This window comes from Sphingomonas sp. CBMAI 2297, from assembly GCF_029870595.1.
GTDB lineage: Bacteria > Pseudomonadota > Alphaproteobacteria > Sphingomonadales > Sphingomonadaceae > Sphingomonas.
In genome coordinates this window covers 365,006-418,815 of the sequence record NZ_JAPDIR010000003.1, presented here as the reverse complement: position 1 = coordinate 418,815, position 53,810 = coordinate 365,006, and the positions used below count along the sequence as shown (strand labels likewise).

At 69.3% G+C, this 53,810-nt stretch carries 56 protein-coding genes and 1 tRNA gene (1 of these 57 cut by a window edge); 23 read left to right on the top strand and 34 right to left on the bottom strand.

Annotation, left to right across the window (positions count from 1 at the left end):
* From OMP43_RS06910 to OMP43_RS06870, 9 genes are all read right to left on the bottom strand, one after another.
* Positions 1-1,128, bottom strand: the 5' portion of a protein-coding gene (locus tag OMP43_RS06910) for an acetyl-CoA C-acyltransferase (RefSeq protein ID WP_280278989.1). The gene continues 51 nt to the left of window position 1, outside the view; only the first 1,128 of its 1,179 coding nucleotides appear in the window; it begins with the start codon at positions 1,126-1,128; its stop codon lies off the left edge, out of view.
* A 14-nt stretch (positions 1,129-1,142) separates the two neighbouring features.
* Entirely contained in the window at positions 1,143-1,694 is a 552-nt protein-coding gene (locus tag OMP43_RS06905; protein WP_280278988.1) for a carboxymuconolactone decarboxylase family protein, read from the bottom strand.
* Complete coding sequence (locus OMP43_RS06900; RefSeq protein WP_280278987.1) at positions 1,691-2,146, bottom strand: MaoC family dehydratase; 456 nt, start codon at positions 2,144-2,146, stop codon at positions 1,691-1,693. Before OMP43_RS06900 ends, OMP43_RS06905 begins: the two co-directional genes overlap by 4 nt.
* 185 nt (positions 2,147-2,331) lie before the next feature.
* Entirely contained in the window at positions 2,332-2,709 is a 378-nt protein-coding gene (locus OMP43_RS06895; RefSeq protein ID WP_280278986.1) for a VOC family protein, read from the bottom strand.
* Positions 2,710-2,744: 35 nt separating this feature from the next.
* Positions 2,745-3,893 carry a mechanosensitive ion channel domain-containing protein gene (locus OMP43_RS06890; protein WP_280278985.1) on the bottom strand — a complete coding sequence of 383 codons (1,149 nt, stop codon included), beginning with the start codon at positions 3,891-3,893 and terminating at the stop codon, positions 2,745-2,747.
* Positions 3,890-4,909 (bottom strand): DNA topoisomerase IB, encoded by a 1,020-nt coding sequence (locus tag OMP43_RS06885; protein ID WP_280278984.1) that lies wholly within the window; start codon positions 4,907-4,909, stop codon positions 3,890-3,892. The genes OMP43_RS06890 and OMP43_RS06885 overlap by 4 nt, the downstream gene beginning before the upstream one ends.
* A gap of 59 nt (positions 4,910-4,968) precedes the next feature.
* Complete coding sequence (locus tag OMP43_RS06880; protein WP_280278983.1) at positions 4,969-6,057, bottom strand: acyltransferase; 1,089 nt, start codon at positions 6,055-6,057, stop codon at positions 4,969-4,971.
* The gene (locus tag OMP43_RS06875; protein WP_280278982.1) at positions 6,054-7,406 is read right to left on the bottom strand and encodes a putative O-glycosylation ligase, exosortase A system-associated; all 1,353 of its coding nucleotides are present in this window, start codon (positions 7,404-7,406) and stop codon (positions 6,054-6,056) included. Before OMP43_RS06875 ends, OMP43_RS06880 begins: the two co-directional genes overlap by 4 nt.
* The gene (locus tag OMP43_RS06870) at positions 7,399-7,551 is read right to left on the bottom strand and encodes a hypothetical protein (protein WP_171012629.1); all 153 of its coding nucleotides are present in this window, start codon (positions 7,549-7,551) and stop codon (positions 7,399-7,401) included. Before OMP43_RS06870 ends, OMP43_RS06875 begins: the two co-directional genes overlap by 8 nt.
* 87 nt (positions 7,552-7,638) lie before the next feature.
* On the opposite strand from OMP43_RS06870, the gene OMP43_RS06865 reads away from it, so the two are divergent.
* Positions 7,639-8,883 carry a TIGR04063 family PEP-CTERM/XrtA system glycosyltransferase gene (locus tag OMP43_RS06865; RefSeq protein WP_280278981.1) on the top strand — a complete coding sequence of 415 codons (1,245 nt, stop codon included), beginning with the start codon at positions 7,639-7,641 and terminating at the stop codon, positions 8,881-8,883.
* Entirely contained in the window at positions 8,880-9,980 is a 1,101-nt protein-coding gene (locus OMP43_RS06860; RefSeq protein WP_280278980.1) for a hypothetical protein, read from the top strand. Before OMP43_RS06865 ends, OMP43_RS06860 begins: the two co-directional genes overlap by 4 nt.
* A 66-nt stretch (positions 9,981-10,046) precedes the next feature.
* Here OMP43_RS06860 and OMP43_RS06855 read toward each other — a convergent pair whose 3' ends face one another.
* The gene (locus tag OMP43_RS06855; protein ID WP_280278979.1) at positions 10,047-10,364 is read right to left on the bottom strand and encodes a hypothetical protein; all 318 of its coding nucleotides are present in this window, start codon (positions 10,362-10,364) and stop codon (positions 10,047-10,049) included.
* The gene (locus tag OMP43_RS06850) at positions 10,361-10,558 is read right to left on the bottom strand and encodes a hypothetical protein (protein WP_280278978.1); all 198 of its coding nucleotides are present in this window, start codon (positions 10,556-10,558) and stop codon (positions 10,361-10,363) included. Before OMP43_RS06850 ends, OMP43_RS06855 begins: the two co-directional genes overlap by 4 nt.
* 94 nt (positions 10,559-10,652) lie before the next feature.
* On the opposite strand from OMP43_RS06850, the gene OMP43_RS06845 reads away from it, so the two are divergent.
* Positions 10,653-11,273: a S24 family peptidase gene (locus tag OMP43_RS06845; RefSeq protein ID WP_280278977.1), complete on the top strand. Its 621-nt coding sequence runs from the start codon at positions 10,653-10,655 to the stop codon at positions 11,271-11,273.
* A gap of 136 nt (positions 11,274-11,409) precedes the next feature.
* Here the strand turns inward: OMP43_RS06845 and OMP43_RS06840 are convergent, their stop codons facing one another.
* Entirely contained in the window at positions 11,410-11,595 is a 186-nt protein-coding gene (locus OMP43_RS06840) for a hypothetical protein (protein ID WP_280278976.1), read from the bottom strand.
* Between the two features lie 159 nt (positions 11,596-11,754).
* Here OMP43_RS06840 and OMP43_RS06835 point away from each other — a divergent pair, with 159 nt between their 5' ends.
* From OMP43_RS06835 to OMP43_RS06825, 3 genes are all read left to right on the top strand, one after another.
* A complete protein-coding gene (locus OMP43_RS06835; protein ID WP_280279000.1) occupies positions 11,755-11,967 on the top strand; it encodes a hypothetical protein in 213 nt (70 codons plus the stop codon).
* A 76-nt stretch (positions 11,968-12,043) separates the two neighbouring features.
* Positions 12,044-13,816, top strand: coding sequence for an SLC13 family permease (locus OMP43_RS06830; protein WP_280278975.1), 1,773 nt, complete (start codon positions 12,044-12,046; stop codon positions 13,814-13,816).
* Positions 13,817-13,830: 14 nt separating this feature from the next.
* Positions 13,831-14,805, top strand: a complete 975-nt coding sequence (locus OMP43_RS06825; RefSeq protein WP_280278974.1) for a quinone oxidoreductase — start codon at positions 13,831-13,833, stop codon at positions 14,803-14,805.
* A 53-nt stretch (positions 14,806-14,858) separates the two neighbouring features.
* Here OMP43_RS06825 and OMP43_RS06820 read toward each other — a convergent pair whose 3' ends face one another.
* Entirely contained in the window at positions 14,859-15,686 is an 828-nt protein-coding gene (locus tag OMP43_RS06820; protein ID WP_280278973.1) for a hypothetical protein, read from the bottom strand.
* Positions 15,686-17,110, bottom strand: a complete 1,425-nt coding sequence (locus OMP43_RS06815) for an aldehyde dehydrogenase family protein (RefSeq protein ID WP_280278972.1) — start codon at positions 17,108-17,110, stop codon at positions 15,686-15,688. Before OMP43_RS06815 ends, OMP43_RS06820 begins: the two co-directional genes overlap by 1 nt.
* 246 nt (positions 17,111-17,356) lie before the next feature.
* Here OMP43_RS06815 and OMP43_RS06810 point away from each other — a divergent pair, with 246 nt between their 5' ends.
* The gene (locus OMP43_RS06810) at positions 17,357-19,927 is read left to right on the top strand and encodes a TonB-dependent receptor (RefSeq protein ID WP_280278971.1); all 2,571 of its coding nucleotides are present in this window, start codon (positions 17,357-17,359) and stop codon (positions 19,925-19,927) included.
* 78 nt (positions 19,928-20,005) lie between these two features.
* Here the strand turns inward: OMP43_RS06810 and OMP43_RS06805 are convergent, their stop codons facing one another.
* The 3 genes from OMP43_RS06805 to OMP43_RS06795 all read right to left on the bottom strand — a co-directional run bounded on the left by OMP43_RS06805 (position 20,006) and on the right by OMP43_RS06795 (position 22,450).
* On the bottom strand, positions 20,006-20,452 hold the full coding sequence (locus tag OMP43_RS06805; protein ID WP_280278970.1) for a hypothetical protein: 447 nt from the start codon (positions 20,450-20,452) through the stop codon (positions 20,006-20,008).
* Positions 20,453-20,605: 153 nt separating this feature from the next.
* Positions 20,606-22,018, bottom strand: a complete 1,413-nt coding sequence (glnA, locus tag OMP43_RS06800) for a type I glutamate--ammonia ligase (protein WP_280278969.1) — start codon at positions 22,016-22,018, stop codon at positions 20,606-20,608.
* A gap of 93 nt (positions 22,019-22,111) precedes the next feature.
* A complete protein-coding gene (locus OMP43_RS06795) occupies positions 22,112-22,450 on the bottom strand; it encodes a P-II family nitrogen regulator (protein WP_086131131.1) in 339 nt (112 codons plus the stop codon).
* A 277-nt stretch (positions 22,451-22,727) separates the two neighbouring features.
* Here OMP43_RS06795 and OMP43_RS06790 point away from each other — a divergent pair, with 277 nt between their 5' ends.
* Positions 22,728-22,940 (top strand): hypothetical protein, encoded by a 213-nt coding sequence (locus tag OMP43_RS06790; protein WP_280278968.1) that lies wholly within the window; start codon positions 22,728-22,730, stop codon positions 22,938-22,940.
* Positions 22,941-23,310: 370 nt separating this feature from the next.
* On the opposite strand, the gene map is transcribed toward OMP43_RS06790, so the two are convergent.
* Positions 23,311-24,135, bottom strand: coding sequence for a type I methionyl aminopeptidase (gene map / locus OMP43_RS06785; protein WP_280278967.1), 825 nt, complete (start codon positions 24,133-24,135; stop codon positions 23,311-23,313).
* Entirely contained in the window at positions 24,132-25,067 is a 936-nt protein-coding gene (locus tag OMP43_RS06780) for an MBL fold metallo-hydrolase (protein ID WP_280278966.1), read from the bottom strand. Before OMP43_RS06780 ends, map begins: the two co-directional genes overlap by 4 nt.
* A gap of 46 nt (positions 25,068-25,113) precedes the next feature.
* Here OMP43_RS06780 and OMP43_RS06775 point away from each other — a divergent pair, with 46 nt between their 5' ends.
* Together OMP43_RS06775 and OMP43_RS06770 are read left to right on the top strand one after the other, a co-directional pair.
* Positions 25,114-25,869 (top strand): molybdopterin-binding protein, encoded by a 756-nt coding sequence (locus OMP43_RS06775; RefSeq protein ID WP_280278999.1) that lies wholly within the window; start codon positions 25,114-25,116, stop codon positions 25,867-25,869.
* A gap of 19 nt (positions 25,870-25,888) precedes the next feature.
* The gene (locus OMP43_RS06770; protein ID WP_280278965.1) at positions 25,889-27,181 is read left to right on the top strand and encodes an amino acid permease; all 1,293 of its coding nucleotides are present in this window, start codon (positions 25,889-25,891) and stop codon (positions 27,179-27,181) included.
* On the opposite strand, the gene OMP43_RS06765 is transcribed toward OMP43_RS06770, so the two are convergent.
* On the bottom strand, positions 27,143-28,732 hold the full coding sequence (locus OMP43_RS06765; RefSeq protein WP_280278964.1) for an NAD(P)/FAD-dependent oxidoreductase: 1,590 nt from the start codon (positions 28,730-28,732) through the stop codon (positions 27,143-27,145). The genes OMP43_RS06770 and OMP43_RS06765 overlap by 39 nt on opposite strands.
* Positions 28,733-28,871: 139 nt before the next feature.
* Here OMP43_RS06765 and OMP43_RS06760 point away from each other — a divergent pair, with 139 nt between their 5' ends.
* The gene (locus OMP43_RS06760) at positions 28,872-29,282 is read left to right on the top strand and encodes a glyoxalase (RefSeq protein WP_280278963.1); all 411 of its coding nucleotides are present in this window, start codon (positions 28,872-28,874) and stop codon (positions 29,280-29,282) included.
* A gap of 132 nt (positions 29,283-29,414) precedes the next feature.
* Here OMP43_RS06760 and OMP43_RS06755 read toward each other — a convergent pair whose 3' ends face one another.
* A complete protein-coding gene (locus tag OMP43_RS06755; protein ID WP_280278962.1) occupies positions 29,415-30,800 on the bottom strand; it encodes a M20/M25/M40 family metallo-hydrolase in 1,386 nt (461 codons plus the stop codon).
* A gap of 326 nt (positions 30,801-31,126) precedes the next feature.
* On the opposite strand from OMP43_RS06755, the gene OMP43_RS06750 reads away from it, so the two are divergent.
* Positions 31,127-33,079, top strand: a complete 1,953-nt coding sequence (locus OMP43_RS06750) for an AAA family ATPase (RefSeq protein WP_280278961.1) — start codon at positions 31,127-31,129, stop codon at positions 33,077-33,079.
* 81 nt (positions 33,080-33,160) lie between these two features.
* Positions 33,161-33,991, top strand: a complete 831-nt coding sequence (gene lgt / locus OMP43_RS06745; RefSeq protein ID WP_280278960.1) for a prolipoprotein diacylglyceryl transferase — start codon at positions 33,161-33,163, stop codon at positions 33,989-33,991.
* Here lgt and pncB read toward each other — a convergent pair.
* Genes pncB through OMP43_RS06725 form a run of 4 tightly spaced genes read right to left on the bottom strand, consistent with a single transcriptional unit; the run spans position 33,988 to position 37,947 of the window.
* Positions 33,988-35,292 carry a nicotinate phosphoribosyltransferase gene (gene pncB, locus OMP43_RS06740; protein WP_280278959.1) on the bottom strand — a complete coding sequence of 435 codons (1,305 nt, stop codon included), beginning with the start codon at positions 35,290-35,292 and terminating at the stop codon, positions 33,988-33,990. The genes lgt and pncB overlap by 4 nt on opposite strands.
* 14 nt (positions 35,293-35,306) lie before the next feature.
* The gene (locus tag OMP43_RS06735) at positions 35,307-36,200 is read right to left on the bottom strand and encodes a hypothetical protein (protein WP_280278958.1); all 894 of its coding nucleotides are present in this window, start codon (positions 36,198-36,200) and stop codon (positions 35,307-35,309) included.
* Positions 36,201-36,211: 11 nt separating this feature from the next.
* Entirely contained in the window at positions 36,212-37,204 is a 993-nt protein-coding gene (locus OMP43_RS06730) for an SPFH domain-containing protein (RefSeq protein WP_280278957.1), read from the bottom strand.
* Positions 37,204-37,947 (bottom strand): NUDIX domain-containing protein, encoded by a 744-nt coding sequence (locus tag OMP43_RS06725; RefSeq protein WP_280278956.1) that lies wholly within the window; start codon positions 37,945-37,947, stop codon positions 37,204-37,206. The genes OMP43_RS06730 and OMP43_RS06725 overlap by 1 nt, the downstream gene beginning before the upstream one ends.
* 73 nt (positions 37,948-38,020) lie before the next feature.
* Here OMP43_RS06725 and OMP43_RS06720 point away from each other — a divergent pair, with 73 nt between their 5' ends.
* The 6 genes from OMP43_RS06720 to OMP43_RS06695 all read left to right on the top strand — a co-directional run bounded on the left by OMP43_RS06720 (position 38,021) and on the right by OMP43_RS06695 (position 42,555).
* The gene (locus tag OMP43_RS06720; protein WP_280278955.1) at positions 38,021-38,605 is read left to right on the top strand and encodes an isochorismatase family cysteine hydrolase; all 585 of its coding nucleotides are present in this window, start codon (positions 38,021-38,023) and stop codon (positions 38,603-38,605) included.
* Positions 38,605-39,150: an RNA 2'-phosphotransferase gene (locus OMP43_RS06715; protein WP_280278954.1), complete on the top strand. Its 546-nt coding sequence runs from the start codon at positions 38,605-38,607 to the stop codon at positions 39,148-39,150. The genes OMP43_RS06720 and OMP43_RS06715 overlap by 1 nt, the downstream gene beginning before the upstream one ends.
* A 163-nt stretch (positions 39,151-39,313) precedes the next feature.
* Positions 39,314-39,387, top strand: a tRNA-Gly gene (locus OMP43_RS06710).
* Between the two features lie 94 nt (positions 39,388-39,481).
* A complete protein-coding gene (locus OMP43_RS06705) occupies positions 39,482-40,933 on the top strand; it encodes a DUF5597 domain-containing protein (protein ID WP_280278953.1) in 1,452 nt (483 codons plus the stop codon).
* Between the two features lie 42 nt (positions 40,934-40,975).
* Positions 40,976-41,812 carry a diacylglycerol kinase family protein gene (locus OMP43_RS06700; protein ID WP_280278952.1) on the top strand — a complete coding sequence of 279 codons (837 nt, stop codon included), beginning with the start codon at positions 40,976-40,978 and terminating at the stop codon, positions 41,810-41,812.
* A complete protein-coding gene (locus OMP43_RS06695) occupies positions 41,809-42,555 on the top strand; it encodes a metallophosphoesterase (RefSeq protein WP_280278951.1) in 747 nt (248 codons plus the stop codon). The genes OMP43_RS06700 and OMP43_RS06695 overlap by 4 nt, the downstream gene beginning before the upstream one ends.
* On the opposite strand, the gene OMP43_RS06690 is transcribed toward OMP43_RS06695, so the two are convergent.
* The 3 genes from OMP43_RS06690 to OMP43_RS06680 form a co-directional block, all read right to left on the bottom strand.
* A complete protein-coding gene (locus OMP43_RS06690) occupies positions 42,556-42,936 on the bottom strand; it encodes a VOC family protein (protein WP_280278950.1) in 381 nt (126 codons plus the stop codon). It lies immediately after the preceding gene.
* A gap of 82 nt (positions 42,937-43,018) precedes the next feature.
* The gene (locus tag OMP43_RS06685) at positions 43,019-44,398 is read right to left on the bottom strand and encodes a DUF1501 domain-containing protein (protein ID WP_280278949.1); all 1,380 of its coding nucleotides are present in this window, start codon (positions 44,396-44,398) and stop codon (positions 43,019-43,021) included.
* A 12-nt stretch (positions 44,399-44,410) separates the two neighbouring features.
* Positions 44,411-46,057 carry a DUF1800 family protein gene (locus tag OMP43_RS06680; RefSeq protein ID WP_280278948.1) on the bottom strand — a complete coding sequence of 549 codons (1,647 nt, stop codon included), beginning with the start codon at positions 46,055-46,057 and terminating at the stop codon, positions 44,411-44,413.
* A gap of 296 nt (positions 46,058-46,353) precedes the next feature.
* Here OMP43_RS06680 and OMP43_RS06675 point away from each other — a divergent pair, with 296 nt between their 5' ends.
* From OMP43_RS06675 to OMP43_RS06660, 4 genes are read left to right on the top strand one after another with little or no spacing between them, the layout of a single operon-like run.
* Entirely contained in the window at positions 46,354-46,914 is a 561-nt protein-coding gene (locus OMP43_RS06675; protein WP_280278947.1) for a MarR family transcriptional regulator, read from the top strand.
* 34 nt (positions 46,915-46,948) lie between these two features.
* The gene (locus OMP43_RS06670) at positions 46,949-47,644 is read left to right on the top strand and encodes a DUF4166 domain-containing protein (protein WP_280278946.1); all 696 of its coding nucleotides are present in this window, start codon (positions 46,949-46,951) and stop codon (positions 47,642-47,644) included.
* A complete protein-coding gene (locus OMP43_RS06665; RefSeq protein WP_280278945.1) occupies positions 47,641-48,066 on the top strand; it encodes a hypothetical protein in 426 nt (141 codons plus the stop codon). Before OMP43_RS06670 ends, OMP43_RS06665 begins: the two co-directional genes overlap by 4 nt.
* The gene (locus tag OMP43_RS06660) at positions 48,063-49,670 is read left to right on the top strand and encodes an SDR family oxidoreductase (protein ID WP_280278944.1); all 1,608 of its coding nucleotides are present in this window, start codon (positions 48,063-48,065) and stop codon (positions 49,668-49,670) included. Before OMP43_RS06665 ends, OMP43_RS06660 begins: the two co-directional genes overlap by 4 nt.
* Here OMP43_RS06660 and OMP43_RS06655 read toward each other — a convergent pair.
* The 6 genes from OMP43_RS06655 to OMP43_RS06630 form a co-directional block, all read right to left on the bottom strand.
* Positions 49,667-50,152, bottom strand: a complete 486-nt coding sequence (locus tag OMP43_RS06655; protein WP_280278943.1) for a hypothetical protein — start codon at positions 50,150-50,152, stop codon at positions 49,667-49,669. The genes OMP43_RS06660 and OMP43_RS06655 overlap by 4 nt on opposite strands.
* Positions 50,153-50,235: 83 nt before the next feature.
* Complete coding sequence (rpsI, locus tag OMP43_RS06650) at positions 50,236-50,793, bottom strand: 30S ribosomal protein S9 (protein ID WP_280278942.1); 558 nt, start codon at positions 50,791-50,793, stop codon at positions 50,236-50,238.
* Positions 50,793-51,272 (bottom strand): 50S ribosomal protein L13, encoded by a 480-nt coding sequence (gene rplM / locus OMP43_RS06645; protein WP_280278941.1) that lies wholly within the window; start codon positions 51,270-51,272, stop codon positions 50,793-50,795. Before rplM ends, rpsI begins: the two co-directional genes overlap by 1 nt.
* A 133-nt stretch (positions 51,273-51,405) precedes the next feature.
* Entirely contained in the window at positions 51,406-52,164 is a 759-nt protein-coding gene (locus OMP43_RS06640; protein ID WP_280278940.1) for a hypothetical protein, read from the bottom strand.
* A complete protein-coding gene (cutA, locus tag OMP43_RS06635) occupies positions 52,164-52,478 on the bottom strand; it encodes a divalent-cation tolerance protein CutA (protein ID WP_280278939.1) in 315 nt (104 codons plus the stop codon). The genes OMP43_RS06640 and cutA overlap by 1 nt, the downstream gene beginning before the upstream one ends.
* The gene (locus OMP43_RS06630; protein ID WP_280278938.1) at positions 52,475-53,506 is read right to left on the bottom strand and encodes a COX15/CtaA family protein; all 1,032 of its coding nucleotides are present in this window, start codon (positions 53,504-53,506) and stop codon (positions 52,475-52,477) included. Before OMP43_RS06630 ends, cutA begins: the two co-directional genes overlap by 4 nt.
* Between the last annotated feature and the right edge of the window lie 304 nt (positions 53,507-53,810).

Sequence of the window (53,810 nt, the reverse complement as noted above, 5' to 3'; positions counted from 1 at the left end):
GGTGACGACGACATATTTCGCGCCGCGGCGCTTGCCTTCGATCAGCGCATGGCCGGTCATGCGGGCGCCCGACATGCCATAGGGATGGCCGATCGAAATCGCGCCGCCATTGACGTTGAGCAGCTCGTTCGGGATGCCCAGCTGATCCTGGCAATACAGCACCTGCACCGCGAATGCCTCGTTCAGCTCCCACAGGCCGATATCGTCCATCTTGAGGTTGTAGCGCTCGAGCAGCTTCGGGATCGCGAAGACCGGGCCGATGCCCATCTCGTCCGGCTTGGTGCCGGCGACGGCCATGCCGACATAGCGGCCGAGCGGCGTGAGGCCGCGCTTCTCCGCCACCTTCTCCTCCATCAGCACGCTGGCCGAGGACCCGTCCGACAGCTGCGAGGCGTTGCCGGCGGTGACGGTGCCGTTCGGCAGCACCGGCTGGAGCGACTGCAGGCCCTCGAGCGTGGTCTCGGGGCGGTTGCCCTCGTCCTTGGCGAGCGTGATCTCCTTCTGGGAGACTTCCTTGGTTTCCTTGTTGACGACGTTCATCGTCGCGGTGACCGGCACGATCTCGTCGTCGAACTTGCCCGCGGCCTGCGCGGCGGCGGTGCGCTGCTGCGACTGGAGGGCATAGGCGTCGCAGCGGTCGCGGCCGATGCCGTAGCGGGCGGCGACCACTTCGGCGGTCTGCAGCATCGGCATGTAGATGTCGCCATGCATCGCGAGCAGCTCGCGATCGGGCTCGACGCGCATCTGCGGGGTCTGGACCAGGCTGATCGATTCGACGCCGCCGCCGATGGCGATGTCCATATTGTCGACGATGATCTCCTTCGCGGCCGTCGCGATCGCCATCAGGCCCGAGGCGCACTGGCGATCGACCGACATGCCGGCGACGGTGACGGGCAGGCCGGCACGCAGCAGCGCGGTGCGGGCGATGTTGCCGGCCTGGCTGCCCTGCTGGAGCGCGGCGCCGAACACCACGTCCTGGACTTCCGCCGGATCGATGCCGGCGCGCTCGACCGCGGCCTTGATCGAATGCGCGCCGAGCGTCGGCGCCGGCGTGGCGTTGAACGCGCCGCGATAGGCGCGGCCGATGCCGGTACGGGCGGTGGAGACGATGACTGCGGAGCGAGGCATGGACTTATTCTCCTTCAGGCGGCGGGAAAGCGTGCCGCTTGGGTTTCGAGTGGAAGATCGAACGCGCCGCAGATGAGCGCCACGCCGTGGTAGAAGGCAACGAGCTGGACGATTTCGAACGCCTGCTCGTCGCTGAAATGTGCCTTGAGGCCGGCCCAGGCGTCGTCGCCCAGCCGGCGCTCGTCGAGCAAGGCGTCGACCGTGGCGAGGAGCACGCGCTCCTCCGGGCTCCATGTCGCGGCGTCGGCGGGGCCGTGCACGGTGGCGTGGAGCTGCGCCGCGTCCACCGCCACGGCCGGCGCGAAAATCGCCGCATGGACGCCCCATTCATATTCGCAGCCGCACCGCGCCGTCGTGCGGTGGATGACGATCTCGCGCTGCCGCAGCGAGAGCGGGCTATCGCGGTCGAGCAGCGAGCCGGCCGAGAATTTCGTCCAGGCGCGCTCCGACTTCGCCAGCGTGGTGAACAGCCGCAGCGGTTCGGCGCCGCGCATCAGCGCCTGCATCTGGGCATCGAACGCGGGCGGGAACGGCCTTTCGAGGGGAGCGATGCGCGCGCCGCTCATACATACACCAGCGCGATCCACTCGGCGATCAGCGCGGGCTTCGCCTCGCCTTCGACCTCGAGCGCATATTCCTGGACCTGTTCCCAGACGCCGGGCTTGCGCTCGGTGAACTTCAGCAGCTTGAAACGGCCGCGGACGCGCTTGCCCGAGCGTACCGGCTGCATGAAACGGACTTTGTTGCCGCCATAATTGACGCCCATCTTCGCGCCCGCGATCGCCGGCGCATCGGTGCGCGCGGCGAGCATCGGCATCAGCGAGAGCGTGAGGAAGCCATGGGCAATCGTGCCGCCGAACGGCGTCTGTGCGGCGCGGACGGGATCGACATGGATGAACTGGTGGTCGCCGGTCGCCTCGGCGAACTGGTCGATCATCGCCTGGGTGACTTCCACCCAGTCGGAAACGCGTTCGGTGCCAATGCTCTCGGCCATCTGCTGCACGGTGATCGTCGCCAAGATAGCAGTCCTCTCGCCCTGTTCTGCGCCCATCTAGTGGCGAGGCAGTGGCTCCCGCAAGCCTCGGCCGACCGGAAATTTGAAATTCACGGCTTACGTAGCGTCCGGCTAGGCACGTAACACGGCGACGGCGCGGCGATTGTGCAAACCCGATATTCGAAAGTCGATGTTTCCGAGTCGGGCCGTCACCCGCCGCTGTTGGCGTGGAGGATGTTGCCGTCGGGATCCCTGAACCAGATCGCGCGGAAATCGCCGAGGATGTGGACGCCGTCCTCCACCCGCTCGAAGCCGCCCGGATATTCCTCCAGCCTTACGCCCTTGGCGCGAAGATCGGCGGCGATCGCCTCCAGGTCGTCATGCACGTCGAAGACCACGGCATTGGCCTGGTTGGTGCCGGCGAAGTCGCTGCGATAGACGTTGAGCAGCGTGGCGCCGGTGCGGAGCAGGAACACCTCGCCATGATCCGCGACCAGCGGCAGGCCGAGCGTCCCGGTATAGAAGGCCCTGGCGATGGCGATGTCCCGGCAGGGGAGGATCGCGTGGCTGCTATGGTCCTTGAGCATGGATCTTCACTCCAGATTGTCACCGGCGCGGGCGCTCAGGCCTTGGCTTCCTCCGGATAGGGCAGGATGAACCTGCCGCTGGGATCGGCGGTATAGCTGGTCTGGGTCGGGTAGGGGATCGAGATGCCCTCGGCGGCGAACCGGCGCAGGATCGCGAACATGATCTTGTCGCGCACGATCTGGGCGTGCGGCACGTCGTCGCCCTCGACGTCGAACTCGATCACGAAATCGATCGAGCTGGCGCCGAAGCCTTCGGTGCTGGCGCGCGAGAGCGTGCCGCCGGCCTGCTCGACGATCTCCCGGAACATCGCCGGCAGCGCCTCGAGCTTCTCCACGGGAGTTTCATAGGCGACGCCGATCGGCAGCTTGGTGCGGGTGTGGTGGCGCAGCGAGAGATTCTCGATCAGCTTGTCGAGCAGCTGCTTGTTCGAGAAGACCAGCTCCTCGCCGATGAAGGAGCGGATGCGCGTGCTCATCAGGCCGATCGACACGACGGTGCCGCTGTTGCGATCGAAGCGGATCTTGTCGCCGACGCGGAAGGGGCGGTCGAAGATGATGGTCAATGCCGCGAAGAGATTGGCGAAGATGCCCTGGGCGGCGAGACCGATGGCGATGCCGCCGACGCCGAGGCCGGCGATCAGGCCGGTGACGTTGACGCCCAGATTGCCGAGCACCATCACGGTTGCGATCGCGAAGAGCACCACGGTGATCAGGATGCGGATGATGCCGAGCGCGCTGGCCAGGCCGGAGCCATGATAATTGTCGGCGCTGGTCCTGTTCTCGATCGCGCCGAAGATCAGCTCGCGCAGCCAGATCGCGCACTGGAAAGCGGCAGAGATGGTGAAGAGGAATTCGACCGTGCTCTCGACCATGCGCGGGGGGCCGGCATAGCCGGTGACCAGCCGGATCGAGGCCATGAGGATGAAGAAATTGCCGGTCTTGGCGACCGCGCGGCCGATGACGGCGTACCAGCTGGCCACGCCCTCGCCCTTCTTGCACACCCGCGCGCCCCAGCCCTTGATCGCCTGGAGCAGGAAGAACACCGCGATGGCGATGCCGGTGGCGATCAGGATCTGGAGCCAGTGCGACTGGGCCCATGTCCAGCTGTCGGTGGCGAAGACCTCGGCCTGGATCTGGAGGTCCTCGCTCTGCGGGAAGCCGGTGGCGGTGCGATTGATGATCATGCGGCCTTTCGGGGCTGGTTATGTGCGGCCTCGCGCTCGAGATAGGCGATGAGGCCGCGTTCGTAACGATTGAGCCAGCGCGTGGCGCGGGGCAAGTGGAGACCGGCGCGCCACGCCGCCTGCGCCTCGCGATCCTTGGCGAGATCGACCAGCGCGGGGTGGACATAGGATTTGCGGGCGATGGCGGGCGTGTTGCCCAGCGCCTCGGTCACCGGCTCGAGCATCGCCTTGAGGCCGAGATGCTCGCGCGCGCCGGCCAATGCGCGGAAGGCGAGCACGCTGGCGCCCCAGGTGCGGAAATGCTTGGCGGTGAAATCCTCGGCCATGGCCGCACGGATATAGGCATTGACGTCGGTCGAGGTGACCGGGTGCGCTTCCCCCGCCTCGTCGAGCCAGCGGAACAGGTGCTGCCCGGGCAGGTCCTGGCATTTCCGGACGAAGCGGCTGAGCGAGCCGTCGGTGATCGTCAGCACTCGCAGCTTGCCCGACTTGGCGCGGAACTGGAGGCGGAGCGTGCGGCCCTTCACCCGGGCATGGCGCTTGCGGAGCGTGGTGGCGCCGAAGCTCTTGTTCGCCTGGACATATTGCTCGTTGCCCACGCGGATGCTGCCGAGATCGAGCAGGCGGACCACGGCGGCGATCGCCTTCTCCCGGCACAGGCCGCGCAGGCCGAGATCGTGCGCCACCCGGGCGCGGAGCCTGGCCAGATGCGCGCCGAAATCGGCGCAGCGATCATATTTGGCGGCCTCCTGCGCCTCGCGGAAGGCGGCGTGGTAGCGATATTGCTTGCGGCCCTTCTCGTCATGGCCGGTCGCCTGGATATGGCCGTGCGGATCCGGGCAGAACCAGGCATCCGCATAGGCCGGGGGCAGGCCGATCGCGTTCAGCCGGTCGATCGTGTCGCGATCGCCGATGCGCTTGCCGTCGCTGTCCCGATAGCCCCAGCCATGGCGCACCTTGCGCCGGGTGATGCCGGGCTGCTGGTCGTCGACATAGACGATCTCGGGTTCGGGCATGGTCCTCCTCGCGATGCCCGGGTCAATGCGCGGCCTTTCGCTTCGTTCCGGAGGCGGGCCTAGGGCAGCGCCCGTTTCGGCGCGCCCCGGGGAAGCCGGGCGGCGTTCACCCAGCGCTGCGCCGGCCGCTCGACCAGATGGTAGAGCGCGATCGAGGCGAGCAGCACGAGCAGCAGGAAGCCGCCGACCAGCGGCCAGGGCACCGCATGCTCGTTCTCGACAAAGGCGAGCTTGAACGCGAACCAGAGGAGATAATGGGAGAGATAGGTCGCGTAGCTGATCTCGCCCAGATAATGGATCCAGCCCGCCTCGAGCGGATTGCCGCGGCGCGCGGCGGTGAGCCCCAGCGCCAGCAGCAGCGCGGCGAAGGTGGCGGGCGCGGCCAAGGTCTCGGGCAGGCCCAGCGCCCAGCCGGCCGCGAAGGCGAGGGCGAGCGCGGCGGCGGCCAGCGCGGGCGCGCGCCACCGTTCGCGCCAGCGCAGCCAGAGCGCGGCGATCGCGGTGCCGGCGGCGAACTCGATCACGCAGCGGACCAGGCCGAGGCTGGTGATCTCCTGGCCGAGCGCCCAGGCGCCGCGGCTGGCGAAGATCGCGTGGAGCAGGCCGAGCAGCGCGGCGATGGCGGCGATCACCGCCCAGCCGGGCACGCGCCGCCAGTCGATCGCAAGGGCGAGCAGCGGGAAGAGCAGATAGGCGGCCAGCTCGCACGAGATCGACCAGGCCGGATCGTTCCAGGTCAGATGCCCGGTGAAGCCCCAGTTCTGGAGCAGCAGCACGTGGAGCGGCAGCTCGTGCCAGGGGAATTGGTCGCTGCCCCGCCCGGTGAGCTCCAGCGCCGCCGCGATCGCCACGCCGACCCCGAGCATGAACAGGTGCAGCGGCCAGACCCGGGCGACTCGCCGCCGCAGGAAGCCCGGCACCGCGGCCGGCCCGCCGGCGCGGATGCGCTCGCTCCACGTCATCCAGATGACGAAGCCGGAGAGCAGGAAGAAGAAGTCGACCGCCAGATAGCCCTTGGCGAGCAGGTGCAGCTCCGGATCGGGCAGGCCCAATGCGAAGCGGATGTGGAAGAACACCACGAACCAGGCCGCGATGCCGCGGACGCTGGTCAGGGCCCTGAGTTCCCTCCTGGCTTGCCCGTCCTTCATGCCAGCGCCGGCCTTGCCTTGCGCAGCGGCCGCCAGCTCGCTTCCTCGCGCTTGCGGGCCATATAGGTGTCGAGTCCGATCTGGGCGCCGATCAGCATGTAGACAAAGGGCTGGAAGGCGATGGCGATGAAGGTGGCTCCCAGCATGTAGACGATGTGCGCGGTCTGCAGCGCCGAGGCGAGCGGCGCGACCCATTCCTGCCCCGGCTCGGGCTTGCGATAGCGCTGGCGCAGCACTTCCATGCGGAAGATGCCGAGCAGGTTGATCGTCAGCCACAGCGCCAGGCCGGGATAGCCCTGTTCGCCGAGCATCTCGAAATAGGCGCTGTGATAGGCGCGGGCCTTGTCCACCTCCAGGCTGCGGTCGACGGTGGCCTGGCCGGCGCCGTCGCTCTCCACGGCGACCTTCTCGTAGCGGATATGGTTCTGGCGATAGGCCTCGAACCCGCCGCCCAGCGGATGGGTCTTGGCATAGTCCATCGTCCATTGCCACACGGCGAGGCGGGTGGAGGCCGAGGCATCCGCCTTGTAGGTCTTGATCGTGCCCATGCGCTCGGTGAAGGCCGAGGGCAGGAAGGGCACGGCGACGAGGCCGAGACAGCCCAGCGCGGCCAGATAGACGAACTTGCGCCTGGTGTCGCGGAGCATCAGCAGCGCGACCAGGCCGATGCAGAGCAGGCCGGTGCGCGTCGAGGTGCCGATCGGGATCAGCAGGCAGGCGAAGATGAGGGCGATGCAGAAGCCCTTCACTTTCCAGTCGGGCGGGAAAATGGTTCCAAACCGCATGAACCAGACGATCAGCGGGATGATCGCGATCGCGACGGTAGAGATGGTGGAGCCTTCGTACAGGCCCGAATTGTTGGCGACCATCAGGTTCAGCTCGCCATAGCCGCCGCCCGAGCCGAGCGTCTTGATCCCGCCGACGATGATGATCGACGCGGCGGAGAGGATCATGAACAGCAACAGGCTCTCGATGCGCAGCTTGGTGCGCAGGGTCAGCGGCAGGAAGGCGGCGAAGGCGAGCGCCTTCCAGACCCAGTCCCATTTGTCCAGGGCCTCGACTTTGAAGTCGGCGTTCTTGGTGGTGTAGAAGCAATAGGCGAGCAGCAGGACGATCATCAGCTGGCGCGGCGCGACCCGCACGTCGCGCTTGTCGTCGATCGCCAGCCAGCCGAGCACCGACAGGCCCACCGCGATCAGCGAGATCGGCACCGAGTTGAGCAGGAGATAGGTGAGCCGCTGCGGCGAGACGATGTCGATATAGGCGTAGACGAGCACGAAGAGGAACGGCTTGCGGAAGCCCATCCCGAAAAAGGCCAGCAGGAAGGCGACGAAGACGAGATCACGCACCGGGCTTGCCCCATCGGCTGGGCTTGGCCTTGGACGGCTGGTCGCCGGGGCCGGGTTCGTGGTCGAGATCGGGGCGGCGCAGCAGCAGGAAGGCCGCGAGCAGCATCAGCCCGTGCGAGATCGCGAGCGATAGATTGTCGATCATGTGCCCGTCGGCGCTCCTGCTTCGAAGCGCCGGTGTAGCGGGATGCGGTTGACGCGGCGTTAAGTGCTCCTGTGCCAATGCGCGGCCATGCGGATCCTCCACATCCTCGATCACGGCCTGCCGCTGCACAGCGGCTATACGTTCCGGACCCGCGCGATCCTGAAGGCGCAGATGGCACGGGGCTGGGAAGTCGCCGCGGTGACCAGCCCGCGCCACGGCAAGTTCGATACCGACGAGGAGACGATCGACGGCATCCGCTTCTACCGGACGCCGCGAGTGAATTCCGGGCCGCCGGTGATCGGCGAGCTGCGCGAGGTTGCGGCGTTCGCGCGGCGGATCGAAGCGGTGGCGCGCCGGTGGCGGCCGGACGTGCTGCACGCCCATTCGCCGGTGCTGGGCGCGATGGCGGCGCAGCGCGTGGCCGACCGGCTCGGCCTGCCGCTGGTCTATGAGATCCGTGCCTTTTGGGAAGACGCGGCCGTGGGCAACGGCACCGGGACGGAGGGCAGCTGGAAATACCGGGCGATCCGCTGGCTGGAAACCAGGGCGGTGCGCCGGGCCGATGCCGTGGCGGTGATCTGCGAGGGGTTGAAGAACGACCTGGTCGCCCGGGGCGGGATCGATCCGGGCAAGATCCTGATCTCGCCCAACGGCGTCGACCTGGGGCTGTTCGGCGAACCCCTGGCGTATGACCGGGCGCTGGCCGGGGAGCTGGGGATCGAGGGCGCCGAGACGATCGGCTTCATCGGCAGCTTCTACGACTATGAGGGGCTCGACGTGCTGATCGACGCGATGCCCGCATTGGTCGCCGCGCGGCCGAAGCTGCACCTGGTGCTGGTCGGCGGCGGGCCGTGCGACGCGGCGCTGACGGCGCAGGCGGCGGCCTCGCCGGTCGCCGATCGCATCCATTTCGTCGGCCGGGTGCCGCACCAGCAGGTCGAGCGTTACTACAGCGTGATCGACGTGCTGGTCTATCCGCGCAAGCATATGCGCCTCACCGACCTGGTGACGCCGCTGAAGCCGCTCGAGGCGATGGCGCAGCGCCGGCTGGTCGCGGCATCGGACGTGGGCGGGCATCGCGAGCTGATCCGCGACGGCGATACCGGCACGCTGTTCCGGCCCGACGATCCCGCGGCGCTCGCCCAGGCCGTGGCCCGGCTCTTCGCCGAGCGCGACGGATGGGACGCGCGGCGCGCGCGCGGCCGCGCCTTTGTCGAGGCGGAGCGCAGCTGGGCGATCAATGTCGGCCGTTATGACTCCGTTTACCAAAGACTCGCCAAGATCGGGGCCATGGAAGACTCGTGGTCGCACACGCCCATGGTGAGCGCATGAACCTGCCGCTGGCGCCGTTGATCGCCGCGGTCGCGGGGGGGCTCGCCGCGCTTGGCGTGGCGATGATCCCCGTGCCCGCGCTCGAGGCGCTGGTGATGGATTCCGGTCTTCCCGCCATCCTCGCCGCGGCCGAGCCGCCGCTGGGCACCACTGCCCGCCTTGCGGTGGCGCTGGGCACCGGGGCGTTCGTAGGCGCGTTCATGTGGCTCTCCGCCTTCATCCTGCTCGGCTCGCGCGGGCTGACCATCGGCGAGGCGGAAGACGTCGCGCTCGACCCGGAAGAGGTGCCGCTGCCGGTGCTCCGCCGCGCCGATGCGCATCCCGACGCGCCGCCGCGCCCGCCGCTGCTCGCCACCCGCGACCTGGGCCGGCCGTTCCTCGAGATCCGTGCCGCCGTGCCCGCGCCGGCCGAGCCCGAGGACGAGCATATCGATTTCGACGCGATCTTCCCGCCGCGCGCGATCACGCCGCCCAAGGCGCCGGAGCCGGTGGTGCAGGCGCCCGGGCCCGCCGCCGCGGCCCCGGTGCCGCCGCCGGTGATGGCCACCGCGCCCGCGCCCGTGATCGCGGCGCCGGAAGTTTCCGAAGTCTACGCCACGGAGGCCCCAATTCCCGCTCCCGAGCCGGCCGCCGCGGCGCCGGAAGGTCCCGAAAGTCGCGACATCCACGCGCGCGGCTTCCAGCCGCTCGCCGAGCAGGACCTGCCGGCCGATTTCGACCAGCCGCTCTCGGCCTTCGATCCGCAGGCGATTCCGGCCGTGCCCAAGCCCGCGCCGGTGCCGCTCGCCCCGCTGCGCCGCACGCCGCGCCCGTCGATCTTCGACGAGAGCGAGCGGTTCGAGATCTTCGAGCTGACCCCGGCGGTGCGCCGCCACGTGCCGGAACCCGCCGCCGAAGCCCCGATGCCGCCGCTCCCGCGCGAGCGGATCGCCCGGCCGGAGACCGACGCGTCGATCCATGCGCTGCTCGAGCGGCTGGAGCGCGGCGTGGCCGACAAGGGCCTGGCGCCCGCGGCCCAGCCGCAGCCGAAGCAGCAGGAGCGCGGGCTGGAAGAGGCGCTGGTCACGCTGCGCAACCTGGCCCGCCGGACGGCCTGATACCGCGCCGGATCGTCTCTTTCGTCATCCCTGCTTTCGCGGGGAGGACATATGCTGGGTGAACGCTCACCGCCCTTCCTCCACCGTCAGCACCTCGAGCGAGACCGTCACCCGATCGCCCGCGCGGCGGACATGCTCGACTGCCAGGTCCGCCACCAGATGGCCGCGCAGGCGCAGCTCCGCATCGGGCAGCCCGGCGATCCAGGCATCGAGCGCCCCCGAGGGCGGGGCGGCGAGCGCGAGGAGGTGGCGCGCGCCGGTGAAGGTGGCGCTGGCCCAGCGCGTCCAGTCCGATTCGACCAGCACGACCGGGCAGCCCGCCGCCTCCGCGCTCGCCTCCAGCGCGCGGCGGAGCATGGTTTCCGCATCGGGGCCTCGGCTCATTGCCCGGCCTCGCGCCGCGGGGGCTGCTGGGCGGCCAGGAACGCCTCGACCCGCGCGATGACGCGCGGGCCGGGTTCCCGGCCGCGGCGCAGGTCGAGCACGAAGCGCGGATCGCGCACTGCCAGCCGGCCGAACTTGGTGGGCGGCATGTCCGTCGCCCGAAGGAACTTCTCGATCTTGCGATGTACCGACATCCGCCTGTCTCCCGTCCGATTCGCTCAAGATCGTTCCTAATTTGTTCTCCATTTCCTACTTGTCTAGGAAAAATCCTACGAGTATGGAGACACTATGGGACCGGAGGCGCAACGAGCCGCGCTGGCGGCGCTGGTGGCGGAGAATGGCGCGAGCCTTTCCGAGCTTTCGCGGCTGCTCGGGCGCAACCTGGCCTATCTCCAGCAATATCTGGTGCGCGGCACGCCGCGGCTGCTGGCGGAGGCGGATCGCGCGTTGCTCGCGCGTTATTTCGGGGTGGCGGAAGCGCGGCTGGGCGGGCCCGAGATGGCGGGGATGGTCGCGGTGGCGCGGCTCGACGTCGGCGCTTCGGCCGGCCCCGGCGGCCTGGTGGAGGGCGAGGCGCGGCGGCGGCCGGGGAGCTTCGCGCCCGAATTGCTGCGCGCGCTGGGCGTGCGCGCCGAGGCCGCGTCGATGATCCGGGTGAAGGGCGATTCGATGGCGCCGACGCTGGAGGACGGCGACGAGATACTGGTGGACCGCGACCGCCGCCGGATCGAGGGGCGGGGCGGGGTGTTCGTGATCCGGCTCGACGGCGAACTGATGGTGAAGCGGCTGCGCGCCGGCGTGGGCGGGATCGAAGTGATCTCGGACAATCCGGCCTGGGAAGCGCGGATCGTGCCGGCGGCGCTGGTCGACGTGGTGGGGCGGGTGGCCTGGCTGGGCCGGGCGATCTGATCCACTCCGGATCCTTTCCGGCGGGGGCGTTTATCCCGCCGGGCCAAAACCCCTCCGCCGTCCCCGCCTGCACGCGGGCGGCGAAGTAGATCGGGATGACGCATGCGATCGAAGCCCGATCGGCTTCAATCCCGGTTCACCGCCCCGTCCGCATCCGATCGACCAGCCACACCAGGACCAGCAGCGCGATGCCGATGCCCAGGCCGACGACGAAGCCGAACGAGGCCTCGCCGCGGGCGATGCCGGCGAACACGCCGACGATCAGGCTGAGCGCGAGCAGGAAGCCGCCGGCCATCGGCGTCTTGGAGGGGGTCTTGGTCATGACCGCTCCTCTGCCACGTCCCGGGCCGGGACGCCACCTGTGCCGAACCGGGGCAGGCGATACGGCGTTTCCGGCATGGTTAGCGGAAATTCAGCATCGCATGGCGCGCGAAGCGGGGCGTTCCGCGAAACTGGCACGATGCGTGAGTCTCGTGCGCGCATGGACATGATGCCTTATCTCGGCGATCGCTGCGAAATCGCCGACGCCAACGAACTCATCGCCCGGTTCGGCGAGCTTGCCGGCAGCGAGGCGGCGGCGCTTGCCGATCGCAGCCGCGACCTTGGCAACCACATCCATTTCTGCCGCTGGCGCCAGATCGAGCGGCTGATCGTGCTGATGTCGGTCGGCCGCGCGGTGGGGACGGTGCACTGAGGGCATTCCCCTCCCTGGAAGGGAGAGGGGATGAAAGGGCACGGACCCGAAACCATCGCGCGGCGTTCCTTGCGCAATGAACGCGCCCCAATTGCTTTCCGTCGGCGTGCTCGCCGGCATGATGCTGCTCTTCATCTGGGGGCGTTTCCGCTACGACATGGTCGCGGTGATCGCGCTGCTCGCCGCGCTGGCGCTGGGCATCGTCAGCCCCAAACAGGCCTTTACCGGCTTTTCCGACGACATCGTGATCATCGTCGCCAGCGCGCTCGTGCTCTCGGGCGCGGTGCAGCGCTCGGGCGTGATCGAGCGCGCGATGCTGGTGCTGCAGCGGCGAGTGACGCGGATCCGCTCGCAGCTGCTGCTGCTCTGCGCCTCGGTCGGCTTCACCTCGGCCCTGGTCAAGAATATCGGGGCGCTGGCGATGATGATGCCGGTTGCCTTCCAGATGGCGAAGCGCTCGAACACCTCGCCCGCCGCCTATCTGATGCCGATGTCCTTCGCCTCGCTGCTCGGCGGGCTGATCACGCTGATCGGCACTTCGCCCAATATCATCGTCAGCCGGGTGCGCGAGGAGATGATCGGGCAGCCCTTCGGCATGTTCGACTATGCGCCGGTCGGGCTGGGGCTGACGCTGATGGGGCTGGTCTTCCTGCGCTTCGCCTATCGGCTGCTGCCGCGCGACCGCCGGGCCGCGCCGACCCTGGGCGAGGCGATCGACATCCAGGACTATGTGACCGAGGCGGAGATTCCCGCCGGATCGCCGGCGGTGGACGAGACCGTCGCCGCCTTTCGCGCGCGTCATGACCAGGAAGTGACGGTCACCGCGATCCTGCGCGCCGGCATCCGCGCGACGCCCTTCCCCGACACGGCGCTGCGGGCCGAGGACCGGCTGATTCTCACCGGCGCGCCCGACAGCCTGGAGCGCGTGATCGCCGGCGACCGGCTGGAGCTGGAGGGCTCGCAGCGCGAGCGGCCGGAGGGCGCCGAGGGCGAGGTGGGGGTGATCGAGGCGGTGATCGGCACCGACAGCCCGCTGATCGGGCGCAGCGCCGGGCGGCTGGGCCTGCACGAGCGCTTCGGGGTGAACCTGATCGCGGTGTCGCGCCAGGGCGAGCGGCTGGCGAGCGGGCTGGGCGCGATCGTGCTGCAGGCGGGCGATGTGATCGTGCTGCAGGGCCCGCTCGAGCTGCTGTTCGAACGGCTGGGCGAGCTGGGCTGCCTGCCGCTTGCCCAGCGGGCGCTGCGGCTGGGCAGCGCCCGCAAGGGGCTGCTGCCGGTCGCCATCCTGGCCGCGGCGATGGCGGCGACCGCGCTCGGCTATGTGCCGGTGGCGGTGGCCTTTTTCGCGGCCGCCGGGCTCACCATCCTGCTCGGCGCGCTGCCGGTGCGCGAGGCGTACGACCATATCGAATGGCCGATCCTGGTGATGCTGGGCGCGCTGATCCCGGTCTCCGATTCGCTGCGGACCACGGGGGCGAGCCGGATCATCGGCGACTGGCTGGGGCAGCTCGCCGCGACGCTGCCGCCCTGGGGCGCGGTGGCGCTGATCCTGGCGGCGGCGATGGCGGTGACGCCCTTCCTCAACAACGCCGCGACCGTGCTGGTGATGGCGCCGATCGCGGCGACCTTCGCGGGGCAGCTCGGCTATCGCCCCGAGGCGTTCCTGATGGCGACCGCGGTGGGCGCGGGCTGCGACTTCCTCACCCCGATCGGCCATCAGTGCAACACGCTGGTGATGGGGCCGGGGGGCTATCGGTTCGGCGACTATGCCCGGCTGGGCGCGCCGCTTTCGGTGTTGGTGCTGGTGGTGGGGACGCCGCTGATCCTATGGGTATGGCCGGTATTCTGACGGGAGTCGCACATATGGAACGGATGGCGCGGATCGAGCGGACGGGCGGGCCCGAGGTGATCGGGTGGAGCGATGTCGTGCTGGCGCCGCCGGGCCCGGGCGAAGTGCGGATGCGCAACACCGCGGTGGGGCTCAATTTCATCGATACCTATCACCGCTCGGGCCTGTACCCGGTGCCGCTGCCGAGCGGGCTGGGCGGCGAGGCGGCGGGCGTGGTCGAGGCGGTGGGCGAGGGCGTGAGCGACTTCGCGGTCGGCGACCGGGTGGCGACCTTCGGGCCGGGGCTGGGCGCCTATGCGACCGCGCGCAACGTGCCGGCGAAGATCCTGTTCGCGCTGCCCGACGATATCGATGACGAGACCGCGGCGGCGGCCCTGCTCAAGGGCGGCACGGTGGAATTCCTGGTCGAGCGCTGCGCCCGGGTCGAGCCCGGCTGGACGGTGCTCGTCCATGCCGCGGCGGGCGGCGTCGGGCAGATCGCGGTGCGCTGGCTGAAGGCGATCGGCGCGACGGTGATCGCGACGGTGGGGCATGGCGACAAGGTGGCGCTGGCGCGCGCGGCGGGGGCGGACCATGTGCTGCTCTCGCGCGAGGACGACATTGCCGCGCGGGTGCGCGAGATCACCGGCGGCGCGGGCGTGGAAGTGGTGCTCGACGGCGTCGGCAAGGCGACCTGGGAGGCGTCGCTGGCGTCCGCCCGGCGGCGCGGGCTGGTGGTGAGCTTCGGCAATGCCAGCGGGCCGGTGGAGGGCGTGGCGCTGGGCGCGCTGGCCCGGGCGGGCTCGCTCTACGTGACCCGGCCGACGATGTTCGACTATTATGTGACGCCCGAGGAGCGCGCCGCGGGCAGCGCCCGGCTGTTCCAGATGCTGCGCTCGGGCGCGGTGCGGGTGGACGTCAACCAGCGGTTCGCGCTGGAGGACGCGGCCGAGGCGCACCGGGCGCTGGAGGCGGGCCGGACGACGGGATCGACGATCCTGCTGCCCTGAGAGGCGGGAGGCGGTGGCGATCTCCCTCTCCCCTTCAGGGGAGAGGGAGGAGATCAGATGCTGCTCGGATCGACGCGCTGCACGATCGGGCGGCGCTCGACTCTCTCGGTGGTGGTGCGCGTCTCGGTCTGGCCGCCCCGGGTGATCGTCCAGGCGACGACGCGGGTGCGGCGGCTGACGGTGCCGGCCAGCTCGATCGTCACCTTGATCGTGCCCGAGACCTGGTCGCCCGCATGCGCCTTGCGGGCGGCGTCCAGGCCGAGCGCCTGCCCGCCGAGCTCGGCCGCCGCGACATCGGCCCGGGCCAGTTCGTCGCGGATGGTCGCGGGGTCGACGGCCAGCTCGGCGGTGAAGCCCTTGCCGTCGGGCCTGGCCTTGAGCGGCGCCGGGCGCGCCGCCTGGGCATCGGCATAGGGGGCGCCGTCGACGAGCTTCAGCTGGCCGATCGCGAAGGCATCCACCGTGCGCAGCGCCGCATCAGGGTCGCACTCGACGCGAAAGGCCGTCCAGCCGGCGACCCAGTGCCCGCATGCCGCGCGCGTCAGGCCGGCGTCCTTCAGCCATTTGTCGATCCGCCCCTCCAGCTCGGCGCGGTCGCGCAGCTGGCGCGGGCCGTCCTGGGGCTGGAACACGCGCACCGGGAAGGTCCAGTCGCCTCCCTGGCTGCCGGGCGACAGGCCGAATTCGAGCTCGACTCCGGCCGGCGTCACCGCGACGATGCGCTCGATCAGCGCGTCGCTGTTCTGCGTGCTGCGCATCGTGCCGGGGCCGCGCTGCTCGACCAGGGTGGTGCGGACGAGCTGGAACCGGTCGCCGGCCTGCTGCGCCGCCGCGATGGACGGCGCGAGCAGCGCGAGCGGGAGGAGGAAGGCCGCGCGCATCACGCCAGCGCGCCGACCATCGCCTTCACTTCCATGAACTCGGCCAGGCCGAACTTGCCGTGCTCCCGGCCATTGCCCGATTGCTTGTAGCCGCCAAAGGGCAGGTTCGGATCCGGCTGGCCGCCATTCACATAGACCATGCCGGCGCGCAGCCGCGGCGCGACGCGCTTCACGGCGGCAGCGTCGCCGAAGACGACCGCGGACAGGCCGTAATCGGTGTCGTTGGCGATGCGGACCGCGTCTTCCTCGTCCTCATAGGGGATGATCGTCACCACCGGGCCGAAAATCTCCTCGCGGGCGATCGTCATGTCGTTCCGCACGCCCGAGAAGAGCGTCGGGCGGACGAAATAGCCGGTCTCGACGCCGTCCGGCCGGCCGGGGCCGCCGGCCTCCAGCTTCGCGCCTTCCTCCATGCCCCGGGCGATCAGGCCCTGGACCTTCTCCCACTGGGTCTTGTTGACCAGCGGGCCGATATGGCGGCCTTCCTCGGCCGGGTCGCCGGTATGGGTGGCCTTCATCACTTCAGCGGCGGCGGCGGCGACCTGTTCCTGCATGCCCCTGGGCACGAGCAGCCGGGTGGGAGCGATGCAGCTCTGCCCCGAATTCATCAGCACGCTGAACAAGGTGGTCTGCACCGCACGGCCGAGATCGGCACCCTCGAGCATCAGCGAAGGCGATTTGCCGCCCAGCTCCTGATGCACGCGCTTCACTGTCTCCGCCGCGTTCTTCGCGACGAGCACGCCGGCGCGCGTGGAGCCGGTGAAGCTCACCATGTCGACGCCCTTGTGGCGCGAAAGCGCGGTGCCGACGCCGGGCCCGTCGCCATTGACGAGGTTGAACACGCCCGCGGGCACCCCGGCGGCGGCGAGCACCTCGGCGAAGATCATCGCGCAGCGCGGCGCTTCCTCGCTGGGCTTCAGCACCATGGCGCAGCCGGCGGCGAGCGCGGGCGCGACCTTGGAGACGATCTGGTTGAGCGGCCAGTTCCAGGGCGTGATCATCGCGACGACGCCGATGGGCTCGTGCACGACCAGGCTGTTGCCGATCTGCTCCTCGAACTGGAATTCCCGGAGCGCCTTGGCGGCGGACATCAGATGGCCGAGGCCGGAGCCGACCTGCGCGGTCCGGGCCAGGCTGATCGGGGCGCCCATCTCCTGGCTGATCGCCTCGGCCATGTCGCCGGCGCGCGCCTTGTATTCGGCCAGGATCGCCTCGATCAGCGCCACCCGCTCGTCGACGCTGGTGCGCGAGAAGCTTTCGAACGCCTTGCGCGCCGCGGCGACCGCGCGGTCGACATCGGCAGCGGAGCCGAGCGTGATCTCGGTCACGGCTTCCTCGGTGGCGGGGTTGATCACTTCGTGCCGGGTGCCGCCCTGGCTCTCGACCCACTCGCCCCCGATGAACTGCTTCAGATAGCTGCGCATCACTCGCCTCTCCGATTCGAATTTAAGGTATGGAAATGGCGAGTGCGCGCGGGGCTTGCAAGGCGGAAGCGTGCGCCGGCCGAAGAGAAGCCCCGCCATGGCCGCGGAAACCGGGTCGACGCGCCCGGCCGGACGGGCGGCCTCCACACAAAATTCGCTGCGCCGCAACAAGGATGTCATGAATGGCGGCCAACGGCTTCGCGACGGGGGGAAGGGGATCGCTCCCCCGCAAACAGGGAGCTCATCATGTCCGTCCGCTACGCGCTGCTCGCGCTTGCCAGTCCGATCGCTCTGCTCGCCGCCACCGATGCGGCGGCGCAGGAAGCCGCCAGGACCCAGCCGGAAGCCGCCGCGGCGGCGGCGGAGGACAGGGCCGGCGACGGCGAGATCGTCGTCACCGCGCAGCTGGTCGAGCAGCGGCCGATGGACGTGCCGTTCGCGCTCACCGCGCTGCAGGGCAAGTTCCTCGACGATCTGGGCATCACCGAGTTCGACCGGCTCGGCCAGTTCGTGCCCGGCTTCGACGTGCAGAACCAGAGCCCGAACAATCCCGGCTTCGTGATGCGCGGCATCACCTCGGATTCGGGCAGCGCCTTCAACGAGCCGCGCGTCTCGGTCTTCCAGGACGGCGTGTCGATCTCCAAGTCGCGCGGTTCCTATGTCGAGCTGTTCGACATGGAGCGGGTGGAAGTGGCCAAGGGCCCGCAATCGACGCTCTATGGCCGCGGCGCGCTGATCGGCGCGGTCAACCTGGTCCAGGCCAAGGCCGATCCGCACAATGCCTATGGCTATGTCTATGGCCAATATTCGAACTTCAACGGCTATCGGATCGACGAGACGGTGAACCTGCCGCTCGGCGGCGATATCGGCATCCGCGTCGCCAGCCGGATCAAGCAGCGCGACGGCTATGTCGCCAACCTGCTCGGCGGCGAGGCTTTCAACGGCATCAAGTCCGAAGCGGTGCGCGGTTCGTTGCGCTGGGCGCCGGGCGCCTTCACTTTCGATCTGATCGGCAACTATCAGCACGACAAGGCGAGCGGCACGTCGTTCAAGTCGATCGCCTACAACCCGACCGACCCGGTCACCGGCGCGGTGATCGGCGATCGCGGGCGCAATTCGGGCGCGGCGCTGGCCAGCCCGGGCAGCTTCGAGCGCGGCCGTCCGCTGGGCCTCGACCGCGACGTGTGGGGCGTGACCGGCATCGCCAATTATGATTTCTCGCCCAACCTCTCGCTCAACGCGATCGGCTCGTACCGCAAGTTCGCCGGCATCGAGATCTTCGACGCGGACGGCATCTCGCTGCCCGCGCTGACCGCCGCCGAGGATGCGCAGGGCAACCAGACCATGGGCACGCTGCGCCTCACCTGGAAGAACGACCGCTTCACGGCGTTCGTGGGCGGCACCTATTTCCGCGAGAACGGCTTCCAGCGCACGCCGTCGCAGTTCGACGAGCGGGTGGCGCTGGCGCGGCTCACCAATGCGCTGAACGGTGGCGGCGCGATCCCGGGCCGGCCCGCGAGCGACCCGGCGCCGCTGGCGCTGTTCTCGAACACCGCCTTCACCGGCCAGCTGCTCCAGGGCGTGGCGGGCGCCTATGGCGTGGCGCTGTCGAGCGCGCAGGCCCAGGCGATCGCGGCGAACCTCAAGTCCGGCCACCAGGAGACCAGCACCAACTACGGCCGCACCGAGAGCTGGGACCTGTTCGGCGACGTGACCTTCAACGTCGCCGAGGGGCTCGAGATCGGCGGCGGCATCCGCTGGAGCCATGACGCGAAGACCACCGGCTTCTCCTCCGCGGTGAGCAACGGGCGCTCGATCCTGGGCGGGTTCATCGGCGCGCTCGCCCAGCCCGCGGCGACGCGCACCGCGCTGCTCGGCGCGCTGGCGGTGTCGGGCGCCGCGAACATCCCGGCCTCGGCGCTCTATCCGGTGCCGCTGTTCGGCCTGGGCCTGCAGCCCAGCGGCGCCAACGGCCAGCTCTACAGCGCCGACCATAATGACAGCGGCTTCACCTGGCGCGCCACCGCCAAGTACGAGATCTCGCCCGAGGCCAATGTCTACGCCACCTATGCGCGCGGCCGGCGCCCCGAGATACTGAGCGTGAGCGCGCCCGCCGCGCCGGGCGGCGCGGCCCGGTTCAGCGTGCTGCCGTCGGAAACGGTGGACAGCTACGAGGCCGGCCTGAAGACGGCGCTCGCCGACCGCACGCTCTTCATCGACGGTTCGGTGTTCTATTATCGCTACTCGAACTTCCAGACGACCGAGCAGCAGGGCACGGTGTTCGTCACCGTCAATGCCGGCCGGGCCGAGAGCTATGGCTTCGAGGGGCAGGTGAGCTGGCGCCCGGCGAGCTGGGTCAACCTGTTCGGCAGCTATGCCTATAACCATAGCCGTTTCGCGAGCGGCGCGCGCGACGGCAACCGCTTCCGCCTTTCGCCCGATCACAGCGCCGCGCTGGCGGTGCAGTTCAAGGTCCCGGCGGGGCCCGTGACGATCGACTTCACGCCGAGCGTCACCTGGCAGTCCAAGGTCTTCTTCGACGACGACAACGACCTGCCGGCGTTGCAGCGGAACAATCTGGTGCCGGATCTGGTGCAGGACGAAGTGCAGGGCGGCTATGCGCTGGCCGATGCGCGGCTCGGCCTGGAGACCGCCGATGGCCGCTGGCGGTTCGAGGGCTTCGTCACCAACGCCTTCAACCGGAAATATATCAAGGACGCCGGCAATACCGGCGACGCGCTGGGCATGCCGACCTTCATCGCCGGCGAACCGCGCATCTATGGCATCGCCGCGAGCCTGCGGATCGGCAAGCGCTGACGGGTTAAAAGGGGGAATGCGCCCGGTCCTTCGGGGCCGGGCGTGTTTTTGCCCGCCGCCCCGCGCGTTCGGGCGGCATCAGGAAGGCGGCGGGTCGTCCTTGTCCGGCGCGGCCGGCGCGGCTCCGGGCACGCCTCCGGGGATCGGAGCGGCGGAGAAGGGGAGGAAGGAGCCGATCTGGCCCGCCACGCTCCCGATCTGGATACCCGGCCCTGTCTGCGAGTCGGGATGGATGGCGAGCGCGCCGCCCAGCGGAGCGCCGAGCTTGCCGATGGCATGCCCGAAAATGCCCTGCGGCGCAGCTTGGGGTGGGATGGGCAGGAACGGCAGGCCGATGCCGGGGAATTGCGCCGTGAGGCTCTTGATGCCGAGGCCTTCGGCGATCACGTCCCCGGGCGGGAGGCCGAGGGGAATGGGCAGCGCGCCGATGGGCGGAATCGAGCCCAGGCCCGGAATTTCGGGCAGCGTCGCGGGACCCGGCGCACGCGGCGGCGCCTTGTCGGCGGGGCGATCATCCTCGTCCATCTCGGCTCCTTGTTGCGGGTAGGGCGGATCCGGCCAGCCTAATGCGCGCGGGCGGGGCACGTCGAGTCCGGCGGCGGCGCGCGAGGCTCCCGAAACGGAAAGGGCGCCCGGGTTTCCCCGGACGCCCTTCCGCATCGTCTGATTTCGCGCGGATCAGGCCGAATAATACATGTCGTACTCGACCGGCGACGGCGTCATCTCCCAGCGGGCGACCTCGCCGCGCTTGATCTCGACATAGGCCTCGATCTGGTCCTTCGAGAACACGTCGCCCTTGAGCAGGAAGTCCATATCGGCTTCCAGGCTGTCGAGCGCCTCGCGGAGCGAGCCGCACACCGTCGGCACCTGCGACAGCTCGGCCGGCGGCAGGTCGTACAGGTTCTTGTCCATCGGGTCGCCCGGGTGGATCTTGTTCTGGATGCCGTCCAGGCCGGCCATCAGCAGCGCCGCATAGCAGAGATACGGGTTGGCCAGCGCGTCCGGGAAGCGGAACTCGACGCGCTTCGCCTTGGTGCCGGCGCCGTACGGGATGCGGCACGAAGCCGAGCGGTTGCGCGACGAATAGGCGAGGAGCACCGGCGCCTCATAGCCCGGCACCAAGCGCTTGTAGCTGTTGGTGGTCGGGTTGGTGAAGGCGTTGAGCGCCTTGGCGTGCTTGATCACGCCGCCGATGAAATAGAGGCAGGCGTCCGACAGGCCGGCATAGCCATTGCCCGCGAAGGTGTTGGCGCCCTTTTCCCAGATCGAGATATGGGTGTGCATGCCCGAGCCGTTATCTTCCTTGATCGGCTTCGGCATGAAGGTCGCGGTCTTGCCGTACGCATGCGCGACCTGGTGCACGACATATTTGTAGATCTGCATGCGGTCGGCGGTCTGGACCAGCGTGCCATAGGTCAGGCCCAGCTCGTGCTGCGCCGCGGCGACCTCGTGGTGATGCTTGTCGCAGGGCAGGCCCATCTCGAGCATCGTCGCGACCATCTCGCCGCGGATGTCGACGGCCGAGTCGACCGGGGCGACGGGGAAATAGCCGCCCTTGGCGCGCGGACGGTGGCCGAGATTGCCGGCCTCATATTCCTTGCCCGAATTGCCCGGCAGCTCGATGTCGTCGATCGCGTAGTAGCTGGTCGAGTAGCTGTTCTCGAAGCGGACATCGTCGAACATGAAGAACTCGGCCTCGGGGCCGACATAGACGGTGTCGCCGATGCCGAGCGACTTGAGATAGGCTTCCGAGCGCTTCGCGGTGCTGCGCGGGTCGCGGGCATAGAGCTCGCCGGTCGAGGGCTCGACGATGTCGCAGACCAGGATCAGCATCGGGGTGGCCGAGAAGGGATCGATCCACACCGCGTCCAGATCCGGCTTCAGGATCATGTCGGATTCGTTGATCGCCTTCCAGCCCTCGATCGAGGAGCCGTCGAACATCAGGCCGTCGGTCAGCTCGTCCTCGCCGATCACCTTGGCGACCATGGTGAGGTGCTGCCACTTGCCCTTGGGATCGGTGAAGCGGAGATCGATCCACTCGATCTCGTTGTCCTTCACCATCTTCAGAACGTCGCTGGCCGAATTCGCCATTGTTAAGCCCTTTCGCTCTCTTTCGTTGACCCGACGAATCGGGAAAGAATCTTGCCCAAAACGGGCGCTACATCGACGCTATGTTGCGGCGCGTCAAATCGCGTTTTCGTTGCGCTCGCCGGTGCGGATGCGGAGCGCCGTCTCGACGGGGATCACGAAGATCTTGCCGTCGCCGATCCGGCCGGTCTGCGCCGCGGCGGCGACCGCTTCGACCACGCGGTCGGCAAGCGAATCCTCGACCACCACCTCGAGCTTCACCTTCGGGAGGAAGTCCACGACATATTCGGCGCCGCGATAGAGCTCGGTATGGCCCTTCTGGCGACCAAAGCCCTTGGCTTCGGTGACGGTGATGCCGGAGACGCCGACTTCGTGCAGCGCTTCCTTCACTTCGTCGAGCTTGAACGGCTTGATGATCGCTTCGATCTTTTTCACGGTTTCCCCCGAGGCACATGAGGCTTGCCTGTCCGCGCGTCTGGCAAACTTCGTGCCAGAGGCGGGACTCGGCTCGTCCTCTCGGTTGCACGCGCCGCGCCGCTTTAACAAGTGCCTATCAAATGGGCAGCGCGCCACGGGGTGCCGGATTTGGCGGCAGCGGCGAAAGCGTTGCCCGGCGGCAACAAATTGTCCGCGATCGGCTTGTGGAACCGTTTCGGTGGAGTCGCGTTGTGGCGACGAGCGTACCGGGGTGCGATGTATGCAGCCTATGCCCATGGACCTGCCTGCCGAACTGCATCGGCGCGGGAGCGATCTGCCGGACGGCGATGTGATCGTCGCCACGGGGCCGCTCGTCATCATGGCGCACGGGTTGCTGGCGCTCGATCCCGAGGCGCGGAAAACATGCTGGATTCACAGCGAGATCGGCGATCTGGATGCGGCGGGAGCCGAGGAACAGCTATCGTTCTGGTCGGGCACGCCGCACTGAAGACGGGTCGTTTCCCGAAAATTCCATAATTTACGTACTGCCGTTTACTATTTCCGTGAAGTAATAGTGTCCAAAATGGGAATAATGTCTCCGGCAACTCGCATTGACTCCTCAGTCGATCTGGGGATTTATCATGCGAATTGTTCGAATCGGCTCGCGCTTGACTTGGCGCGGGCAGTCGAGCCCCGGCGGCGGTGCGGCCCACTCCCTCCACCCGCCGCATGCGTCCGCCCGGCCCTCCGGCCGCTGGCGGACGCAACCCGTTGCGGGACTTAGGCCGTTGCGGGACTTAGGCCGTTGCGATGATCTGGGCCGGTGCGGGCTCTCAACAGGCCGTCGCGGAGTGCTGCGACAAGGCGGGCCGGGTGCTTCAATAGGGCGGGTTGTCGAGGCCCCTGGGGCTCTTGGTGAAGATCTCGCAGCCGGTCTCGGTGATGCCGATCGAGTGCTCGAACTGGGCCGAGAGCGACCGGTCCCGCGTCACCGCGGTCCAGCCGTCGTCGAGCAGCTTCACGTCCGGCCGGCCGATGTTGATCATCGGCTCGACGGTGAAGAACATGCCGGGGCGCAGCTCCGGGCCGGTGCCGGGGCGGCCGACATGGACGACTTCGGGCGCGTCGTGGAAGATCTGGCCGAGGCCGTGCCCGCAGAAATCACGGACCACGCCGTAGCGATGCTTCTCGGCATGGCGCTGGATGGCATGGGCGACGTCGCCGAGATGGTTGCCGGGCCTGGCCTGTTCGAGCCCGAGCATCAGGCACTCATAGGTGACGTCGACCAGCCGGCGTGCCTTGATGCCGACATCGCCGACCAGGAACATGCGGCTGGTGTCGCCGTGCCAGCCGTCGAGCATCGGCGTCACGTCGATATTGACGATATCGCCGTCCTTCAGCGTCTTGTCGCTCGGGATGCCGTGGCAGACGACATGGTTGATCGAGATGCAGCAGCTGTGCGTATAGCCGCGATAGCCGAGCGTGGCGGGCACGCCGCCGGCGGCGACGGTCATCTCGCGGACGATGTCGTCCAGTTCGGCGGTGGCGACGCCCGGCACGACATGGGGGACGAGCGCGTCGAGAATCTCGGCGCCGAGGCGGCCGGCGCGGCGCATGCCCTCGAAGCCCGCGGGGCCGTGGAGCTTGATCGCCCCGTCACGGGCCTGGGGCATGTCGGCGGTAACGGTCACATATTCGGTCATCGTGGCGATATAGGCGCATCGGCGCCCGGTTGCGAGAGGCAGAAGCGCTCGCCGAGCGTGGCGAAGCCCGCGCCGCTGCTCTCCGCCGCGCGGCGCTTCGCCGCATCGGGGAAGCGCGCCGGATTGGTGTGGTTCAGGTGGATGAAGCGGACCTTGGTGGCAAGCGCGGGCGGCAGGCGGCGGATCGTGTCGGCGATGCGGGGATGGGGAACGCTCTTCATCCGCGCCGGATCGCCGAGCTCGGTATCGTCGAAGAAGGTGCCGTCGAGATAGGCCATGTCCACCCGGGCCAGCATGTCCTCGAGCCGCTGGTCCCATTTGTCCCAGCCGTCGATGTCCGGGAGGTAGAGCGCGCTTCGCCCGCGGCCGGCGATGACGAAGCCCACCGTTTCCGAATATTCGTCGCGGTGCGGGACGAGATAGGGGGTGACGGTGATGCCGTCGGGCAGCCGGGTAGCGGCGCCGGCGGCGAGCGGCCGGAGCGCGATATTGTCCAGGCTGACGAGCTGGCTCCAGGGTCCGTTGCTCCTCAGGAACTCGGCCATGCGCGGCATCGCATGGACGGGAACGCCCCGGCTGTTCGCCGATTCCCGGCCGAGGAACATCAGGCCGGCATAATGGCCGATATGCGCATGGGTGAGGAAGATGCCGTCGATGCCGAGGCCCGGCGTGCGCTTCGGGTCGTGCACGTCGAGCCATTCCAGCTGCTCGCGCAGGTCCGGCGTGGCGTCGAACAGGTAGCGCGCGCCGCTCGCGTGATCGACCAGGGCGAGCGAGGCGGCCCAGGCCCGCAGCGCGGGATCGCGCCAGGCGGGGTCTTCGGGATGGCCGATCTGGGGCGTGCCGGCATCCTGCGAGGTGCCGAGCACCACCAGCTCGGCCTGGCAGGGAGCGGCGGCGGAAAGCGCGAGCGCGGCGAGCGTCGAAAGCATGATCGGAACGCTAGGCGCGGACGGCGCATGCGTCTATGCCGGTCCCATGGGCGAACGCATCTGGACGGCTGGGCTGGCGGTGATCGGCGACGAGATCCTCTCGGGCCGCACGCAGGACAAGAACATCGCCCAGATCGCGAGCTGGCTGAACGTGCAGGGCATCCGCCTGGCCGAGGTGCGGGTGGTCCCCGATGTCGAGGGGCGGATCGTCGAGGCGGTGAACGCGCTGCGCGAACGCTATGACTATTGCTTCACGACCGGCGGGATCGGGCCGACGCACGACGACATCACCGTCGATGCCATCGCGGTGGCCCTGGGCGTCGGCGTGGTGATCCATCCCCAGGCCCGGGCGGTGCTGGAGCGCTATTACGAGACGCGCGGCGGGCTGACCGACGCGCGGCTGCGGATGGCGCGGGTGCCGGAGGGCGCCGAGCTGATCCCGAATCGCATGTCCGGCGCGCCGGGCATCCGCCTGGGCAATCTCTTCATCCTGGCGGGGGTGCCGCACATCACCGCGGGCATGCTCGACGCGCTGACCGGCACGCTGGAAGGCGGGCGCCCGGTGCTTTCGCGCACGATCGGCGCCTGGGTGGCGGAGAGCGAGATCGCCGAGTTCCTGGGCGAGACCGAGCGCGCGCACGAAGGCGTGGCGATCGGCAGCTATCCCTTTTTCCGCGACGGCCGCACCGGCGCGAACTTCGTGGTCCGCGCGACCGAGCAGGCGCTGCTCGATGCGTGCGGAGACGCGCTGATCCGGGGGCTGGCGGAGCGGGGGCTTGAAGCGGTCGAAGGCGGGATCTGACTTTCCCGGGGGGATGGGCATGACGGAATCGAAGCGGCCATTCGGCTTCTGGACGGCGACCGCGCTGGTGATCGGCAACATGATCGGCTCGGGCTTCTTCGCATTGCCCGCCCAGCTCGCGCCCTATGGCTTCACCAGCGTGGCGGCCTGGATCGCGGCGATCGCGGGCGCGCTGGTGATCGCCTGGGTGATCGCCGGCCTCTCGCGCGCGATGCCCGAGGCGACGGGAACGCTGGCGATCTGCGCGCGCGCGCTCGGGCCGCTCCCCGGCGTGCTGATCGCCTGGACGATGTGGGTGGGCGTGTGGGCGGCGAACGCGTTCATCGCGCTCACCGCGGTGCGTTATCTGGCGGTATTCTGGCCGCCGCTGGCCGAATCCTCGCTCAGCCTGGTACTGGCGGCGGTGGCGCTGCTCTGGGGGATCACGCTGCTCAACCTGCGCGGGGCGCGGGCCGCCGGCGAGTTCCAGGTCGTGACGACCCTGGTCAAGCTGGTGCCGCTCGTCGCGATCGTGCTGCTGCTCGCCCAGCTCGGCGCGAAGGGCGAGCTCGCCGCCAGCGCGCATCCGCACACGCCGTTCGATGCCGGCCAGCTGGCATCGGCGGTGACGCTCGCCTTCTTCGCGATGGTCGGGTTCGAATGCGCCGGGGTCGCGGCCGAGCGGGTGCGCGATCCGGCCCGGACCATCCCGCGCGCGACGCTGACCGGCGTGGGGCTGACCGGGCTGCTGTATCTGATCGCCTGTTCGGGGATCATCTTCGCGATGCCGCAGGGATCGGTGGCGGGCGCCAACGCGCCGGTGGCGCTGTTCGTCGAGACCTTCTGGGGGCATTGGGCCGGGCTGGCGGTGGCCGGCTTCGCCGCGGTGGCCGCGATCGGCGCGCTCAACGGCTGGGTGCTGCTGCAGGGCGAGGTGCCGCTGGGCATGGCGCGCGCGGGCGTGATCCCCGCCCGGATCGGCCGGACCAGCGGGCGTGACGTGCCGGTGGCGGCGCTGCTCGCGTCGAGCCTGCTCGCCAGCGTGCTGGTGCTCAGCAACGTCTCGCGCGATACCGCCGCCATCTACGACTTCATGCTGCGGGTGACGACGGCGGCGACGCTGTGGTTCTATGCCGGCACCTGCCTGTCCGCGCTGGTGCTGGGCGTGATGCGGCCCGCCGCCGCCATCGGGCTGGTCTTCGCGCTCTGGGCGATCTGGGGGGCGGGCTATGAGGCGATCGGGCTCAGCCTGTTGCTGATGGCGACGGCGATCCCGCTCTACCTGATGCGCGGCTCAGCCGAGCAGGCGGCCGAGGAGGCTGCGATCCCTTAGGATCTCGTGCGCGGCATTGTGCCCCGGCGCGCCGGTGACGCCGCCGCCGGGATGGGTGCCGGCGCCGCACATGTAGAGCCCGCGGATCGGCCCGCGATAATCGCCATGGCCGAGCACCGGGCGGGCGGCCCAGAGCTGGTCGAGCGACATGTGGCCGTGCATGATATCGCCGCCGACCAGGCCGAACTTGCGCTCCAGGTCGAGCGGCGAGTGGATCTGGCGCGCGATCACCGATGCCTTGAAGTTGGGCGCGTGCCGGGTGACGGTATCGATGATGCGGTCGGCTGCGGCCTCGCGGTGCCGGTCCCAGTCGAGGCCGGGCGCGAATTGCTGGCAGAACAGCGCGGCGACGTGCCGGCCCGGCGGGGCGAGGCTGTCGTCCACCGTGGAGGGGATGGTTATCTCGACGATCGGCTCGTCGGACATGCCCCTGGCCCGCGCGCTCGTATAGGCGCGGTCCATATAGTCGAGCGTCGGGCAGATCATGATGCCGGCGGTGTGATGCTCGCCGGGGCCGGGCAGCACCGTGAAGTCCGGCAGCTCGGAGAGCGCGACGTTCATCCGGAAGGTGCCCGAGCCGGCCTTGTACCGGTCCATCCGCCTGGCGAAGTCGGCGGGCATGTCGGCGCGGTCGACCAGCCGGCGATAGAGCAGGGCGGGGCCGATATTGGCGGCGACGATGCCGGCCGCGATCTCCTCGCCGCTCTCCAGCCGCACGCCGGCGACTCGGTTCCCGTCGACCAGCAGCTTCGCGACCGGGGCCTCCAGGCTGATCTCGGCCCCGGCCTCGGCACAGGCTTCGGCCATCAGCCGGGTGATCGTGCCCATGCCGCCGATCGAATGGCCCCAGGCGCCCTTCTTGCCGTTCACTTCGCCGAAGACATGGTGGAGCAGCACATAGGCGCTGCCGGGCGTGTCGGGGCTGGCATAGTTGCCGACCACGGCGTCGAAGCCGAAGGCCGCCTTGACATAGTCATTCTCGAACCAGCCATCGAGGAAGTCGCGCGCCGACTTCACGAACAGGTCTATCGTGTCGCGCTGCGCCTCGATCGGCATGCCCGCCAGCTTGCGGCCCTGCGCGGCGGCGGCGAGCAGCGCGCGGATGCCGCCGCCGGCATTGGGCGGCGTCCTGAGCGCCATGTCGCGCAGCACCGCGGCGACGCGCTCCAGCGCTTCCTCGTAGCGGGGCAATGCCTCGGCATCCCGGGCCGAGAAGCGGGCGAACTCGGCGCGGGTGCGCGCATGCCCGCCGCCCAGCTTCAGATAGCCGCCATCGTGCGGCAGGAAATTGGAGATCTGCCGCTCGACCACGCGCCAGCCGCGCGCCGGGAGCTTCATGTCGGCGATCACCTTGGGGCGGAGCAGGCTGACCGTGTAGCTGGCGGTGGAGTTGCGGAAGCCCGGATGGAATTCCTCGGTCACCGCCGCGCCGCCGACGACATGGCGGCGTTCCAGCACCCGGACCTTCAGGCCGGCGCGGGCGAGATAGAAGGCGCAGACGAGTCCGTTGTGCCCGCCCCCGATGATCAGGGCGTCGTATCTGGCGGTCATCGGCTCCCTCTTCACTGTCGCATGGGCTTACAATGCGAACGGGATATCCGCCATCGCCGCGTATCGCCGGAAGCCAGGACTTGCATGCATGTGATATGGGCGGATGCGAAGGATTGTCTGGAAAGCAAGGAGAAGCCCGATGCCGATCCCCGCGACAGTGGGCGCGTTCGCCATAGTGCCGCACAACGACCTTGCCGCCGCGATTCCCTTCTGGGAGCGGCTGGGCTTCACTCGGGTCGGGGGCGATGCCGCCTATGCGATCATGACCGGCTGGGGGTGCGAGGTGAACCTCACCCAGGCGGGTTCCGGCCCATGGCGGGTGCCGGAGGAGCACAATCCGTTCGGCGTCTTCATCCGCACGCCCGAAGTGGCGGCGATCGCCGCCCTGGTGGACGACCTGGTCATCCGCCCCGGCGGCGTGCTGCGCCACCGGGAATGGGGCCTCTACGAAGTTGGGATCGCCGGCCCGGATGGCATGCTGATCCGCATCGGCTGGCCGTCCCGGCTGATGGAGCAGCAGCCGGCCCCCGATGGCGGCGATCCGGCCTGAGCTGCCGGAAACGGCCGCTGCGGCTGTCCGTTGGCCCGTTGGGATCCTGCTTCTTCCTGTGCTGGCAAGATAGCGGGACCCCGGCTCAAGGCCGGGGTGACGGAGAAAGAATAATGAGTCCTCGACTCGGGTTTATTGCGTCAGGCCCTTGAGCAGGAACTTGTAGTAGGTGATCGACGGCGCGATCTCGCTGAGCGGGGTGCGCTCGTTGAGGCCGTGGGCGAAGCTGTCCGACCCCTTCATGAAGATCGGGCTGACGCCGTAGCTCGGCACGCCCTTGGCGCGGAACCACATCGAATCGCTGGCGCCCGCCGACATCGCCGGCACGATCGGCACGCCGGGGAAGCGGGCGTGGATGCCGTCCGAGACCAGCTTCATCAGGTCGGGCCGCAGCGGCGAGGCGGGGCTGGCGACGGTGCCGCTGTCGAGCGTCCTGAGCTTGAGCTCGGGGTCGCCGACCACCTTGGTCAGCGTCGCCGCTACGGCCGCGACCGAGGTGCCCGGGAAGATGCGGCAATTGATGTTGGCGGTGGCGCGCTGGGGCAGCGCGTTGGTCGCATGGCCGGCATTGACCATGGTGGCCACGCAGGTGGTGCCGGTCTGGCCGATCAGCCCGGGCTCCGAACGCAGCACGGCGAGCGCCTTGGCATCCCGCTGATTGGCCATGAACGCGCGCATCGCCGCGGCCATCTCCGGATCGGCGGTCTTCGCGCCCTGGACGAAGCCGGCGCGGGTGATGTCGTTGATCTCGCCGGGGAACTGATATGCCTCGATCTTCGCCAGCGCATGGGCGAGCGAATAGATGGCGTTGCTCCTGGTCGGCGCGCTCGAATGGCCGCCCGGATTGGTGAAGGTCAGCTCGTAATCGGCATAGGTCTTCTCGGCGCCCTGCAGTCCGAAGATCTCGGGCTTGCCGTGCTCGTCGAGCGCGCCGCCGCCGCCGTCGATGTTCAGGAGCAGCTCGCCGTCATGATATTGCTCGGCCATCGCGGCCGTGGTCTTCATGCTGGTCTCCTCGTCGCCCGAGGCGAGGAGGATGATGTCGCGCGACGGCCTATAGCCTTCGCGCTTCAGCTGGATCAGCGTGGCGACCATCGTCGACAGGTCGTACTTCATGTCGGTCGCGCCGCGGCCGAAGATATAGCCGTTCTCGACGATCGGCGTGAACGGATCGCGGGTCCAGTCTTCCGGCCTTGCCTCGACCACGTCCATATGGCCGGAGATGTAGATCGGCTTGGCCGCCTTGTCGGTGCCCGGATAGCGGGCCGCCATCCAGGCGGTGTCGCCGATCCGCTCGATGCGGATGTCGGCGGGATCGAAGCCGCCGGCGACGAGCTGGGCTTTCAGATAGGCGGCATAATCGGACGTCTGGTTGCCCGGCCCGGCGACGGTGCGGAAGGCGATGCCGCGCTTGAGCAGCTCGAGCGCCTGCGCCTCCGCCTGGGGATTCTGCTGCGCCCGGGCGGCGGTTCCGGTGAACGCCATCGCGACCAGCGCCGCACCTGCCAGAACCCGCATTACCCGTGTCTCCCATTGCCTGGGCGCGACGCTAGCGCCGGACCGGGGCAGGTCAAACTTGAAATTGCTCGGAAACGCGCGTAGGAGCCCGCCCCGGCCGGGGGACCATTTCCGCCCGGCGATGTGGAGAAATGACGTGTTGGACACGAACGCCCGAAACGGCCTTCTGCCCTGCGTCGCTTCGTTCCGATAGTGCTCGCCTGAGCGCTGTGGGAGCCGAGCGGCGCCCGCAGCATCCGTCTCGATAAACCAGTCAGAGAACCGCGCCGGCCGATGCCGCGCGTCGTGAAGACGCGCGCCTGCGCCTGGGGCGAGCACGGGAATTTATGCACGAACATCAGATCGTCCGGCGGATGCTCCGCCGGATCGGCCGGAACCTGCCGGCCACGGCACCGCTCGCCAAGGCGGTGCACGAATGGGCGCTGCCGCATGTCGACTGGCTCACCGGCTCGGCCGTGGGGGGCGAGGATATCGGCTGGGAGGCGCTGCACGCGGCGACGCTGCGCTGGCGGCCGCTCGGCGAGGTGCGCCCGCAGGTGCTCCAGATCGCCGACGAGTTGGCGTTGCTGCTCGGTTTCGGGCCGCTCGACCATGGGCTGCTCGAGTTGATGATCGCGGCCCGGCGGCTGCCGCGCGTCTATGGGCTGGTCGAGGTGCTTTGCGGCGTGAGCATCGACCTGCCGGGGCTGCTCGGCACGCTTGCCGGGGCCGAGCCGGTCGATGCCGGGCGGCTGGCGCGGCGCTCGGCGGCGGTGCGGCTCGGGCTGGCGAGCTTCGGCCATGACTATCAGGGCCGGGACGAGATCAGCCTGAGCTGGTCGCTCGAGCGGGTGCTCGACGCGGCGCCGCGGCCGGGCCGGCCGCTGCTCGAGGCGCTGGCCGGCCCGTGCCAGGTCGCGCGGCTCGGGCTCGACGACTTCGCGGTGGAGGAGGCGGACTATCTGGTCCGGCTGCTCCGCGGTGCGTTGGCCGAGCAGGCGGCGGGGATCAACCTGCTGATCCACGGGCCGCCCGGCACCGGCAAGACCGAGTTCGCGCGGACTCTCGCCGCCGCGGCGGGCGCGCGGCTGCACGCGGTGGCCGAGGCGGACGAGGACGGCGCCGAGCCCAGGCGCTGGGAGCGCATCGCGGCGATGCAGCTCTCCCAGCGCGTGCTCGGCGGGCGGCGTGGTGCCGCGCTGCTGTTCGACGAGATGGAGGACCTGATCGGCGAGGCCAGCCCGAGCGACGGCGACTGGTTCCAGAAGCGCACGGGCAGCAAGGTGTTCGTCAACCGGATGCTGGAGACCAACAAGGTGCCGGTGATCTGGACGACCAACGCGATCGGCAATGTCGACGGCGCGATCCTGCGGCGGATGAGCCATGTGCTGAAGCTGGGCCTGCCTTCGCGCGGCGCCGGGCAGCGGATGCTGGCGCGCGTGGCGGCGGACGAGGGCGTTACCCCGGGGCACGGCTTCGCCCGCCTGCTCGACGCCGCGCCCGAGGCGGCGACGGTGCTGCGCGTGGCGACGCGGGCCGGAAGGCTGGCGGGCGAGGCGGATGGCGGGGTGCGCTCGGCCGAGGCGCTGGTCAAGGCGCTGCGGGGCGGCGAACTGCCGCAGCCTGGGCCGGGCCTGCTCGACGTGGCGCTCTACGAAAGCGATCCGCCCGTGGCGGAAGTGATTGAGGGCATCGCGGCGGCGGGCGCGGCCGATGTCTCGCTGCTGCTCACCGGGCCGCCGGGCACGGGCAAGACGGCGCTCGCCTGGCACCTGGCGCGGCGGCTCGACCGGCCGCTGGTGGTGAAGCGCGCTTCGGACCTGCTGTCCAAATGGGTCGGCGAGACCGAAGCGAACATCGCCGACGCCTTTGCCGAGGCGCGGCGGCGGGGCGGGGTGCTGCTGTTCGACGAGGCGGATTCGCTGCTCTTCGACCGGACGACGGCGCAGGCGAGCTGGGAAGTGGGGCAGGTCAACGAGCTGCTCACGTGGCTCGACCGGCATCCGCTGCCGGTGGTCGCTGCGACCAACCGTCCGGGGAAGCTCGATCCGGCGACGTTGCGGCGGTTCGTGTTCAAGCTGGCGTTGCGGCCGCTGGGGCGGGAACGGTCGGCGCGGGCATTCGCGCGCTTCTTCGGGATGGACGCGCCGGCGGGGCTCGACGGGCTGACGCCCGGCGACTTCGCGGTGGTGGCGCGGCAGCTCCGGCACCGGCCGGCCAGCGGCGCGGCGGACATCGTCGCGCGGCTGCGGGCGGAAGCGGCGGGCCGGCCCGGCGCAGCGTCTCCGATCGGGTTCTGACGGATCCGATCAGGGCGGCCCGGCGCGATTGTCCGGTCGTCCGGGCTCGACTAGGGAATCATGACGCGAAGGGGGATTTCGATGCTTGCATTTGCCGGTGCCGCGGCGGCGATTCATTTCGACCGGCTCGGCCTTTCGCCCGTCGCGCTGGACCTCGGCTTCTTCCAGCTGCGCTGGTACGCGCTCAGCTATCTCGCGGCGATGCTGCTCGGCTGGTGGTACATGCTCCGCCTGATCCGCCAGCCCGGCGCGCCGCTCGACCGGCGGCAGGTCGACGATCTCGTCTATTACATCTTCGCCGGCGTGATCCTGGGCGGCCGGCTCGGCTATTGCCTGATCTATCGGCCGGAGATCTGGGCGCATCCGCTCGACGTGCTCAAATTATGGGAAGGCGGCATGTCGTTCCATGGCGGCTTCGTCGGCGTGATCGCGGCGCTGTGGCTGTTCACCAGGCGGCAGGGCCTGTCGATGCTGCTTGTGTGCGACTATGTCGCCTGTACCACGCCGTTCGGGCTGATCCTGGTCCGGATCGCCAATTTCGTGAATGGGGAACTATGGGGCCGGCCGAGCAGTCTGCCCTGGGCGATGGTGTTTCCCGGCACGGGAGACGGCATCCCGCGCCATCCGAGCCAGCTCTACGAGGCGGCGCTGGAGGGCGGCGTGACGATGCTGGTGCTGGCCTGGCTGTTCTGGCGGACCGATGCCCGGCTCGTCCCTGGCCGCCTGGTCGGCGCGGGGCTGGTGCTGTACGGGTCCGCCCGCTTCCTGCTGGAGTTCCTGCGCCAGCCCGATGCCGGGCTCGAGCATCTCTGGTGGGGGCTGACCATGGGGCAGACGCTGAGCCTGCCCATGGTCCTGGCCGGCCTCTGGCTGGTCGCCCGCCCAGCCGTGCGGATGCCTGCCGCTTCCTAGACCGCCACGTCCTGCGCCGTCCGGCCTTCGCCGCCGAAGATGCGCAGATAGCGGGCGATCTCGGCCGGATCGCCGGTGGCCTTTGAGGGATTGTCGGAGAGCTTGACCGCCGGGCGGCCGTTCGCGCTGGTCACCTTGGCGACGAGCGAGATCGGCTCGAGCTCGTGGCCGCCCGCCGGATCGCAGCCGCGGAAGTCGTTGGTCAGGTTGGTGCCCCAGCCGAAGCTCATCCGCACCCGGCCGTGGAAGTGGCGATAGGTCGCCTCGATGCTGTCGACGTCCATGCCGTCGGAGAAGATCAGCAGCTTGGTGCGCGGATCGCGGCCGCGCGCCTGCCACCAGGCGATGATCTGCTCGCCGCCTTCGATCGGCGGCATCGAATCGGGGCGGAAGCCGGTCCAGTCGGCAACCCAGTCCGGCGCGTCGCGCAGGAAGGCGGTGGTGCCGAAGGCATCGGGCAGGGCGACGAGCAGGTTGCCGTCATAATGGGCGCGCCATTCCTCCAGCACCCGATAGGGCGCGGCGGCGACTTCCTCGTCGGTCTCCGCGAGCGCGGCGAGGACCATCGGCAGCTCGTGCGCATTGGTGCCGATCGCCTCCAGGTCGTTGTCCATCGCGAGCAGCACGTTCGAGCTGCCGATGAAGCGGCTGCCCAGGCCTTCCTTCAGCGCCTCCACGCACCAGCGCTGCCACAGAAAGCCATGGCGGCGCCGCGTGCCGAAGTCCGAGATCACCAGGTCGGGAAGCTGGCGCAGGCGCTCGACCTTTTCCCACATCTTCGCCTTGGCGCGGGCATAGAGCACGTCGAGCTCGAACCGGCCCTTGCCCTTCAGCGCGGTGCGCGAGCGGAGCTCGTTGACGATGGCCAGCGCGGGGATCTCCCACATCATCGTGTGGGTCCAGGGGCCGGCGAAGTGCAGCTCGAACTGGCCATCGACCCGGTGCAGGTCATATTCGGGCAGCTCGAAATCGGCGAGCCAGGCGATGAAGTCGGGCGCGAACATGCGCTGCTTGCCGTAGAAGCTGTTGCCCGCCAGCCAGATGAGCTCCTTCTTCGAGAAGCGCACGGTGCGGGCATGATCGAGCTGGGCGCGCAGCTCGGCCTCGTCGATCACTTCGGCCAGGCGGACGCGCTTCGTGCGGTTGATCAGCGAGAAGGTCGCCTGCACGTCCGGGTGCAGATGGCGGATCATCTGCAGCATCAGCAGCTTGTAGAAATCGGTGTCGAGCAGGCTGCGGACGATCGGATCGAGCCGCCAGCCATGATTGTAGACGCGGGTGGCGATATCGGTGACGGGCAAGGCTTCCTCCGGATTCAGCCGGTTACGAGATGCAGGGCGTGGGCCGCCGGGCCCAGCGATACGCGACGACCCCAGTCGAACGCCAGAAAGTCCTGCTCCATGCCGTCGGCGAAGATCACCCCTCCGTCGTTCATGCGGGAGGTGACCTGGAGCGGGGCCCGGGCGAGCTTGCCGGCGCGCATCGCCGTGCCGGTGGCGATGCTGGGGAAAGGCTCGCGGACGAACCAGGCGACCGCCCGCTCTTCGGGGGTGAGCGGCAGGCGGTTGCCGGTCGCCTCCATGATCGAGCGGGCCCAGCCGGTGGCGCCGGTGCCCGAGGCGACGATCAGCCCGCTCGAGCTGTGATCCTCGTGCGCGGTGCCGTCGGCGATGCTGTAGCGCGCCGACTGGTGGCTGCGATGGCCGACAAACACTTCGTTGAGCGCGAGCAACCGCTCGCCGGTGTCGAGCGCGGCCTCGACCATCGTGCGCGGCTCGACCGGGGCGGAACCGGCGACGCTGGCGCGCAGCAGCTCGGCGAGATGGCGGAGCGGCACCCGGACCAGCACGCCGTCATAGAGATCGGGCGCGGGATTGATGCCGAGCACCGGCTGGCCGGTGAGGTACTTCGCGACGTTGGCGACCAGCCCGTCCTGGCCGACCGGGACGATCACGTCCTCTGGGCCGAACAGGAAGCGATCGAGATCGCCGCGCTGGACATGCGCCTGGCGCCAGTCGTCGGGCACCCGGGTGCGTGCCTGCTTGAGCGCGTCGTGGAGTTGGCGATCGCGTTCCTCGAGCGTCTCGATCTTCTGGCCGCGCGTTTCGAGGAAGAAGCGGGCCTGCTCGCGCGTGGCATGACGGGCGAGCAGGCCGGCATAGTCGCTCTCGCGGGTGACGAACACGGCGCGGGGGCTGTTGGTGGGCATGATGCCGCCTCTCAGGCCGCCGGCAGTGCCGCCGGGGCGGCATGGTCGCGCCGGAACTCGCCGACCAGGCTGGCGAGCAGGTCGGGCGTAACGTTGACATGCTCGATCGTATCGAGCTTGCCGGCCAGCTCGCGCGCGGCGAGCCCGAGCAGCACCGCGGGCGGCAAATCGCGATAGACGGCGATGTGCGCCTGCTCAGCCTCCGCCTTCGCGCCTTCGACCGTGCGGATGCGTTCGGCTTCGGCGGCCGCCTCGACCTGCTGGGCTTCGGCGGCACCCGTGGCGCGGGTACGGGCATTCTCCGCCTCCTCGGCGATCAGCTGCTTCTCGCGCCGGGCGAGCTCGGTGCGGTTGGCCAGCTCGTTCTCGGCAATCGCGCGCTCCTTCTCGACCGCCAGGGCGCGGCGCTCGAAGGTCGCTTCGTCGGCCTTTTGCTGGAGCGCCTCGAAGGTTGGCGTCTGCAGTGCGCGTTCGAGTTCGGCGGAGGGGGCGAGGTTGGTCAACCGGATCGCGGCGACGGCAAGGCCGATCTCGGCAAGCGCGGGGTCGCGGCCCAGCGCGGTCTCCAGCGCAAGCCGGAGCGGCTCGGGCCCGGCATCGAGCAAGGTGCGCACCGGCGCCTGGGCGAGATATTGCAGCACCGCCTGGTTGACGAGCCCGGCGAGGCGCGTTTCGATCCGCTGGATCGGCTCCGCGAGCCAGACGCCCGAGCGCAGGCCGATGCTGAAATCGACACGGCTGGCAAGCAGCTCGGGATCCGCGACGCGCCAGGTTAGCGTGCCCTGGACCGCGACGGTCTGGAAATCCTGGCTGCGACCCTTGACGAAGATCGCCATCTCACGGTCGTCCATCGGCAGCTCGGCGATGCTCGCGGTCTCCGGCCGGAACCAGAAGACCAGCCCGCGCCCGCTCTGGCGCACCCGGCCCTTGCGATAGCGCAGGACATGGTTGCTCGCATCGGCGCGAAGCTGCGCGGCGAAGGGGAAATTGCGGATATAGGCCATCATTGCTCTCCCTGGTTCGGGTTACGGTACCGATAGAGTTCGGCGGGGCGGAACGAAGCGCCGGTCTCGCGCTCGCCGGTCGGCTCCAGCCAGCCGCGATCGAGCATGCGGCGGCGGAAGGCGGGCTTGTTGAGGCGAGTGTCGAGGATTGCCTCGTACACGTCCTGGAGCGCGCGCAGCGTGAAGCGCTCGGGCAGCAGGGCGAAGGCGATGCCGGAATAGTCGAGCTTGCCGCGCAGCCGCAGCATCGCGACGCCGAGCATCTCGCCATGGTCGAAGGCGAGAGCGAGCGGCGCTCCCTCGGCGGGCCGGACCTCGACCGGGCCGCCGGCCTCGCCCTGCCAAGGCACGGTCAGCTCGGCGAGCGCCAGCTCGGGCGCGGCCTTGAGCGCGGCGGCGAAGGCGGTGGCCGGGATCAGCGCGAAATAGGCGACGCTGATGATCCGCATGCGGGGATCACGGTCGACCGCGCCGAAGGTGTAGAGTTGCTCGACCCAGGCATCGGCCATGTGCGCCTTTTCGGCGAGGATGCGGCGCGCGGCCGCGTCCAGGCTCTCGCCGATGCCGACGAACCCGCCGGGCAGCGCCCAGCAGTTCTGGAACGGATGCTGGTCGCGGCGAGTGAGCAGCACGGCGGGAGCGCCGTCGACCACGCTCATCAGGATCAGGTCGACCGCCACCGACGGGCGCTCGAACGCCGCCGGATCATAGCTTTCGAGAAAGGCGGCTTCGCCCATTCGCATCACCTTATATCCATCTTGCGCTTTACTTATGTGCGAATAAGATATATGTCAAATACGGAACCGGAGACGGGTGATGAAAAATTTTGTGATCGTGGTGGACATGCAGCGGGATTTCGTGGCGGCGGACGGCGCGCTGCCGGTGCCGGGTGCCGGGGATATCGTCGCGCCGATGCGGGACTGGCTGGCCGGGCTGCGGCCGGAGAAGACCGAGGGTGTTCTGTTCACCTTCGATACGCATGTGCCCGAAATCTACGCGGCGTCCGAAGAGGCGAAGCAGTTCCCGCCGCATTGCGTGAAAGGCACGCCGGGCTGGCAGCTGGTGGTCGATCCAGGTGCGGTCGATCCGGCGATCCCGACCTGGCGGCTGGAAAAGGGCGTGTTCGACATGTGGGCCGAGGAGGGGATCGGGGTCGCGCCGATCGACGGCGACCGGCTCCGGTCACGCAACCGGTTCTTCGGCGATCTCGCTCGGGCCGGGATAGAGGAAGTGACGGTGATCGGTGTCGCGGCGGACTATTGCGTGCGCTGGGCGGTGGAAGGGCTGCTCGAGCGGGCCTTCAACGTGACGGTGCCGTCGACGCTGACGCGCGGCATCGAGCGCCAGATCGACAGGGTTGCCGTGGAGCAGTGGCCGGAGCGGCCGGTGGAGATCGAGTGATGGGCGACATTCGCAAATCGAAGATGCTGTCGCTCTGGCTGCGGCACGACCCGGGGGCGGGCGGGCTGGTGCTCGATGCTCAGGGCTGGACCGAGGTGGACGCGGTGCTGGCGGGGCTCGCCCGGGCGGGCGTCGCCTGCGGCTGGGACGAGCTACTCCGGCTTGTGGAGGAAAGCGACAAGCAGCGCTTCGAGCTTTCCGGCGACGCGGCGCGGATCCGGGCGCGGCAGGGGCATTCGGTGGCGGTGGCGCTCGACTGGCCGCGCACCGCGCCGCCGGCCCTGTTGTGGCATGGCACGGTCGCGCGTTTCCTGCCGGCGATCCTGGCGGAGGGACTGAAGCCGATGCGGCGCCATCACGTCCACCTCTCGGGCGATCGCGATACTGCGACGCGCGTGGGGCAGCGGCGCGGGGCGCCGGTGCTCCTGGCCGTGCGCGCGGCGGCGCTTGCCGAAACCGGCCGGGATTTCTTCCTTACCAGCAACGGGGTGTGGCTTACCGAGGCGGTGCCGCCCGCGTTCCTCGAACCTTGGGAGCCGAAATGATGCGTGCCGATCGCGTGCCCTCGCTATGGGAGTGGTTGCTGCTCTGGGTGTGCCTGAAGCTGTTGTTCCGCAGGCGCCGGCCGCCGCCGCACCACCTGAAGCTCCGGCACTGAGCGGAGCGGCTTGACAGAATCGGCAAAAGCGGGGATTTCGGCGGGCCCGAGCGGGTATGGTGAAATGGTATCACAGGAGCTTCCCAAGCTTCTAGCGCGGGTTCGATTCCCGCTACCCGCTCCAACTTCCCCTTGATTCCGAAACAGTTGCCGCGAATCGCGGGCGATGCGCCATGCGTGGTTCCCACGCGCGATTAAATCAGACTATTGTGCAAGCCATGCTCCGCTGGCTCTCCGCGCTCGCCCTTTTCCTCGCCGCCCCCGCATTCGCCCAGGTGCCGCATCTGGAAGGCGGGCGGCTGATCGTCGACGGGAAGCCGTTCCTGATCCGCGGAGGCGAGCTGGGCAATTCCTCGGCCACCGATCGCGCCTGGCTGGCGCCGCACTGGCCGCGGCTCAAGGCGCTGCATCTCAACACGGTGCTGGCGCCGGTGACCTGGGAGGCGATCGAGCCGGAGGAGGGCAGGTTCGACTTCGCCGGCCTCGACTGGCTGATCGAGGATGCCAGGGCCCATGACATGCGGCTGGTGCTGCTCTGGTTCGGCACCTGGAAGAACAGCATGTCGACCTATGTGCCCGCCTGGGTGAAGCGTGACGGCAAGCGCTTTCCGCGCTCGACCGGCAAGGACGGGCAGCCGCAGGATATCCTCTCGGTGTTCGGCGCGGCGACGCGCGATGCTGATGCGCGGGCCTTTGCCGCGTTGATGAAGCATCTGAAGGCGATCGACGGCGACCGGCACACGGTGCTGATGGTGCAGGTGGAGAATGAGATCGGCTTCCTGCCGACCGCGCGCGAGCACGGCCCGCTGGCGGATGCCGCCTTCGCGAAGTGGCGGGGCGGCGAGGAGGCGTTCACCGCCCATCATTATGCGCGCTGGGCCAATGCCGTGGCCGAGGCGGGCAAGCGCGAATATCGGCTGCCGATGTTCGTCAACGGCGCGCAGGGGCGGCCGGGCAAGCTGCCGGGCGACTATCCGAGCGGCGGGCCGCTCGCGCACCTGATGCGGACATGGAAGGAAGCCGCGCCCGCGATCGACATGCTCTCGCCCGACATCTACTTCCCGAACTTCGCCGGCATCGCCGACGGCTATGCCGTGCCGGGCAACCCCTTGTTCGTGCCCGAGGCCAATCAGGCGGGCGACCCGCGCGCGCCGGCCAATGCGATGCGCGTGATCGGCAAGCACGGCGCGATCGGCTTCAGCCCCTTCGCGATCGAGAACATCGCCGACCGGGACCGGCTGGGCGGTTTCTACGCGATGCTCGAGCAGCTGACCCCGGCGCTGTTCGCCGCCCAGGCGCGTGCGGGGTTCGCGCCGCCGGTCAGCTTCGAGGGCGTGGTCGACAGTGCGCCGCAGGCGGCGACGCTGGGCGGCTATGCGCTGACCATCGGCTTCGTCGATCCCTGGACGCCGAAGGACAAGCAGGAGCCGGGCGAGCATGGCGGGATCCTGCTCTGGCTGGGTGGCGAGGACTATCTGGTCGCGGGCAGCGGGATCACGGTGACCTTCGGGCCGCGCACCGGCCTGGATTTCGTCGAGGAAGGCAGGTTCGTCGACGGGAAATGGGTGGCCGGCCGGAAGCTCAACGGCGACGAGACGCATCAGGGCCGGCACGTCCGCCTGCCGCCCGGGCAGTTCGGCATCCAGAAGGTGCGGCTCTATCGTTATTGAGACCCGAGTGAGCCAAATCATATCCCGAGCGTTACGATCCTGATGGAAAGACTCTGGTTCATTACCAACCCCGGCTCGGGATCGACCACCAAGGCCAAGTGCGATGCGCTCGAAGCCGTGTTCGCGGAGCGCGGGCTGACGCTTGTCGGCCGCACCGCGTTTCCCGCCGAGGCGATGCCCGACGGCGCGGAGCTCGACCGGGACAGGGTCGACACGGTGGTGCTGTTCGCGGGCGACGGGACGATCAACGCCGCGCTCTCGGCGCTGCGGACCTGGGAGGGCAGCTTCCTGATCCTGCCGGGCGGGACCATGAACCTGCTCGCCAAGTCGCTGCACAGCACGCTCGATCCCCAGGCGATCATCCAGGCCGCGCATGACGAGACGACGCGCATCGCCTTGCCCTATATCCAGGCGGCCGGGAATCGCGCGTTCGTTGGGCTGATCATGGGGCCGGCCACCGCCTGGTTCCGCGCGCGCGAGGCAGTGCGCAAGGGCGCGCTCAGGCGGCTGTTCCAGGCCGCGAACGTCGCGTGGAGCCGTACCTTTGGCGGCAGCGGAATTCGCGTCTCGGGCGTGTCGGCGCTTGCGGGCCGCTATCAGGCGGTGTTCGTCCGGCCCGAGCGGGGCGAGCTGCACGTGGCGGCGGTGGATGCGCGCGACTGGAGCGCGATCGTGCAGCTGGGCTGGGAATGGCTCACGGGCGACTGGGTCGCGGCGCATGCGGTGAGCGAGAGCCTTACCCGCGAGCTTGCCGCCCGCGGGAAGAAGCCGGTGCTGGCGCTGTTCGACGGCGAGCCGGTGTCGCTCGCACCGGGAACCCCGATCACGGCGGGGATGAGCCGCAAGGCCTTCATCGCGACGCGCGCAGGGCTGGGATGACGCGGCTCTTCCACGTCAGCGACGTCCATTTCGGGCGCGAGGATCGCGCCGCGGTCGACTGGTTCGCCGCGCGGGTCCGCGAGGAGCAGCCCGACGCGGTGATCGTGACCGGCGACCTGACCATGCAGGCGCGGGCAAGGGAATTCTCGGCCGCGGCGCAGTGGCTCAAGGGCCTTGGCCGGCCGGTTACAGTGGAGGTGGGCAATCACGACCTCCCCTGGTTCAACCTCTGGGCGCGCTTCGTCACGCCCTATAAACGCTACCACGCGCTCGAACGGATGATCGAGCGGCCGCTCGACATGAAGGGCGTGGCGGTGGTGCCGCTCAAGACCACCGCGCGCTTCCAATGGCGGCTCAACTGGGCGAAGGGCTATGTCAGCACCCGGGCGTTGCGGGCATCGCTGGCGCTGGTCGAAGCGGTGCCGCCGGGCGGCCTGGTGTTCGTCGCCTGCCACCATCCGCTGGTGGAGGGCGGCACCCGGATGACTTCGGAGACGCATCGGGGGCCGGAAGCCCTGGGCGCGCTGGCCCAGGCCGGGGTGGACGCCGTGCTCACCGGCCATGTCCATGACCCGTTCGACATCGAGCGGCGGATCGGCGAGCGCACGGTGCGGCTGATCGGGGCGGGCACCCTGTCCGAGCGCGTGCGGGCGCGGCCGCCTTCGTTCAACGAGATCAGCGTGGCGGGCACGGGCTTCTCCACCCGGGCGCGGTTCATGGGGGAGGGGAGCGTTCCCCTCTGATCACCGTTTCGAGATGTCCTGCCCGAACACCAGCAGATTGCCGTCCGGCGCCACCACCATCAGCTCGCGCTGACCATAGATCTGGTCGACCGGCCCATGGATGTCGCCATCGTTGAGCAGGGATGCCTTGGGCTTCAGCTCCGCGGCGATCGCCTCCACATCCTCCACGTCGACATAATAGCAGAAGCGGCGATTGCCCGGCGGAGCGCCATCGTCGCCGACATTCTCCAGCAGGCGGAACCCCGCCTGCTCGCGCTGGACATAGGCATAGTTGGACGTGCGGAAATAGAGCGTGAAGCCCAGCACCTCGGTGAAGAACCAGACGGCCTTCTCGAAGTCCGGCACATGCATGAACGGTGTAACGCGATAGAGATTGGCCATCGTCCGCCTCCCCGAAAGGCGCGCCCCATTACCGGAGCGGAACGATAGCGCAATCCCGATACGCAGTTAAGCGCGGGACAACCTAAGTTCGGAACAGGCCCAGCGGCCCGCGCCCGCCCGTGCTCCAGGTCGACCAGTTGGGGAAGACATAGGGCAGGTCGGCATCGGCGACGCCGTGCCAGCGGGCGATCGCGCCGATATATTCCTCCTGCGCCACGCCGGGCACGAAGCGGCCCTCGCTGCTCACATCTGTCGCGCCGCCGAGCACCGGGTCCGGATAGGCGCCGAAGATGCCGCCGGGCGCGACATTGCCGCCCACCACCAGGTGATTGCTGCCCCAGGCATGATCGGTGCCGTTCTGGGCATTGCCGCGATAGGTGCGGCCGAAGTCGCTCATCGTGAAGCTGGTGACGTTCTCGGCCATGCCGATCGCCTGCATCGCGCGGTGGAAGCCGGCCAGCGCCATGGCGAGGTCGCCGAGCAGGCCCGCATGGGTGCCGGTGTCGTTGTTGCCGCCATTGGTCTGGCCCGAATGATTGTCGTACCCGCCCTGGCTGACGAAGAAGGTCTGGCGGCCATGGCCCAGGCTGCCGCGCGCATCGATCATCCGGGCGACGCGCATCAGCTGGCGCGCGACGTCGCTGGTGAGCGCGGCGCCGGTCGCGGGATTGACGAAATAGCCGTCGAGCGCGCTGTTCGCCGAGATGATCGTGTTGGCGGTGGTCGCCTGGTCATAGCTGGCATTGATGTCGCGCGCGCTCGCCTCCGCGACGTCGCCCAGGCCGGTGGCGGAGGAGAAGCTGGCGAGCGCGGCGTTCTTGGCGTTGTTCGCCGCGTTGCTCATGCTCGAATAGCCCGAGCGGGTGAGCGTGCCGGTGGACGGCAGCACCAGCGCCGAGCTGGTCTTGCCGATCACGGCCAGGTTCGAGCCGGCGATCGAGATCATCGACGGGACCGCGCCCGTGCCCATCCGGTCGGTCAGCCGCCCCATGAAGCCGTCGGTGGCGAAGTCGCGGGCGCGCAGGCCCTGCCAGTGCGCCTGCTCGTCCGAATGGCTGAGCAGGTTCATCGGGCGCAGATCGGCGCGCGACTGATAGGTCGCCTTGGTGAGCGGCGCATAGAGCGTGCCGGCATTGAGGACGAGCGCCAGGCTGCCTTCGTCCCAGAGCGGGCGCAGCGCCGCCATCGCCGGATGGAGCGCATAGGGCGCGCCGGTCAGCGCGGTGAGCTGGCTCGCCTTGATGCCCACGGTGCCGCGTGAGGCCAGATACTGGGCATGCCGGGCATCGGTGGGGATCACCATGTTCCAGCCGTCATTGCCGCCGAACAGGAACACGCCCACCATCGCGCGATAGCTGCCGCTCGGCGCGGCGATGGCGGTGGTGCGGCCGAGCTGGCCGATCGCGGCGAGCGCGCCGGTGCCGGCGGTGACCTTGAGGAAGTCGCGTCGGGAAATCGTCATCGGTCCGGCTCCTCAGCGGTCGACCAGGAACATCGGGCTCGTGGCCGCGACGTAGAGCATCATCTGGGCGCGGCGGCGCGCCTGGACATTCGCATCGGCATTGGTGATCGGCGTGGCGGCGGCCTTGAGCGCGTCCTTCTGCGCCTGGTTCAGCGTATTGGCGAACAGGGTCAGGTCGATGCGGGAGACCATCGCGTCGAGATCGGTGCCATAGGCTTCCCAGCTCGCCCATAGCGGCTGGGTGAGCGAGGACATGGGCAAGCCGGAATCGAGCGCATATTCGCTGCGACTGGCATCGCCCGAGACGGTCCAGTCATAGACGAAATTGTGCCAGCGCAGCACGTTGGAGGTGTTGAGCAGCTTCGAGGCCGGGCTCTTCAGCACGGTGGATCCGGGCAGCGGGAAATCGTCCGGATAGAAGTTGAACACCGAGGGCGCGCGGAACACCGGCTGGCCGAGATTGCTGTCGCGGGTCGTGAAGACATAGCCGTCGGTCGCGAAGCCGATCGCGCGGGCGAGCGCGGTCATCAGCAGCACCGGTTCCTTGAGCTTGCCGCTGGTGCCGGTGGGGGCTGCGCGCGCCGCGCCGTCGAGCAGGACGGCGCGGACCACCGCCTTCATGTCGCCGCGCACGCCCTTGCCATTGTCGGCGAACACCGCCGCCACGCGGCCGATATAGGCCGGGCTCGGATTGGCGGTGACGAGGTGGACGATCATGTGGCGCGCGACGAAGGGCGCGGTGGAGGCGTTGTTGAACGCGGCATCGACCACCGCCGCGACACTGGCTTCCTGCGTGGCACCCGCGGCGACGGTGACGCCGAGGAACTTCTTCTCCGTCGTATCGTAGCGCGTCGCGACCTGGATCATCGGCTTGGCATAGTCGCGGGCATTGCCGTCGGTGATCGCGGCGCCGCCGACCCGGGCATAGGTCCAGCCGGTCAGCGCCCTGGCGACGCCCTTGATGTCGTCGGTGGCGTAATTGGGAACGGCCGCGCCGCTGCCGTCGCGCTTCAGGCTGCCGTCCATGTTCAGCTGGTCCGGCCCCATCGAGAACAGCTGGAGCAGCTCGCGGGCGTAATTCTCCGACGGGCCCGACTTGTTGCTGTCGGCCATGTCGAGATAGTCGCCCATATAGCCGCTCATCGTCACCTGCTGGAGGATGTCGCGGTAATTGCCGAAGGCGTTGGCGAGGAAGATCTGGTTGAACGCGGCGATGCCCGCCGTCGAATTCACCTCGGCTTCGGAGGCGACGATCATCTGGCCGAGCGCGAAGGCGGTGCGCTGGCGCAGCTGGTCGGAGCCGGCGACGGCGTTGGCGTAGAAGCGCATCGCCACCGGCGTGCGGCTGAAATGGGCGCGCGAGCAGACCGTGTCGTTGCTCGCGCAAAAATCGCGACGCACTTCGGTGGCGAGATCGGCATAGGAACTGCTGGATGCGGCGAGTTGCTCGTCGACCCAGGCAGTGGCGCCGAGCTGCCTGATCCGCGCGACCAGATCGGGGGTGGGGCCGAAGCTTGCCTGCTTGGCGAGGCGCGCGGCATCCCCCTCGGTGAAGACGGCGGGCGCGGGCGTCGGCGCGGGTGCCGCGACCACGCCGCCGCCACCGCCGCCCGAGGCCCCGCCTCCTCCGCCCGAATCGCAACCCGCGAGCGCGAGCAAGCCAAGCGCCGCGCCAAGCACGGCCGGTTTTCTTTGCCGGAACACCAATTTCCCCCGCCCGCCGCGAGAAGCCGCAGCCTGCACGGGTCTGCATAGTTTGCCGGCGGATTCCCAACAACCTGCAGAAATACCTAAGGCGGGGTTCAGTGCGATTGCAACGGGCGCAATGCCGCTGGCTTGGCCGATGGTTGCGCTCTCGTAATGGCGCGGCCGGCGACGAAGCGAGCCGAATGCGGGATGGAACGCCCGATGCGAAGGCGGTTGACTCCCCGGCAATCGTGTCTCATATTTCTGTTATGACAGAAACTACGGACAATGCTGTTCAGTTGCCGATCGCGGTGCAGCAGTTCGTGCTGCACTGGGGCGAGATGGGCGGGCAATGGGGCGTCAACCGCTCGGTCGCGCAGATCCACGCGCTGCTCTATCTCTCCGATCGCCCGCTCAATGCGGAGGAGATCAGCGACACGCTGCGCATCGCGCGGAGCAACACGTCGAACAGCCTGAAGGAGCTGCTCGGCTGGAAGCTGATCCGCCGGGTGCCCGTGATGGGCGACCGGCGCGACCATTATGAGGCCGAGGTCGACCTCATGCAGATGCTGACCCGCATCGCCCAGGGCCGCAAGGAGCGTGAGATCGATCCGGCGGTGGCGGCGCTGCGCGTGTGCACCGAGGAAGCCAGGCGCGACGGCCGTATCTCCGCCGTCGCGCGCGGACGCATCGAGGCGATGCAGGATTTCGTCGTCACGATCGACGATTGGTACCAGCAGATGATGAGCGTGCCGCCGGGGCGGCTGATGATGCTGATCCGGCTGGGCAAGCGGGTCCTGGCGTTTCTGCCGAAGAGCAAGTCCGAATAGCGACCGGGTGGCCGCGGAAAGGGTGGCGATGGGAATGCCGATCGGAGCTGCGGCCCATGGCTATGTGCCGGGTTCGCTGGCCCGCTATGCCGGCTGGCGCCGCAGGCCGGCGCCATGCCGCGACGATGCCGAGAGCCCCTTCGCCCGGCTGCTCGGCGAGCGCTGGCTGTTCCTGCCGCCCGCGACGCGCCGCCGTTTCCTGCGCAAGATCGAGGCGGGGGCCTGTGTCTCCTATCTCGGCGAAGTCGCCGAATGCCGGATCAGCCGGGCGGGATGGGTGCTGGCGCAGGCCGCGCGGCTGATCGGCGCGCCGCTGCCGCTCGGCGCGGACCTGGGGGTGTCGGCGAGCGTGAGCGTGACGGCCGATGCCGATGGCCAGGGGCAATATTGGACGCGGCAATATGGCCGTGCACAGGGTTTTCCACAGGTTATCCACAGCGCCAAGCGCTTTGCCGGGCCGACGGGAATCGAGGAATATCTGGGGCTTGGCGTGGGGATCGCGCTCCGGCTCGAGGAGGCGGGCGGGGCATTGCTGTTCGTCGGCGACCATTATTTCCTGAAGCTGGGCGGGCTGCGCCTGCGGCTGCCCGGCTGGGCGATGCCGGGGCAGTTGACGGTGGGGCATATGGACATTGGCGGCGGACGGTTCCTGTTCAGCCTCGACCTGGTGCATCCTTGGCTTGGCGAGCTGGTCCACCAGCTCTGCGTGTTCGCGGATCCGGCGGAATGAAGGAGGATCTGCGCGTTCTGCTCGCGGCTCTGGCGGCAATTCTCGCCCCCGCGATGCTGGGCACGGTCATTCTTGCGATGGCCGTGGGCTACTGGAACTGGTCGGGCATGGCGTTGGGGTTCGGGATCGGGTGCGTGATTGCGTTCCTGCACCTTTTCTTTCTGGGCTGGCCTGCCTGGTTCGCGATGTCGAGGCGGATGCCGATGCGCTGGTGGAACGCCGGGGGGCTGGGGCTCGTGGTGGGCCTCGCCCCGGCGGCCCTGCTCTCGATACTGCTCGCCGGGCCGCGCGTATCGGTCAGGGATTGGCAGGATACCGCAAGGATTTTGCTCTTCTGTGCTGCCTGCGGTGCAAGTGCGGGACTGTCGGTCCGAGCGGTGCGCGGCGTCGATCCGCGATTGGGTACGGGGACGCGGGGATGAGCCGCATCCTCGTCATCGGCGGCTATGGCGGGTTCGGCGCGCGGCTGAGCCGGCGGCTGCTCCGTGCCGGGCACCGGGTGCTGGTGGCAGGCCGGCGCTTCGACCGGGCGGCGGCCTTTTGCGCGGGGCTGGAGGGCGCCGAGCCGGTGGTCGCGGACCGGACCAGCGGCATCGGCATGGTGCTGGCGCGCGAGCGGCCCGAACTGGTGATCGATGCCGCCGGCCCTTTCCAGGGCAGCGGCTATACCGTGCCCGAAGCGTGCATCGCGATGCGCATCCCCTATCTCGACTTGGCGGATTCGCGCGATTTCGTGACCGGGATCGCGGCGCTGAACAAGGGCGCCGAGGTGAAGGTGCCGGTCGTCAGCGGAGCCTCGAGCGTGCCGGCGCTCTCGGGCGCGGTGGCGCGCGCGCTGGCGGAGGGGCTGGCCCGGGTCGAGCGCGTCGACATCGCGATCAGCGCCTCGAACCGGGCGGTGGCGGGGCCCGCGGTGGCGGCGGCGATCCTTTCCTATGTCGGCAGGCCGGTGCGCGTCTGGCGCGGCCAGCGCTGGACGCGGGCTACGGGCTGGCAGGAGCTGCGCCGCGAGCATTTTGCCATTGAAGGCGGCGGCGCGCCGCTACGCCGCTGGATCGCGCTGGCCGAAGTGCCCGACCTCTCGCTGTCGCCCGATCTGCTGCCCGGCCGCCCCGCCACGACTTTCCGCGCCGGCACCGAGCTCGGCTTCCAGATGCTCGCCCTGTGGCTGCTGAGCTGGCCGGTCCGCTGGGGCTGGTGCGGCACGCTGCGCGGCGCGGCACCCTGGCTGCACAAGCTCCAGCGGATCACTGGCTGGGCGGGGGGCGACCGATCGGCCATGTCGGTGACTCTGGTCGGGACGGGCGTCCGCCGGCGCTGGACGCTGATCGCGGAGAAGGGAGACGGGCCCGAAATTCCCACGCTGGCGGCGGAACTGCTGGCCGAGGACATTCTGGCCGGCCGCGTGCCGCCGGGCGCGCGGGATGCCAGCCGGCTGCTGACGCTCGACCGGTTCGAGCCGCTCTTCGCCGGGCTGGCCATCCGCCACGCGGTGTGCGAGCGCCCGGTCGAGCCGCTCTATTCCCGGGCGATGGGCGCGCGCTTCGCCGGGTTGCCGGAGCAGGTGCGCGCCATGCACGCGCTGCACGGCGATGCAGGGGCGACCGGGGAAGGGGAGGTGCGCCGGGGCGCCGGGCTGGCCTGGCTGGTCGGGCGGGTGATGGGGTTTCCGCCGAGCGGCAGCTATCCGCTGCGCGTCGCCTTCGCGGCCAGGGGCGGCAAGGAACGCTGGACCCGCGACTTTGGCGGCCACGCCTTTTCCAGCGAGCTCGGCCAGGCGGGGCAAGGTGTCGCCGAGCGCTTCGGCCCGCTGCGCTTCGCCTTCGACCTGCCCTCGGATGGCGACGGGTTGCGGATGGTGTTGCGGCGCTGGAGCGCGTTCGGCGTGCCGATGCCGCGCCTGCTGGGCCCGCGGATCGCCGCGCGCGAATGGCAGGAGGACGGGCGCTTCCGCTTCGAAGTGGGGGTGGCCCTGCCGCTGCTCGGCGAGGTGGTCCATTATGCCGGCTGGCTGGAGCGCGCCTAGCGCAGCCAGCGCGCCATTTGCGGATAGGCGGGGAGGCCGAGCGTCGCGGCCTGATGCGGTTCGGCGGCCATGCCGAAATATTGCAGCATCGGCGGCCCCGGGCCCGCGCCGTTGTCGAAAGCGAGCGCCAGCGCCTCGCCGCCGCCGAGATAGCCATCCGGATGGAACAGCGTGCGCGTGTCGATCCCGATCGCGCGGGCGGCGGCATAGGACCAGGCGATGGCCGCCATCTCCTCGCCGGGATCGTCGCGGACCGCGCATAGCGTCGGGCGATCGGCGGGATCGGTGACGGCGACATGGCCGGCCTCGTGGAGCAGGTCGCCGGGATGGAAGGGGCGGGCGGGGTCGAGCACCAGCCCGCCGCTTCGAATCTCGATGCCGGGCAGGAAGCTGTCGCCCGCGATCCCGCCCCGAGAAACCGGGATCCCGATCTCGGCCAGAAAATCCAGGATACGGATCGTGTCGGGGTGATCGAGCGACATGGCGCCAAACTAGCGGCTTGGACCAGATACGAAAAGGGCGGCCCGTCGCCGGACCGCCCCTTCGTTGTTCCGTGAAGAACCGCTTAGCGCTTCGAGAACTGGAAGCTGCGGCGAGCCTTGGCCCGACCGTACTTCTTGCGCTCGACCGTGCGGCTGTCGCGGGTCAGGAAGCCCGCGCGCTTCACCGGGGTGCGCAGCGCCGGCTCATACTTGGTGAGCGCCTGGCTGATGCCATGCTTCACCGCGCCGGCCTGGCCCGAAAGGCCACCGCCCTTGACGGTGCAGACCACGTCATACTGGCCCTCGCGCTCGGTGATGCCGAACACCTGGTTGATGACGAGACGCAGCGTCGGACGCGCGAAATAGACTTCCTGGTCACGGCCGTTGATCGTGATCTTGCCGGTGCCCGGCTTCAGCCACACGCGGGCGACGGCGTCCTTGCGGCGGCCGGTCGCATAGGCGCGGCCGAACTTGTCGAGCTCCTGCTGGCGCAGCACGGCCGGGGTCGACGGCTCGTCCAGCTGGCCGGCGAGATACGCCTCGGCGCGGTTGTCGGACGAAGCCTGGGCCTCGGTGGCCACGGCCTGCTCGCCGGCGGCGATGGCGCCGAGATCGGAAAGGGACTGGCGGTTGTCGGACATTATGCGCCCACCTTGTTCTTGCGGCTCATGCCGGCGATGTCGAGGACCTGCGGGTTCTGCGCTTCGTGCGGATGCTCGGCACCGTTATAGATGCGCAGGTTGCGCATCTGCTGGCGGCCGAGCGGACCGCGCGGGATCATGCGCTCCACGGCCTTTTCGAGCACGCGCTCCGGGAAACGGCCCTCGAGCACCTTGCCCGCGGTGATCCCCTTGATGCCGCCCGCATAGCCGGTGTGCTTGTAGTACACCTTCTGCGCCAGCTTCTTGCCGGTGAACCTGATCTTGTCCGCGTTGATGACGATGACATTGTCACCGCAATCGACGTGCGGGGTGAAGCTCGTCTTGTGCTTGCCGCGCAGGACGTTGGCGATCACGACGGCGGCGCGGCCGACGATCAGGCCGTCGGCATCGACGATGTGCCACTTCTTCTCCACCTCGGCCGGCTTGGCCGACTTGGTGGTCTTCATCAGCGCCTTCATGGGCGAGACCTTTCGAGTATGAAACGCAAGCGCGCCACCCTTCCGGGCAGCGCGGTTGATGGCCCTCTGACGATTCGCGCGGAGAAAGTCAAGAAAAGCGCGGGTTTGCTGACGGGTATTTGGATACCTTGGGCTATTCCGAGGCCGGATCCACGGTGAGCAGCGTGACGCTGACCTTCTCCAGCCCGCCCGCCCGGATGCGCAGCGTCTTGCGGTTGCGTGTGATCAGCCCGGTACGGGGATCCATGTCCGTCACCCGTTCGAGCGTCACGTCGGGGGCATCGGCGCGGACGGTGCTGCGGAACAGGCCGCCCGGCAGCGCGGCGACGGTGCGCTGCCCCTCGAGCGGTATCGTGCCGCCATAGGCCGATTGGCCGGGCAGGCGGACCGGCGTGCTGCCGGGGGTCATCGCCTCGTCCGCGATCAGCGCCACCACGAGCGAGGCGAGCATCGCACGCTGGCGTTCGATCGGCAGCGCGCGGAGCGGAGCGGCGATGCGTGCGGCGAGCTTCTCGCGCTCGGCTGGCGCCAGGGTGCGCCGGGCAGCGGCGGCTTCGGCGACGCGGCGGCAGAAGCGGTCCCACAGGGCCGGCATGTCGTCGATCGCGACGATCGCGCCGCGCGGATCGAGATGGAAGACGAGCGTGCTGCCGGCGAGCGCGCCGAACCCGGCTTCATAGGCGGCACCGGTGCTGTCGGCGGTTTCGCCCGTGCCGGCGCGCAGCACCACTTCGGCGCGATAGCCCATGCCTTCGCGCGTGAAGCGGACATCGCGCTCCATGCGATAGATGCGGGCATCTTCGCGGCGCTCGGTCACCACCCGGATCGGCGCATCCAGTGGCGGGGCGAAGCCCGCCGTGCTCGCCTGGAGGACGATCGCGGTGAGCAGCATCAGCGCGTCTCGCCTTCCACCCAGGCGCCTACCTTCTCGTCGGCCGTCACGGTCCAGCTCTCGATCACCGGCAGCTCATAGGGGTGGAGCGCGGCGATCCGCGCGTGCAGCCGGGTGGCGAGCATCGGGCGGGTCTTGAACAGCACCGGCACTTCCTCCGCCCGCTCCAGCGCGCCGTGCCACAGATAGAGCGAGGTGCAGGGGGCGAGGATGTTGGCGCAGGCGGCGAGATGCTCGGCCAGCACGGCTTCCGCCACCCGCTCGGCATCCGCGCGGTTGGCGAAGGTCACGTAGAAGAGCGTCAGCGCGCTCAAGCGCCGGCTCGGCTGCCGGCGACGTGCGCCCCCCAGACGGCGGCGATCACCACCAGCGCGCCGGTGAGCTGATGGAGCGCGGCGAGCCAGATCGGCACCCCGGCCATCACCGTGGCGATGCCGAGCAGGATCTGGGTGCCGAAGGCGCTGTGGATCGCGATCGAGGCGCGGCGGCTGGCCGCGCGCACCCTGCGCGCGAGCAGGATCAGCCCGGCCACCGTCACCCAGGCCCACCAGCGATGGATGAAATGCACCACCGCCGGATCGGAGAAGAGGACATGGCCCAGGCTCGCGCCCTGCTGGGTCACGCCCGGGAAGAAATGGCCGTTCATCAGCGGCCATTGATCGGTCACCAGCCCGGCATCGAGCCCCGCGACCAGCGCGCCGTAGAAGAGCTGGACGAACAGCACGAGCAGCGCCGCGATGGCGAGGCCGGTCAGCCGGGCGGGGCGCGCCGCCGGGTTGCGGTTCAGCGCCAGCAGGTCGAGCGCGGTCCACACGATGCCGCCCAGCGTGAACAGGGCGGTGAGCAGGTGCGCGGCGAGCCAGAAATGATCGACCGCGGTGCTGGTCCTGTTGAGCCCGGACTGGACCATCCACCAGCCGAGCGCGCCCTGCAGCCCGCCCAGCGCGAGCAGCGCGGTCAGCCGCCAGCCATAGCCCTTCGGAATCTCGCGGCGGACGGCGAACCAGACCAGGGGCAGGAAGAAGGCGAGCCCGATCACCCGCCCGAGCAGCCGGTGGAGATATTCCCAGAAGAAGATGTTCTTGAACTCGGCCAGCGACATGCCGCGGTTGAGCTGCTGATACTGGCCGATCTGCTGGTAATGGGCGAACTCGGCCTGCCACTGCGCATCGGTGAGCGGCGGGACGGCGCCCGACAGCGGCTTCCACTCGGTGATCGACAGGCCGGATTCGGTGAGCCGGGTAATGCCGCCGATCACCACCATCAGCACGATCAGCGCCGCGACGGCGAACAGCCAATGGGCAAGGGCGCGGGGACGGGCGGAGGCGGGAAGCGAAGTCATCTGGAGCACGGGGCGGAGGTCTAGTTCCGATGCGTGGCCAAGGCGAGTCCCGATCCGGACCGATTTGACCATGGATGGAGGTGCGGGCTCGTTTCCGCCCTCTTCGAGATCGCGGGCGAGTGGTGAGCCGGGGTCGGGATCCTGACCAAGCCTCTGAGATTACTTCCGTCATCCCGGCGCAAGGCCGGTGTGACGAAGGAAGGATATGAGTCCCCAATCCAGGGTGAGGACTCCTATTCTCCGGGGCATCCCCGCTATCCTTTCCTCGTCATCCCCGCGCAGGCGGGGATCCAGGGCCACGGGC

Excerpts from the sequence above, each read along its gene's own strand:
- OMP43_RS06905 (WP_280278988.1), bottom strand. The coding sequence starts at position 1,694 with ATGAGCGGCGCGCGCATCGCTCCCCTCGAAAGGCCGTTCCCGCCCGCG.
- OMP43_RS06895 (WP_280278986.1), bottom strand. The coding sequence starts at position 2,709 with ATGCTCAAGGACCATAGCAGCCACGCGATCCTCCCCTGCCGGGACATC.
- OMP43_RS06890 (WP_280278985.1), bottom strand. The coding sequence starts at position 3,893 with ATGATCATCAATCGCACCGCCACCGGCTTCCCGCAGAGCGAGGACCTC.
- OMP43_RS06885 (WP_280278984.1), bottom strand. The coding sequence starts at position 4,909 with ATGCCCGAACCCGAGATCGTCTATGTCGACGACCAGCAGCCCGGCATC.
- OMP43_RS06880 (WP_280278983.1), bottom strand. The coding sequence starts at position 6,057 with ATGAAGGACGGGCAAGCCAGGAGGGAACTCAGGGCCCTGACCAGCGTC.
- OMP43_RS06870 (WP_171012629.1), bottom strand. The coding sequence starts at position 7,551 with ATGATCGACAATCTATCGCTCGCGATCTCGCACGGGCTGATGCTGCTC.
- OMP43_RS06865 (WP_280278981.1), top strand. The coding sequence starts at position 7,639 with ATGCGGATCCTCCACATCCTCGATCACGGCCTGCCGCTGCACAGCGGC.
- OMP43_RS06860 (WP_280278980.1), top strand. The coding sequence starts at position 8,880 with ATGAACCTGCCGCTGGCGCCGTTGATCGCCGCGGTCGCGGGGGGGCTC.
- OMP43_RS06855 (WP_280278979.1), bottom strand. The coding sequence starts at position 10,364 with ATGAGCCGAGGCCCCGATGCGGAAACCATGCTCCGCCGCGCGCTGGAG.
- OMP43_RS06850 (WP_280278978.1), bottom strand. The coding sequence starts at position 10,558 with ATGTCGGTACATCGCAAGATCGAGAAGTTCCTTCGGGCGACGGACATG.
- OMP43_RS06845 (WP_280278977.1), top strand. The coding sequence starts at position 10,653 with ATGGGACCGGAGGCGCAACGAGCCGCGCTGGCGGCGCTGGTGGCGGAG.
- OMP43_RS06840 (WP_280278976.1), bottom strand. The coding sequence starts at position 11,595 with ATGACCAAGACCCCCTCCAAGACGCCGATGGCCGGCGGCTTCCTGCTC.
- OMP43_RS06835 (WP_280279000.1), top strand. The coding sequence starts at position 11,755 with ATGGACATGATGCCTTATCTCGGCGATCGCTGCGAAATCGCCGACGCC.
- OMP43_RS06830 (WP_280278975.1), top strand. The coding sequence starts at position 12,044 with ATGAACGCGCCCCAATTGCTTTCCGTCGGCGTGCTCGCCGGCATGATG.
- OMP43_RS06825 (WP_280278974.1), top strand. The coding sequence starts at position 13,831 with ATGGAACGGATGGCGCGGATCGAGCGGACGGGCGGGCCCGAGGTGATC.
- OMP43_RS06820 (WP_280278973.1), bottom strand. The coding sequence starts at position 15,686 with ATGCGCGCGGCCTTCCTCCTCCCGCTCGCGCTGCTCGCGCCGTCCATC.
- OMP43_RS06815 (WP_280278972.1), bottom strand. The coding sequence starts at position 17,110 with ATGCGCAGCTATCTGAAGCAGTTCATCGGGGGCGAGTGGGTCGAGAGC.
- OMP43_RS06810 (WP_280278971.1), top strand. The coding sequence starts at position 17,357 with ATGTCCGTCCGCTACGCGCTGCTCGCGCTTGCCAGTCCGATCGCTCTG.
- OMP43_RS06805 (WP_280278970.1), bottom strand. The coding sequence starts at position 20,452 with ATGGACGAGGATGATCGCCCCGCCGACAAGGCGCCGCCGCGTGCGCCG.
- glnA (WP_280278969.1), bottom strand. The coding sequence starts at position 22,018 with ATGGCGAATTCGGCCAGCGACGTTCTGAAGATGGTGAAGGACAACGAG.
- OMP43_RS06790 (WP_280278968.1), top strand. The coding sequence starts at position 22,728 with ATGGACCTGCCTGCCGAACTGCATCGGCGCGGGAGCGATCTGCCGGAC.
- map (WP_280278967.1), bottom strand. The coding sequence starts at position 24,135 with ATGACCGAATATGTGACCGTTACCGCCGACATGCCCCAGGCCCGTGAC.
- OMP43_RS06780 (WP_280278966.1), bottom strand. The coding sequence starts at position 25,067 with ATGCTTTCGACGCTCGCCGCGCTCGCGCTTTCCGCCGCCGCTCCCTGC.
- OMP43_RS06775 (WP_280278999.1), top strand. The coding sequence starts at position 25,114 with ATGGGCGAACGCATCTGGACGGCTGGGCTGGCGGTGATCGGCGACGAG.
- OMP43_RS06770 (WP_280278965.1), top strand. The coding sequence starts at position 25,889 with ATGACGGAATCGAAGCGGCCATTCGGCTTCTGGACGGCGACCGCGCTG.
- OMP43_RS06765 (WP_280278964.1), bottom strand. The coding sequence starts at position 28,732 with ATGACCGCCAGATACGACGCCCTGATCATCGGGGGCGGGCACAACGGA.
- OMP43_RS06760 (WP_280278963.1), top strand. The coding sequence starts at position 28,872 with ATGCCGATCCCCGCGACAGTGGGCGCGTTCGCCATAGTGCCGCACAAC.
- OMP43_RS06755 (WP_280278962.1), bottom strand. The coding sequence starts at position 30,800 with ATGCGGGTTCTGGCAGGTGCGGCGCTGGTCGCGATGGCGTTCACCGGA.
- OMP43_RS06750 (WP_280278961.1), top strand. The coding sequence starts at position 31,127 with ATGCACGAACATCAGATCGTCCGGCGGATGCTCCGCCGGATCGGCCGG.
- lgt (WP_280278960.1), top strand. The coding sequence starts at position 33,161 with ATGCTTGCATTTGCCGGTGCCGCGGCGGCGATTCATTTCGACCGGCTC.
- OMP43_RS06735 (WP_280278958.1), bottom strand. The coding sequence starts at position 36,200 with ATGCCCACCAACAGCCCCCGCGCCGTGTTCGTCACCCGCGAGAGCGAC.
- OMP43_RS06730 (WP_280278957.1), bottom strand. The coding sequence starts at position 37,204 with ATGGCCTATATCCGCAATTTCCCCTTCGCCGCGCAGCTTCGCGCCGAT.
- OMP43_RS06725 (WP_280278956.1), bottom strand. The coding sequence starts at position 37,947 with ATGCGAATGGGCGAAGCCGCCTTTCTCGAAAGCTATGATCCGGCGGCG.
- OMP43_RS06720 (WP_280278955.1), top strand. The coding sequence starts at position 38,021 with ATGAAAAATTTTGTGATCGTGGTGGACATGCAGCGGGATTTCGTGGCG.
- OMP43_RS06715 (WP_280278954.1), top strand. The coding sequence starts at position 38,605 with ATGGGCGACATTCGCAAATCGAAGATGCTGTCGCTCTGGCTGCGGCAC.
- OMP43_RS06705 (WP_280278953.1), top strand. The coding sequence starts at position 39,482 with ATGCTCCGCTGGCTCTCCGCGCTCGCCCTTTTCCTCGCCGCCCCCGCA.
- OMP43_RS06700 (WP_280278952.1), top strand. The coding sequence starts at position 40,976 with ATGGAAAGACTCTGGTTCATTACCAACCCCGGCTCGGGATCGACCACC.
- OMP43_RS06695 (WP_280278951.1), top strand. The coding sequence starts at position 41,809 with ATGACGCGGCTCTTCCACGTCAGCGACGTCCATTTCGGGCGCGAGGAT.
- OMP43_RS06690 (WP_280278950.1), bottom strand. The coding sequence starts at position 42,936 with ATGGCCAATCTCTATCGCGTTACACCGTTCATGCATGTGCCGGACTTC.
- OMP43_RS06685 (WP_280278949.1), bottom strand. The coding sequence starts at position 44,398 with ATGACGATTTCCCGACGCGACTTCCTCAAGGTCACCGCCGGCACCGGC.
- OMP43_RS06675 (WP_280278947.1), top strand. The coding sequence starts at position 46,354 with ATGACAGAAACTACGGACAATGCTGTTCAGTTGCCGATCGCGGTGCAG.
- OMP43_RS06670 (WP_280278946.1), top strand. The coding sequence starts at position 46,949 with ATGCCGATCGGAGCTGCGGCCCATGGCTATGTGCCGGGTTCGCTGGCC.
- OMP43_RS06665 (WP_280278945.1), top strand. The coding sequence starts at position 47,641 with ATGAAGGAGGATCTGCGCGTTCTGCTCGCGGCTCTGGCGGCAATTCTC.
- OMP43_RS06660 (WP_280278944.1), top strand. The coding sequence starts at position 48,063 with ATGAGCCGCATCCTCGTCATCGGCGGCTATGGCGGGTTCGGCGCGCGG.
- OMP43_RS06655 (WP_280278943.1), bottom strand. The coding sequence starts at position 50,152 with ATGTCGCTCGATCACCCCGACACGATCCGTATCCTGGATTTTCTGGCC.
- rpsI (WP_280278942.1), bottom strand. The coding sequence starts at position 50,793 with ATGTCCGACAACCGCCAGTCCCTTTCCGATCTCGGCGCCATCGCCGCC.
- rplM (WP_280278941.1), bottom strand. The coding sequence starts at position 51,272 with ATGAAGGCGCTGATGAAGACCACCAAGTCGGCCAAGCCGGCCGAGGTG.
- OMP43_RS06640 (WP_280278940.1), bottom strand. The coding sequence starts at position 52,164 with ATGCTGCTCACCGCGATCGTCCTCCAGGCGAGCACGGCGGGCTTCGCC.
- OMP43_RS06630 (WP_280278938.1), bottom strand. The coding sequence starts at position 53,506 with ATGACTTCGCTTCCCGCCTCCGCCCGTCCCCGCGCCCTTGCCCATTGG.